This window comes from Aliagarivorans marinus DSM 23064 (assembly GCF_000429485.1).
Classification (GTDB): domain Bacteria; phylum Pseudomonadota; class Gammaproteobacteria; order Enterobacterales; family Celerinatantimonadaceae; genus Aliagarivorans; species Aliagarivorans marinus.
On record NZ_KE386907.1, the window covers coordinates 252,604 to 310,030 of the forward strand.

Sequence of the window (57,427 nt, forward strand, 5' to 3'; positions counted from 1 at the left end):
CGAGAAGATGAGCTGGAAGCAGCTATTAGCCTTATCGACCCAGCGACTGCGCCACTACCGCTCGGTAATTGCCGACGCGCCACAACTGTTCAAGTTTTTTATTGCCTTTACTGTGTATTCAGCAGGAGTTGCCGTAATCATCAAGTTTGTCGGGATCTACGCCGTCGACGTAGTCGAGCTCAGCCCAGCAGCGCTTACCCAACTGTTTATCTTGCTTCAGTTCAGCGCTCTGGGTGGCGCCATTGCCTTTGGTTATCTGGAGGCATTTATCGGACCGAAAAACACCGTACTGGCGACGCTGTTATGGTGGATGGCAGGCGTATTAGGGATCTACTTCCTCACCCCACTAAGCGTGCTGTTTTCGGTGAGCGAGCAACAGCTATTCTTTGTGATTGCGTTGGTTGCTGGCGGCGGTATCGGTAGCACCCAGAGCGCCAGCCGTGCGGTGGTGGGACTACTGTCGCCCAAAGGTCAAAGCGCTGCGATGTTTGGCTTCTGGGGTATGTTTAGCCGGGTCGCAACGCTACTGGGGATGAGTTTTGGACTGGTCTCAGATGCGATGGGAAGGCAGCAAGGGATACTGCTGGTACTGGCCTTCTTTATCATTGGGTCGTTACTGCTGCTGCGGGTTCCCTTCGATAGCCAACAACCTTCGGCCAACGCTCAGTAGTTTACATATCGACTGATTGGCGTTCAGCTGCTCAGTCGCGGTACGCCACAAAGTACTTGCCGAAGAACCCGTTGTCGCTGACGCTCACATAGTGGATTTGCTGTTGATTGGCGCGACGCAGATGGTAGTACATGGGCTCCATGCCATCTTCTGCGCCTTGTGGCGCATGAATACTGCGCAGGAGGTTTCGATAACAATGCCACACGCCAACTTCTTGAGACTCACTCACCGCCCCTTGATGCTCGCTGGTAAAGATTAATACCAAACGACCATCTGGGTGGTAGCTCGCCTGCCAGGATTGCTGCATATCAAACTCGGGATAGCTGGCGCTACCGTGCCAATCACCGCTTAGATGCCGACACAGATCTTCTTCTATCGGTTTAGCAAGCGCACTACTGCCAACCACTAATCCCAAAGCACACAGCCATTTCAATCCGTTCATCCAATCCTCTTTCAACTTATGCTTTGAGACATCCAGCCAAGGGCAACGGTAGCTTAGTTGCGAAAGCCAATACTTAGCATCACATTGTCCACTGCCCAGTTATAACTCGCCGATAGTAGCACGCTATCGCTAATGTTTACCCGAATGCCAGTTTCGCCGCTCCAAGTCTTGTACTTATCATGGTAGCTACGAGCCTCGCAATCAGTACAAAGCGCGGTGTATTTGTCGCGGTAGTGATGGGAGTATTGATGCAATACCGGCCCACCAAATGCGGTGATTCTGGGGTGAACCGAGTAGCTTAAGCCAAAGCGATACATCTGATTCTTGATCTTGTAATCATCATAATCAGAATGATCAATTTTCTCATCCTTGCCTCTGGCATAACCCGCATAGTAGCCCCAACGCGGAAAGTTGCGATCAAAGTGGCTAACCGCTAGCGTTACGCCCAGCATATCTTGATCGGCAAGTTGGTAATCGATTAGCAGCCCCACATAAGGGTCATAGTTGTCGCTGGTTGCGGAAGCAAAGTTGGAGTGGCAAAGCGCCAAAGCCAAAAAAGGTAAAGCAAGTAGTGTTTTTCTGCAGGTCACTGTTAATCCACCATTATCTACAGCCCAAAAATAATGATGCATCCCTTCATCGCGCCACAGAGAATAAGCGACTCAGATGTCAGCTTCAAGACTGATTAACAAATTAACCAAAAATTGGGCTAAGCTGCATAGAAAGAGTCGCATCGCTGGCAAATGCTCGGCATGTAAGCAACCATCAGTTCCACGCTGGCTATGCCTTAAGCCTTTGATTACACTTGAAGCTGTTCCACGATCTGTTTCACTACCTGTTTCCCCTTTGATGCAACACAAGGACGCCTGAATGTTCCAACTAACCAAGCGCAAAATCATTGGCATCGTGCTAGCTGTCTTCCTGTTTAACTACCTACTGGCGGTTTACTGGAGTATCGAGCCCGATATCACCGATATTAAGACGCTAAGCCAACAACAAGCGTCTGAAGAAGGCTTTGACCCGGTTACCGGCTATGCCACGGTGACGGCACTGATTCATGTCACCGAGACCTTGCTGGACAAGCCCGGCGGCTACCTGAGCAATGATGTAATGCCACCGAGCGTGCTAATGGACAACATGCCCAGCTGGGAGCTAGGCGCGCTCAACCAAGTCCGAGATTTAGCACTGATTATGCGCAAAGACTTTAGCCGCTCACAGGCCCAGTCCACCGAGCATGCCCAGCTCAAGATTGCCCAGCCCAAATTCAATATTGACCACAGCAGCTGGCAGTTCCCGTCGGCCGAAGCGGAGTACCGCGATGGCATCGAGGCCCTGCGCGCTTACCGTACTCAACTGGCTGATCCCAACGACCCAAACGCCCAGTTCTATGCCCGCGCCGACAATTTGGTGGTGTGGCTGGGCGAGGTACAATCACGTTTGGGAAGTATGTCGCAACGCCTTGCCGCAGCAGTTGGCCGTAGCCGGGTAAACACCAGCTTGGCGGGAGAGCAAGGCGCCACCCAGAGCACCTTTGCCCCAAGTGAAGAGGTGATCAAGACCTCGTGGTGGCAAATTGACAACGTATTCTACGAAGCGCGCGGTGAAGCCTGGGCATTAATCCACTTCTTCAAGGCCATCGAACAAGACTTTGGCGGTGTGCTGGAGAAGAAAAACGCCACGGTAGCGGTTCGCCAAATCGTGCGCGAACTAGAAGCGACCCAAGACACAGTATGGAGTCCGATGATCCTTAACGGCACTGGCTTTGGCCTGATGGCAAATCACAGCCTGGTTATGGCCAATTACATCTCCCGTGCCAACGCCGCCATCATCAACCTCAACAACCTGCTTACCCGAGGATAATCATCATGGACCAACAACAAGCCATCGAAGCGGCCACCTTTCGGCGCCTGCTAAGTCATTTAGACAGCCATAAAGAAGTGCAAAACATCGAGCTGATGATTTTGGCGGATTTTTGTCGCAACTGCCTGGCCAAATGGATGGTAACTGAAGCCAAAGAACGCGGTGTAGAGCTAGACTACGAGCAAGCACGCGAGCACGTATATGGCATGCCCTACTCCGAGTGGAAGGACAAATTTCAACTCCCCGCTACCCCAGAACAACTTGCCGCTTTTGAGAAGCGACAGGCAGAAAAGGAATAGTTTTTATTCAATCTCGGTCTAGTCTTAACATTGTTGCCTTGCGTAAGCAGTGTTAAACGGAGGCCTGAGTATGCCAAAAACTGTTCGCGTTCGAAGTTTTGCGTCGAACCACGCTAAAACGTTAATTTGGGGCAGTGCCCTGCTTTTCACCAGCGGTATTATCATTCTCTATCAAGAGCTTATGATGGTGTCGCTGGTCGCTTCACTACTGTTCTTCGCCGCCTATCTGGCGATACGAGTAGGCGCCGACAAAGTCTATCAACCACGCTACTCAGTGGTTATGTGCTTTGACCACATGCAGTTTCATCACCGCTATGGCGGCTGGGTGGTCAAGTGGGACAACCTGCAGCGCGCTGACATACCTAAGCTACAGCAAGGCTTAGACTGGAAGGAAATGCACTACGTGGGACTTCGTTTGAAGGACAACCAAGTGTTACTTGATACAATATCCCCGCGTTTGATCGCGCATTTGCTTACCGAGCAACGCAGCGCTCTGCTCGCCGCACTTCGCAATGAGTGCCTGAATTGCAGCAAAGCGTCGCTTAGCGACCAACTGCTTGAAGATGATTATTTCACTGCTGCTAACGGTAAGATCTACACCGGGCTAACTGCCATGTTTGCCCATCGTATGAATAAGATGCGCCGCTTAACCGGCTATGATTTGCTCATTGACCAAGGCGCGTTGGACCGGGATGCCAAAGACTTCGTGGCGATGCTCAATCACTATCGCAACGAAGCACTCAGAGAAGAAGCCCAGTAAATGGGCCTATAAAAAAGTAAGTATCAGTGGCGGTTAATAGCGTCGCTTATCAGTACCGCGCATGGTTTTTAGTAACTTGAGCGTCCACATGTACTGCTCGGGTGAACGTTGTACCAACTTCTCAATCTCCTGATTCATCAACAGAGTATCTTGCTCAATGTCGCCAGTTGGATAGTTCGGGATGTGCGGGTGGATATAGAGCACCACTTCATGCTTTTCGCCATCATAACCAGCGTAAACCGGAAGGACCTTAGCACTGGTAGTTTTAGCGACCTTGCCTAGCACCGGAATGGTCGCTTTATCGGCGGCGAAGAATGGCGTCATGATGCTGGCATCGGGGCCCAAGTCCTCATCAGGCAGGTAGATGCAACCGTAGCCTTCGCGTATCGCTTTCATCAGCGCTTTAAGCCCAGCACTACGCTCAAAGATTAAGCCTCCATATTGGGTACGTTGCTTGAGCATCGCCCAATCAACTACCGGGTTACGGCTTTTCTTAAACATGGTGCACATTGGAATGCCCTGAGAAGCAAAGTACAGGCCCGCATAGTCCACCGGATAAGTGTGCGGCAGCAACACTACAAAATGCTCGTTGTTATCGAGGATCTCGCGTACGTTCTCTTCGCCCTCAACCCGGATGCGCCGATGCAGGTGCTTAGTCGAGCGCACAGTTAGCTCTCCAATCCCTAAGATCAACTGCACAAAGATGTGGGTGTTCTTGCGCATCAGCTCAACTCGCTGTTCGCTACTCATCTCAGGGAAACACAGACTGAGGTTGGTATCAGCAATCGCACGCCGCTTTTTAAGGAACTTGCGTTCAAACAAGAAATTAGCAATGGCCACTGCGATGCGATCACGTAGCTTTGCCGGAACAAAAGCCAGCAGGATAATTAGACCGCCAGTCAGCCAAGTGCCCCAGAACTTGGGAGCTAGCCAGCGCCAATCGAAAGGAAGTGTAAAAACAGGGTGCTTATATTTTGTCATCGTTGTGCTTTGCACTGCTTGAACAAGCCGCACAGTTTACTTCAGCACACCACGAAAGCAAGATTCTCGGAAGCAAAGCCACACCTAGTTGCACAGCAGCGTTTGGCTAAACCTGTGAGCAGGTTTAGCCAAAACGCGGAAATAACGTGTACTAAAGAGTTAAGCGAACGAGCCGTTTGCTTCGAGTTTGCTGGAGACGAAGTGGTCGATTTGTGGCGCCATTAGCAGAGGCTCGTCTTGCCACAGGATCGCTTTGCGCATTTTGGCGCGGGCGTCTTGCACCAAGGTTTCGCTTTCCTTAGAGCGAAGCCAATGGTCCTTGGTAGGCCACTGCGAGTAGCTGACCCACGTGCCATCGGAGGCCTTGTGAAGGCGCGACCCAAGCGCGCCAAACTTATCAATATTCACATGGATGACCTCAGACCAGCCCTCTTTGAACTCCTTGATCATCTCTTCGCGCAGTTTCCATCTGAAAAATACAACAAACATATGTCGCTCCTGACTTTGTTACTAACAGATTAAGTATTTGTTGTAAGTCTAGCTGCTTTAGATTACAAGCAGGCGATTAATTTGTTGAATATATAGAATTTTTTGTTCTAACCTTGCCCAACTGGAAATAACTGCGTTGATACTCAATTTCGCTAACATTTGCTTATCCCAGCCAAACGCGCGGGCACAGGCGGTTAAGTTCTGCTCCAGTTGTCCACCGAAATAAGCAGGATCATCGCTGTTGATGGTCACCAGCAAGCCCTGCTCTATCATCTGTGGCAAAGGATGATCTTCGAGCTTATCGACCACCTTGAGCGCAACATTCGATAAAGGGCAGACCGTCAGTGGCACTTGCTTGGCAACCAGCTCAGCGAGCACCTTGCTATCATCGATACAGCGCACGCCGTGATCAATACGCTCAACATTTAGCATATCCAACGCGGTTTTAATGTACTCCGCAGGCCCTTCCTCTCCGGCGTGGGCGACACACTTAAACCCCTGCTCGCGCGCCTTGGCGAATACACGGGCAAACTTCTCGGGTGGGTTACCCGACTCGGACGAATCGAGGCCCACGCCAATAAAGTGTTCTCCGTGAGGCAGAGCCTGCTCCAGGCAATCGATGGCATCCTCCTCACTAAGGTGGCGCAGAAAGCACAGGATGTACTCGACGCTTAGGCCCAGCTGCTGGGCAGCCACCTGTTTGGCACGAGACAGGCCAGCAAACAGCGTTTCCATCGCCACACCTCGAGGTAGATGCGTTTGCGGGTCGAAAAACACTTCAGTGTGAACAATGCCTTGCTCATGGCAGCGCTGATAGTAAGCCATGGCCAAGTCAAAGAAGTCTTGCTCGGTGCAAAGCACTTGCGCAGATTGATAGTAGATATCTAAAAAGCCCTGTAAATCGGTAAACTGGTAGGCCTGTTTGACCTCATCCACCGAGGCATAGGGCAGCATAATGTTGTTGCGCTTGGCGAGCTCAAACATCAGCTTAGGCTCGAGGGTACCTTCGAGATGAACGTGCAGTTCAACTTTTGGCAGTTGCTTGATAAACGCTTCCAGTTGCATAATCCACTCCTTTAAAATCAGTGAGATCGCCGCGTATTGTCCGGGACTTTCACAAACTTTCACTGGCTCAATTGCATTGCGCTACGTTACTCTAATGTTAACAGCTAAGGTTCTAGGATAAAGCCATGACGAAATCGGTCATCTGCGACATCGATGGAGTGTTGCTCCACGACAACCAATTGATTAAGGGAGCAGACCAATTTATACAAGGCCTGCTCGAGCGGCAGGTCAAGTTAGTGATACTGACCAACTACCCCGCACAAACCCCGCAGGACCTGCACAATCGCTTTGCCAGCGCTGGCCTTGAGATCCCCGATTCGTGTTTTTATACCTCGGCAATGGCGACCGCTGATTTTCTTAAACGCCAACCGGGCAACAAAGCCTATGTGATTGGCGAAGGCGCGCTTATCCACGAGCTTTACAGCGCGGGCTTTACGATTACTGATATCAACCCTGACTTTGTCGTGGTGGGCGAAACCCGCAACTACAATTGGAATATGATTCAGTTGGCTGCCAAGTTCGTTGCAGAAGGGGCGCAGTTTATTGCCACCAACCCCGATACCCATGGGCCAAACATGAGCCCAGCCTGCGGTGCCCTGTGTGCGCCTATTGAGCGGATTACTGGCCGCAAGCCGTTTTATGTCGGCAAGCCTAGCGCCTGGATCATCCGCGCCGCCTTGAACAAGATGGGTGCCCACGCCGAGCAAACCGTGATCATCGGTGACAATCTGCGAACCGATATCCTGGCAGGTTTTCAGGCAGGCCTTGAGACTGTTTTGGTTCTTTCTGGAGTTAGCAACGAAGCGGATATCGAAGCCGTTCCCTTCCGCCCTAACCACGTGCTACCCAACGTAGCTGCCATTGATTTTCTGTAGGTAGCCGCACGCGAATGGAAGTCTCTCTACTTATCACCATCACCTTTTTAGCGGGCTATGCTGCCCACTTGCTCCACCTTCCACCATTAATCGGTTTTCTAAGTGCTGGTTTTATCTTGCACTATGCGGGCTTCAGCGAGATGGAGCTGGTGAACAGCGCCGCCGATTTAGGCGTAACTCTGCTGCTGTTTACTGTTGGCCTGAAACTCGACATCCGCTCACTGTTTAAGAAAGAGGTGATCGGCACTGCCAGTCTTCATATGCTCGGCAGCTTGGTGTTCTTTAGTTTGTGCCTCATGGCGTTTCGCTTTGCTGAGCTACCGTTGACCAGCGGTTTAGAACAGCATTCCATCTACCTACTGGCGTTTGCCTTGGGCTTCTCCTCCACCGTATTTGCAGTAAAAGCGCTGGAAGATAAAAGTGAGATGAACGCGCTATATGGCCGGGTCGCCATTGGCATCCTGATTATTCAGGATATCTTTGCTGTGGTGTTCTTGGCTGCCAGTACCGGCAAACTCCCCACCCTTTACGCGCCGCTGTTGCTGTTCTTATGGCCACTAAGGCCACTGTTCTATCGACTACTCGACCGGGTCGGCCACGGCGAGCTGCAAATCGTTTTGGGCTTTTTCTTGGCGTTGGTGGTGGGTGCGCAACTGTTTGAGTTAGTGGGCATCAAATCAGATATTGGTGCGCTGGTCATGGGCATGCTGCTGGCGAGCCACTCTGGCGCCAACTACATGGCTAAGGCCTTGTTCAGCTTTAAAGAAATCATGCTGGTTGCCTTCTTCCTGTCGATTGGATTGAGCTATCCACCGAGCTGGGATGCCTTCGGTATTGCCTTGATCTTGTGTGCGCTGCTGTTTGTAAAAAACACCGCGTATATGCTGCTGCTGATGTTCTTCCGCCTGCGCTCGCGTACCGCCTTCCTGGGGGCTGCAAGCCTCGGTAACTTTAGCGAGTTTGGCCTGATTGTCAGTGCTATTGCCGTGAAACTCGGCTGGCTACCGGGCGAGTGGATGGCGGCTCTTGCGATGGCGGTGAGCATCAGCTTTATGATCTCTGCGCCAATCCACAAGAACGCCGATAAGGTCTATCAATGGCTGCTGCCGGTGCTGCGCCGAATGCAGCGCAAGCGCCTAAACATCGAAGATCAGCCGATTGAACTTGGCCAGATGCAGGTGGTAATTTTAGGGATGGGTCGCATCGGTGAGGGTGCTTACGATCTGATGCAGCAACACTACCCCGACCTGGTTATCGGTATCGATACCGATCTGGACAAAATCGAGCGACAAATCAATCAAGGCCGCGCGGTGATTCAAGGCGATGCTACCGACTCCGATTTCTGGGAAAAGCTTCACCCCAGCTCAGAGTTGAAGCTGGTACTGCTCGCCATGCCCCACCACCACGGTAACGAATATGCGCTGAAACAGCTCAAAAAAGGCAATTTCAATGCAAAAATTGCGGCGATATGTCAGTTTGCGGATGAAGCTAAAAAATTACGGCGCTTAGGGGCCGACGAAGTATTCAACCTATACAACGAGGCGGGTGCGGGCTTTGCTGAGCACGTCTACAACGAACTGTTATCCTCCGAAAAAAGCCCCCAAGGGGACAAGCAAGCCGGTGAAAACGTACGCTTTCGGGCTTAACTGACTGAAATCAGTAAAAACCCCATTTTTATCGCGCTAAAGCTTGCAAAATCTGCAAATCTTGGCAAATTGAAAGGTTCCAACGAATGGTGCAGTGATGCACCTTCGTTTAGTTGTAAAAATTAGAGTAAAAAAGGATTTCTATGTGCTCCATCTTTGGTGTTCTTGATATAAAAAGCGACCTCAGCGAGCTGCGTAAGCAGGCGCTGGAAATGTCCAAACGCTTGCGCCACCGCGGGCCTGACTGGTCAGGGATTTACACCTCCCAGAATGCAATTCTGGTTCACGAGCGACTGTCTATCGTCGACGTGAATAACGGTGCTCAACCCCTCTACAATCCAGAAAAGACCCACGCACTGGCTGTAAATGGCGAAATTTATAATCACAAGGACCTAAAGAAGAATCTGAATGTAGACTTCCAGTTTGCCACCGAGTCTGACTGTGAAATCATCTTGGCCTTGTACAAAGAGAAAGGCCCTGCCTTTTTAGATGATCTCAACGGTATCTTCGCCTTTTGCCTGTACGATGCCGAAGAAGACGCCTACCTGATTGGCCGCGACCACATCGGTATTATCCCGCTATACACTGGCTACGATGAGCACGGTAACTTCTACGTTGCCTCAGAGATGAAGGCGCTGTCGCCTATCTGTAAAACCATCACGGAGTTCCCTCCGGGCCACTACCTGTACAGCAAAGATGGCGAAGTCACCAGCTACTACGAGCGTGACTGGATGTCTTACGATGCGGTTAAAGACAACGAAGCCTCAGTAGACGAGCTACGTGACTCGCTAGAAGCGGCCGTGAAGCGCCAGCTGATGTGTGACGTGCCCTACGGTGTATTGCTATCTGGCGGTCTGGATTCATCTGTTATCTCGGCAATTACCAAGATCTACGCCGACAAGCGTGTTGAAGACGACGACCAAAGCGGCGCATGGTGGCCACAATTGCACTCGTTTGCAGTTGGCCTGGTAGGCTCACCCGACCTTATTGCTGCACAAGAAGTAGCTCAGCATTTGGGTACCGTACACCACGAGATCCACTTTACTGTGCAAGAAGGTATCGATGCGCTGCGCGATGTGATCTACCACATCGAAACCTACGATGTGACCACCATCCGTGCATCCACCCCGATGTACCTGATGGCGCGTAAGATCAAAGCGATGGGCATCAAGATGGTACTTTCTGGCGAAGGTTCCGATGAAGTATTCGGTGGTTACTTGTACTTCCACAAAGCCCCGAACGCGAAAGAGTTCCACGAGGAAACCCTGCGTAAGCTAAGCAAACTGAACATGTTTGACTGTGCGCGCGCCAATAAGTCGCTGGCAGCTTGGGGCATCGAAGGTCGTGTGCCTTTCCTCGACAAAGAGTTCCTGGACGTGGCAATGCGCCTCAACCCTGAAGCGAAGATGTGTAGCAACGGCAAGATCGAGAAACACATCCTGCGTGAAGCCTTCGAGCAGTACCTGCCACACAGCGTAGCATGGCGCCAAAAAGAGCAGTTCTCTGACGGCGTAGGCTACTCGTGGATTGACAGCTTGAAAGAGTTGGTTGAACTGGAAGTGTCAGACCTTGAGCTGGAGAACGCGGCATTCCGCTTCCCAATCAACACGCCTGACACCAAGGAAGCCTACTTCTACCGTGCCATCTTCGAAGAGCACTTCCCGCAAGACTCTGCAGCTAAGTGTGTGCCACACGGCAAGTCTGTGGCCTGTTCGACGCCAGAAGCATTGGCGTGGGATGAAGCCTTCCAAAACAACGCAGACCCATCAGGTCGCGCTGCCTCAGTGCACAACGACGCTTACTAGACTAAGCATCGAGTTAGCATGCAAAAACCAGCCTGCGGGCTGGTTTTTTACTTTCAGTGATTGCCGAAGGTAAACCGCGGCGAGCCGCCCTGCTTTTAGCTATCTGAACTCTCGCTCGTGGTAAGTAGGCAGCATCTTGAATAATTGCTGTCGAAGCGCATTAACACCCTTGCAACACCTCGATAAAAGCTAAACGAAGACACCACAAGCTACTGACAAGCTACATTACTGAATCTCTTTGCGCACTTTACATTCAATTAACACTCGCATGCCCTGATAACCCTACCCAGCAACGACTAATTCTGCTATAAAAGTCACGCAACACAACATGTTACCACTGTCTCAGCAGGTCTACGCAGAGCTTTAGGTACAACAAAAAAAAGAGTAAAAACAAGGATTATTATGAAAGGATTTATCCGCACCGCAGCGGCTGCGCTGGCGTTGATCAGTGCCACCAGCTTCGCACAAGACACCCTACTTCAAGAAATCACCAAAGAAGGCGAACTGCGCGTATGTTTTGACGCCGGTTACATGCCTTTCGAGATGACTGCGAAAAACGGCCAATACATCGGTTTCGATATCGACCTGGGCCGCCAAATGGCACGCGCGATGGGCGTGAAGTACGTACCGGTTAACACCGCTTGGGATGGCATTATTCCAACCCTACTTACCGGCAAGTGTCACATGATCATGGGCGGTATGACCATTACCCCACAACGTAACATGCAGGTGAACTTCGCCGACCCTTACGTAACCATCGGTCAAACCATTCTGCTTAACCCTAAACTGGAAGGTAAGATCACCAGCTACCGTGACCTGAACAGCGACGAGTACACCATCGTGACCAAGCTGGGCACCACCGGTGAAGGCGCGATTAAGCGTTACATCCCTAAAGCGACCTTAAACCTTTACGAGACGCAGTCAGAAGCCGTATTGGAAGTGATTAATGGTAAAGCCGATGCCTTCGTTTATGACCTACCCTACAACGCTATCTATGATGCTGAGAACAAAGGTCAGCTGGTTCACCTTGATCAGCCATTCACCTTTGAGCCTCTGGGCTGGGCAATCCGTCAGGGCGATCCTGACATGCTGAACTTCTTGAACGGTTACCTGCGCCAAATCCGCGGCGACGGAACCTACGATCGCATCTATGATAAGTGGTTCAAAGATGATGCGTGGCTAGAGCAGGTTCAATAAACCCATTGACCTTCTACGGCGAACCGGAGCGTGTTGTACGGTTCGCCAGCACGTGTTTTACCAGAGTCATATATGCAGACCCAATACAAAAACCTTGGCTGGAACGCCCTTTTTGTCCTGATCCTGGTTGCCCTTGGCGGCTTGGTATTTCTCTCCGGCAAGAAGATTGATTACAACTGGAACTGGCAACGCGTCGTTCCTTACATCGTTAATAACCAAGCATCGGCGGTCACCGCGCCCGAAGACGGCAACATTGTCAGTAACGCCGAGGGCGACTTAGCACTCGAATCACTGGCCGGTGACGTGCTGGTCGATCTCAGCGAATACGAAGACTTGCTGGTCTATGAAGGCGACCTGATCTTCGAAGGCGATCGCTTAGCATCGCTCGAAGAGTGGCGCATTGGCCCGCTCACCGAAGGCCTGATAGTCACCATTAAGATCTCGCTGTGGTCGCTGCTGTTCGCCATCGTACTCGGCCTCATTATCGGCCTGATGCGCATCTCGTCGAACCCGGCGGTTAAAAAGCTCTCCATCGCCTATGTCGAGCTTATCCGCGGTACCCCACTGCTGGTTCAGATCTTTATCGTTTACTTCTTCATTGGCACCGTGTTCGACCTTGAGCGTTTCGTTGCCGGTGTGATTGCACTCTCACTGTTTACCGCCGCCTATGTGGCAGAGATTGTCCGTGCCGGTATTCAGTCGATACCCAAAGGCCAGATGGAAGCGGCCCGCTCGCTGGGTATGAGCTACCCGAAAGCGATGATCTACGTGATCCTACCGCAGGCATTCAAGCGCACCCTGCCGCCATTGGCCGGTCAGTTTATCAACCTGATCAAGGATTCATCACTGGTATCGGTGATCTCGATTACCGATTTGACCAAAGCCGGTCGCGAAGTAGTTAGCGGCAGCTTTGCCCCCTTCGAGGTGTGGTTTACCGTCGCCCTGCTCTACTTGCTGCTGACCAGTAGCTTGTCTTGGGCCATTCAAAGACTAGAAAAGAGGTTGTCAGCCAGTGACTAGAGATTACCAAGGCAATGACATGATCGTTGCCGACAAGATCAACAAGATTTACCCCAATGGCTGTCATGCACTTAAAGACGTGAGTGCCACTGTACACCGCGGTGAGGTGGTGGTTATTGTCGGCCCCTCTGGCTCGGGCAAGTCCACCTTTTTGCGGGCGCTCAACCAGCTAGAGACCATCAGCAGCGGCAGTATCACCGTCGATGGCACCGATATGTACGCCAAAAGCACCGATATCAACAAGCTGCGTGAAGAAGTGGGCATGGTGTTCCAAAACTTCAACCTGTTCCCGCACAAGACCGCCTTGGGTAACGTGATGTTGGCGCCACTTAAAGTTGCCAAGCGCGATGCCGCCACCGCCGAAACTGATGCGCGAGATCTGCTAAAACGCGTTGGCCTGAGCGATCGCATGGACAACTACCCTTCTCACCTCTCAGGTGGTCAGCAGCAGCGTGTAGCGATCGCTCGCGCCTTGGCCATGAAGCCAAACATTATGTTGTTCGATGAGCCCACCTCGGCGCTCGACCCCGAGATGGTTGGCGAGGTATTGGACGTTATGAAAGGCTTGGCCGCTGAAGGCATGACCATGGTGGTGGTGACCCACGAAATGGGCTTTGCCCGTGAAGTAGCCGACCGGGTGCTGTTTATGGAAGACGGCGAGCTGTTGGTGAATGAGACGCCAGAGGCGTTCTTTGATGACCCAGAGAACCCACGTCTGCGTCAATTCCTCTCGATGGTGCTGTAAAGCCACCTAAAAGGATTGAAAAAGCCACCGTAATGGTGGCTTTTTTATGCGCATTACCAGCCTTGGGTGTGGTGTTCGATAATCTCGCGATAGAGCGCTAGCTGGTCGGCGCCATCGTTTAGCGCGGGAATGTAGTTATAGTGCTCGCCGCCTGCTTCCATAAACTCTTCACGCAGCTCGCTGCCCAGCTCTTCGATAGTCTCCAGACAATCGGTCGCAAAGGCCGGAGAAATAATGTCCACCGACTTCACGCCCTTTTCAACTAAGCCCGCCAGCAGCTCGTCGGTGTAGGGCTGTAGCCAGGGCTCTTTGCCAAAGCGCGATTGAAAACACAAACGCCACTGTTTTTGGCTCAGGCCGAGCTCCAGTGCAACGGCCTCGGCAGTAGCTTCACAGTGCTTGGCGTAGGGGTCACCGAGCTTGGAGTAACGCTCAGGGATACCATGGAAGGAGAATAGCAGCACCTCGCCAGGCTTTTCAGTCTGCCACTGCTGGCGAATACTGTTGGCCAGCGCCTGAATGTAACGGGGCGACTGATAATAGTGGCTAACCATACGCACTTCGGGCAGGCGGTAGAGTTTTTGGCTGGCCCGGTGATAGGCATCGAATACCGGCGCCGTGGTGGTCACCGAATACTGGGGATACATCGGCAGCACCAGTACCTTGTCAAAGCCCTGCTGTACCACCTGCTCAAGTACCTGAGCGATGTCGGGATCGCTGTAGTTCATTGCCAGCAAAACCTCGGCGCGGCCATCTAGCTCCTTGGCCAGCTTGGCGCGTAGGTTTTCGCTAATCACCGCCAATGGCGAACCTTGATCAAGCCAGATCTGTTGATAGAGCTTGGCAACACGGCGGGACCGCAGCGGCAGAATCACGCCGTTCAATAAAGGCAGCCAAAGTGCGCGGGGCAAGTCGACCACCCGCTTGTCTGACAGAAAACGACGCAGAAACTTGGCCACCCCTTTGGGTGTGGCGCTCTCGGGCGTACCGAGGTTACACAGGATAACGGCGAATCGTTCATCGCTGGCTGGGACCATCGCTCCTCCATGATTTATTTGCTAATGGCTTGGATTATCACATAAAAAAGGCGGCCTACCTAGGCCGCCTCTACCCTCATAAAGGGTAACTAGTCGAGAAGCTCAGCAATCTTGTTGCTCACTTCTGCGACTGCCAAGGTGCCGTCTACCTTGAAGCACTTGCCGTTACCAGCTGCGGCTTCGTTTTGGTAGTAAGCAACTAGCGGCTCGGTCTGCTCGTGGTAAATGTTCAGACGATCGCGAACGGTGGCTTCTTCATCGTCAGGGCGAATAACCAAGTCTTCACCGGTTACGTCATCCTTACCTTCAACCTTTGGTGGGTTGTACACCACGTGGTATACACGGCCACTGCCTGGGTGAACGCGACGGCCGCCCATACGCTTAACGATGTCTTCATCGGGTACGTCGATCTCTACGGTGCCATCGATGGTGATACCGGCTTCTTTTACCGCATCAGCCTGAGGAATGGTACGTGGGAAACCGTCGAACAAGAATCCTTTCGCGCAATCGTCTTGTGCAATACGCTCTTTAACCAGTCCAATGATCAAATCATCGGGAACTAATTGTCCTGCGTCCATCAACTCTTTAGCTTTGAGGCCTAGCTCGGTGCCCGCTTTTACAGCAGCGCGCAACATGTCGCCGGTGGAGATTTGTGGAATTCCGTAACGCTCCATAATGAACTGAGCCTGAGTTCCCTTACCAGCGCCTGGCGCTCCCAAAAGAATGATACGCATGATTGCTTATCCTTTGATTAATAGTGACTATTTTAGACGGTGAATTTACACGTTCAGGCCCGCTATCTCAAGTCACACGCGACTAAAGTTCAGCCTGGCGGCGCAACTGATAGTAGTGTCGCTTGTTCTCGTACATTTTTTGGTCGGCCAGCTTGTAAAGATCGCCGAGGCTCTGCTCTGAACTTCGCGCATAGCCAAAGGAGAAGCTCACTAAGGGCTCGCCGCCGAAGGCATCTAGCGCAATAGACAGCTTGCTGTGTTGGCTCTTCTCTAGCCGCTCCAGCAACAACGCTTCCCGCTGCAGCTCGGTATCGTGCATGACGATGGCAAACTCATCGCCGCCTATACGGAACACACTTTGAGTAATGTCGGCGCTACATTCTTGTAGCTGCTTAGCCACCGAGCGAATCAGCATGTCACCCTTCTGGTGGCCACGCTGATCGTTGGTCTGTTTCAGGCCATTCACATCGATAATCACCAAGCCAATATCCGCATCGAGCTGGGTCGATAGCTCGAACTGCAGCTCGTCGAAGGACTTACGATTGAGTAGCCCGGTAAGCGAGTCGACCCGCGCGAGAAATGCCAGCTCCTCATTCAGGGCGCGGTTTTCCAGGTAGGCACTGAGCTCTGCCACCACCAGCAACACTTGGTTGGAGCTTTCTTCATCCAGCTCTGCATTATCCACCAATAGCCAACCCAGTTGATTCTGACCACTGGGAATCGCAAATACCAGCGGCTGCCAATCGTCAAACTCGATACTGGTGCGCTCCCAGCGCTGGGTTCGATAATCAGGCACACGTTGGTTGATTGCGTCAAAATCAAACGGGTCAAGCCCCACCGATTGCTGCACCAAACGATGCTCGCCGGTTTGAGGAAGCTGCAGTGCCATACCTAAGCCCGGGAAACTGCCGCTTAACAAATGCAGACTGGCGCTAACGATCTGCCGGTTGCGACCACTAGCCTCTAAGGTGCGGCGGAACTGTACCAGCTGTTCGAAGAACAGGTTACTGCCGGCCAGTTTACTCATGGAGGCTTCCAGCTCCTGAGTACGCTCTTCGACTTTGAACTCCAGCTCGTTGTTTAGCGATTGCACCTCTTCCAGGTAAGCTGCGCGCAGCTCATCGACCCGGGCCAGCTCTTGGTTCTTTTGGTTTACCGTGCGCAACTGCTCGCCGATGGTGTCTTTCATCTCGCCCAATAGCTCTTCGACATGAGCAAACTCTTTGATGGAAAAGTGCGAGCGGCGGCGATGCTCGATACTCTTGCCTAACTCAAAGTCGGTGAGTAGCGCATAAAGACCACCAAATGCCCGCACCGCAAAGTGCGCCATCACCATCACCGCAACAAATACCGCCAGTAGTATCAACGCACCGCTAATAACACTTGGGCGCAGCGCTTCTTGGACTAACTCATCCAGCCGAGCAATATCTTGACCCACCGTTACGCTTAGCCACACGGCGTTTTGGTAGCTGTGGCCGCTAAAAGCCACTCTGGAGGAGTGAGTTACATCATGGGTCGCATCCCCCACGACATTGCCTTCAAGTCGCTCATGGCGATAGTAGATGGCAAAGCTTTCTTGGTTGGTCAAAATCCCATTGGCGATATCCACCAGCTTGTAGATGGGCACCACCGCCACTAGGTAGCCTTTCACATCGACCCTGTCCATCGCCTTATCGGAATAAATCGGGACACTGAACAACAGCGCCGAGTGGGGGCCGGTGCGCTCCACTAACGCATGGTTCTCCACGACTTCGACCTGGCTCATGGTATAGACCCGTTCACCCAGCTCCGGGTCCTTATAGCGACTGGCGAGGATCTGTGACTGTTCCAAGGCCAAGATGTTGCCTTGATAGGCTTCCACCACCAAACCATCGGCACCGAGTAAGTAGAGCGACTCAATCAACGGTGTGGCTTCAACAAAGTCTTTAAGGATGTCCGGCAGGTAGATCGAATGGATCAAGTCATCGATGCCCCGCACCACCCGATCTTGCTCTGACAACAGCTGTAACCCGTTGGTCATCACTTCTTGACGATGCGACAGCTCACTGGCCACTTGTTGAACCGTGGTCTGCAACTGCCGATCAACATCTTTGAAGACGAACTGCTGGACCTGCTTGTACAGGGTCAGCGCAACAATAGAGGTTGGGATAATCGAGACGAGTATAATGAGCAGGAGCGAAAACGTGCGTAGCCGCATTCTCATTAACGCAGCCCTGCCCTGTTGATTTGCGCATCGGCCAGACTTTGCATCATTGTGGCGGTCTGCTCAGCCGTATAGCCGTGATCCATAAAGCGGTTGAAGCCACGTTGCATCGCAATCCACGCGATCGTCATCAACTCATCATTGGGCATTGCGCGGCTTAAGGTCATTTGCTTTTCAATCACCAAGTCGTTGTCATCACGAAGTTGTTCAATACCAGCCAAGGCGTCAAGGTTGGCCGGAATCAAGCGCCCGTTCTGATATACGATCTGTTGCGCCCGTTCGCCTTGCATAAACTTAGCAAACTCACGCAGTGCTGGGAGTTTGTCTTGGTCGGGATCGGGGAACACTAATACGTAACTGGAGAACATTGAGACCAAGGGCTTAGCTTCCGCCTGAGGCAACAAAGCTACCCCGAGTTTGTCGCCTAAGGCGTCACGCAGGGTTTGATAGGTCCAGTCACCGTTAATCATGTAGGGGGATTGGCCATCGATAAAGCGCTGTACCCCACAGTCGTGATTACAGTTGGGATCAACCAAGCCTTTATCTTTCAATCCACGATAGTAGTTAAGCGCCTGTACCATGGCTGGTGTATCTAAGGTGACTTTGCCGTCTTCCAACGGCCAGCCGCCAAATGCGCCTAAAAAGCTGACAAACCAGTACATCTCCCGGTAGTGCCAAGTAATCGGAAATGCGTGACTGAGCAGTTCTTCAGACGCTTGGCTACTTAAGGCCTCAAAGGAGGCGATCGGGTTAGTCACTAGCGATTTGTTGTAGTACAGCACCAAGTGATTGCCTTGAAACAGCGGGATGCCGTATTGCAGCCCATCCACCTGGCCACTGGCTAAGATCCGTTGATCGAGCTGCTCACTCAACCACTCATCGGGCACCAATGAGGCCGACAGGGTCTGATTGATACCGACAAAATCGGCAGGTACATACAGCACATCGGGCAACGAATTGGTCGAGGCTTGATTGAGCACCTCTTCCCTTAGTTTCTCTGACAGGAAGTTGTTTTTGATAACATCGTTATTATTTTGTTGATGAAACAGCGCGAGCACATCATCAAGATAAGAAGAGGGATTGTGGGCGTTCCACAGGGAGATTGTAGTCTGCGCTTGTGCCTGTCCATAAGCCAGAGGGCTTAGCCAGAGCAGCAGCCACAAGAAAGTCTTGCGCATATCCATTACCGTTTGAAATTTTTATTATTTTAGCAAGGATAACCCGGCGCTAACCGAGAAGTAACAAAAAGGGCAGCTCAATGCTGCCCTTTTGTGATCAGTCGCTTAACCTAACAAGCGGTTAATGCGTTTGATAAAGTCGGCCGGGTTTTCTAGGCTGCCGCGCTCGGACAGACAGGCCTGCTCGAACAACAGCTCCAACCACTCGCTGAAGGCACCGTCGTCTTGCTCGTCGGCCACCTTTTTCACCAATGGGTGTTGTGGATTCAGCTCGAAGATGTATTTCTGCTCAGGGATCTGTTGACCCACCGCTTCCATCAGCTTCTGCATTTGGGTGGTCATGTCGTGTTCATCCACCACGATACACGACGGGGTATCGGTCAGGCGATGAGTCAGACGCACGTCTTTCACCTTGTCGCCCAGGCTCTCTTTAGCACGCTCAACAAAGCTGGCGTACTCGGTCTCGGCCTGCTCTTTTTGCTGCTTCGATTCTTCATCGTCCAGCTCGCCCAGGTCCAGATCGCCTTTAGTGATCGATACCAGCGACTTGCCGTCGAACTCGTTGAGGTGGCTCAGTAGCCACTCGTCAATGCGATCAGACAGCAGCAGCACCTCGATGCCCTTCTTGTTGAAGATCTCCAGGTGGGCGCTGTTAGCAGCAGCGGCATGGCTGTCGGCGGTAACATAGTAGATCTTGTCTTGACCTTCCTTCATGCGCTCGATGTATTCGGCCAGCGCCACGGTTTGGTCGGCACCTTCGCCTTGGGTCGAGGCAAAACGCAACAGCTTAGCGATCTGCTCTTTGTTGGCGAAGTCTTCGGCAGGACCTTCTTTTAGCACCTGACCGAACTCGTTCCAGAAGTTTTGGTACTTCTCAGCGTCGTTCTTGGCCATGCGCTCCAGCATGGTCAGCACACGCTTGGTACAGGCACTACGCAAGTTAGCAGTTACCTTGGTGTCTTGCAGAATTTCGCGGCTCACGTTCAGTGGCAGGTCGTTTGAATCCAGCACACCTTTCACAAAGCGCAGGTAGCTAGGCATAAACTCATCGGCGTCATCCATGATGAACACGCGTTGAACATACAGTTTCAGGCCATGCTGACGTTCGCGGTTCCACAAATCGAACGGGGCCTTGCTTGGGATATACAGCAAGCTGGTGTATTCCTGCTTACCTTCTACCTTGTTGTGCGCCCATGCCAGTGGATCGGCAAAATCGTGAGAGATGTGCTTGTAGAACTCTTGATACTCTTCTTCTGAGATCTCGTTCTTACCGCGGGTCCACAGTGCAGTAGCTTTGTTGATTGCTTCCCACTCGCCCGGTACCGCTTCAATCTTCTCGCCATCTGGGCCTTCGCTCTCAGGCTGCTCGTCGCGGAACATCTCTACCGGAATAGAGATATGGTCAGAGTACTTGGTGATGATGCTGCGCAGTTTCCAGTCATCAAGGAACTCGTCTTCACCTTCACGCAGGTGCAGGATGATGTCGGTACCGCGGCCGTTTTTTTCGATATCGGCAACAGTGTAATCGCCCTCACCAGCGCTTTCCCAGCGTACGCCTTGGCTGTGCTCAGCACCTGCCGCGCGGGTCTCAACGGTGACCTTGTCGGCTACGATAAAGGCCGAGTAGAAGCCCACACCGAACTGACCGATTAGCTGCGAGTCTTTCGCTTGGTCGCCGCTCAGGTTACCGAAGAACTCTTTGGTGCCCGATTTAGCGATGGTACCCAAATGCTCGATAACCTCGTCGCGGGTCATACCGATGCCGTTATCAGACAAAGTTAGAGTGCGCGCTTCTTTGTCATGGCTAACACGCACACGCAGCTCACCATCACCCTCGTACAAGGCGTTGTTTTCCAGCGCTTTAAAACGCAGCTTGTCAGCGGCGTCGGCGGCGTTGGAGATAAGCTCGCGCAAGAAGATTTCTTTGTTTGAATAGAGAGAGTGAATCATCAACTGAAGAAGTTGTGATACTTCGGTAGTAAACCCGTGTTTTTCTACGTGTTTCTGCTCAGTCATGGGTCCCTTTTTCCTCTGTAACTGTGACCATGGATAAGTACCTGAATACGGCACTTTTACTGTTACTTTCGAAATGGGGATGAGTTAGCGCTTTTCAACGGCCAAAAACGAAAAAACTGCCCGAAAGCAGTTTAGTTGCACAATTAATCGACGTTGCTCAGCCTTAACTGCTGCTGTGGCGCTTAACCCACACTCTGTCGACCAATCAGCGAGTGGGACAGCGTGGTGCCATCGACGCTATCTAGCTCACCGCCTAAGGGCACGCCGTGGGCGATGCGGGTTACCTTCACCTGTTTGGCCTTGGCCATCTCGGCGATGTAGTAGGCGGTTGCCTCACCTTCCACCGTAGGGTTGGTGGCCAGGATCAGCTCATCGATCTCTTGGGAGGCCAAGCGCGCTTCCAGCTTATCCAGATGTAGCTGCTCAGGGCCAATACCATCGAGCGGGCTAAGATGGCCCATCAACACAAAGTACAGGCCGGAGTACTGGGCGGTTTGCTCGATGGCAGCCACATCGGCGGGTGTTTCAACCACACACACCTGACCCGAGTTTTGCCGCTTGCTCGACTGGCAGATAGGACACAAGGTCTCTTCAGCAAAGTTATTGCATTGCTCGCAGTGGCCCACATCCGCCACTGCCTCAGCAAGGGCTTGCGACAGGCTGAGCGCCTTATCGCGTTGGCGCTCCAGCAAGTTAAAGGTCATGCGCTGGGCTCCGCGCGGGCCAACCCCTGGCAACGCCTGCAGGGCCTTAATAAGTTGATCGATCTTCGGCGTGTATTTCATGGTGTCGAGTGATAGCTAAATCTGCGCTAACGATATCAGCCTCGGCCAATAATTTCAGCTTCAATCGCCGCGAGGCATGACAAGTGCACAAACTACGGGCAATAATGAACGTGAAGGATCGCCATACCCCACAACTTATCGCATAGGGAATTATGCTAGCCACCACCATACGTAACTACTTGCTGCTCGCTATTGCTGTCTCGCTGGGCTGTTTGCCGCTGCTCTACTGGGACTACCACCAAGAACAGCGCGATGTGGCGATCCGCGCCAATCACCAACTCAGCCTGATCAGCCCCTTGGCAGAGTCCTTGGCGCAACAAGGTAAGCGCCAGCAATTGATCGACCTGATCCAGCAGCTCGAGGCATCGCCCGATATCGCACTGGTCGAGTTAAGTCTGCGTCCGCTGGCCGACAAACCCGATACCGCCGAGCCCTATCTGCCCGACTATTCACGGGTGCCCGAAGATCAGCAAATCGTCAGCCTGGCGGTCAATCTAAACCGCCTTAGCTTCGAACAGTGGCTGTTGGTCAAGCTCGAGCAACCCGCGGCCCAGCAACTGCTGGCCCTGCTCGCCAGTGGCGGCTTGGCGTTATCGCTACTGCTCGCCAGCTGGCAGCACTACCATCGCGGCGCAAGCAGCTCAGCGGTCCAACACAACCCGAATGAAAGCCTACACTCTCTCGGTGGGCTGGATATCGAAAAACTGGATGCTGAAGTACAGGGTTATACCGACGAGATTAACGAACTCCGGCTTGGCCTGGCAGATAAGGCGCTGGCGCTACGAAAAGTGGTGCGCAAGCCCGCCGAAGCCGAGGACTCGCTGTCGCGCTATCAGCCACTGCTGGATGCGTTCACCCACCCCGCGGTGCTGCTCGATGACCAGCGACAAGCGCACTACATCAACGACGCAGCGAACGCTGCCTTCCCCGACCTGCGCATTGAGGCGCTGTTAACCGCCCTTACCAGCACAGAGCAAAATGCTGACACGCCCCAACAGGACAACGACCCATTTGAGCTAAGCATTGCTGGACAGGTGTACCCAGCAGCGATAGAGACTATCGACACCCAACAAGCGCACCTTCGGCTAATCACTATTCAACCGCCGCTAGAGAGCATAGAGCCGATACCCGATAACAACGACGACCTTAGCCGGTTGGCGCTAGACCTATTAGATCTACCGCTGCCGCAGGCCTTTGTTGACCCTGAACGCCGAATAATGGCTTATAACCAAGCCTTTAACGCCCTATTCGACAGCGCCACTGAGATAGAAAATACGCCGCTTGACCAGCTATTTGTGCTCGATAAGCAGCAAGGCGTTCACATCAAAGGGCAACATAAGAGCGCTCAAGGCTATCGTAGTGTCAGCTCTAACGCCTTTGATCACCCGGAGCTTGGCGAAGTCAGCCTGCTTCAGTTATTGCCCGAGCAATCGCCACGACGCAGTAGCAAGCTCAAGCAAAGCAGCTGGCAGCAACAACTGGCCCAGAGCATCACCTTGATTCATCAGCTTGGGCAAAAACAGTTAGGGCGAATTCGCAGGGGACTGCAAAGCGATCCGCTGGTCAGTGAGCAATACCGAGAGGTGTTGCGCGCCAGCGGCGAGCTAAGCGTACTATTGCAACTGCAGTGGTACGCCCAAGGTATGGGCGATAAGAATCAGGCCTTTAGTGTGGAGCAAGCGCTGGAACAGCTACTCACTAGCCTCGCTCAGCTCGGCATAAACACACTTCCCAACTGCCCTGTTGCGCCCAATGCGCTTGCTAAAGGCAACCCTAAGGCCCTGTTCTACTTACTACAAGCCCTTTGCCTGCAAGCCCTTGGTATACAGAGCCGCGAGCAGGCTGAGGAGCCATGCTTCAGCCTTGAACAAGACGAGGGCCAAAAAACGCTTACCATCCGCTTTGCCTTGCGCGCCAGTGACATCGACATTGCCAGTCGCGAGCTCTATCGGCAGATCTGCAAACAACAAGGCTGGCAGGCTGATTTCAGCAAGCAGGCGGTCACCATTAGCCTAGCGCTGCTGCACGTTGAGCCGTCCGAGGATAGCGATATTCAAGACTTGGCGCAGCAACTGATAGCGGTGAATGATGATAACGATGATGCAGCACAGGATGGCCTGCTCCCCGAGCTTATCGAATCGCTCAATGTCGAGCACAGCAATGCACTATTGGAACAGGCGCTTGCCGATACCCACGCGCCAATAAAGCCAGCTGATAAAAGTGAGCAAGGTCACTCAATAGCCAACATGAATGGACTGGAGCAATGCCTGTGGCAGCTGTTTTGTGACGAACTGCAGCTGACCCTTGGTCATCTCGATAGCAACAGCGGTGCCGACGCCAATACGCGCTTAACCCAGCTATGTGCTGCCCATGAAAAATTTGTGGACACGCCGCTAACGGACAAGTTCCAGCAGTTAGGCCCGGCATTGGCTCGAGGGGATGAAGAGGTGGTACGTGCGGTGGTGAAGGAGTTACAGCACTGGCAGCAGACTACCAGTGCTGTTTAGGAGGGGTTAGTCGGCGATAAGATCGTAGTGCTCTTTTAGCACGGCAATAATCTCAGCTTTTGGGTTATCGCTAACCATGATAGGTTGGCCAGTGATCTTTTCAGCAATGCCGATGTAGGTACGAGAGACTTCTTCAAGAACCGACACTGGCAACGCATTGTCGCGGGCCAAGGCTTCACGCTCGTCCATACGCTCTTTGTTCAGCAGGATATCCGGGTCAGGGAAGTGTGAAAGCAATAACTGACGGAAGCCCTCTTTGGAGTTCTCTACCACCTTACCAGCGCGGTACTCGGCGCCATCCCAAATACGCGATGAGTCCGGGGTGCCCACTTCGTCCATGTAGATCAGCTTGTCTTGGCCCTGCTCATCGGTCACGTAACCAAACTCAAACTTGGTATCGACAAACACTTGATCCACTTCGGCCAGCGCCTTGCTGATAACCGCAAAGCCCTCTTTGAGCAGTTTTTCGTAAAGGTCGATATCGGCGCCTTGCTTAAAGCCGAAGGCTTCCACGTTTTGCTCAATGTTCTGGCGGGTGATGTTCACGTCGTCCGCTTCAGGCACGCCGGGAATGCCGCGAAGAATGCCTTTGGTAGACGGGGTAATCAGGATCTCATCCAGTTTTTGGTCGCGCTTAAGGCCTTCTGGCAGGGTAATGCCACAGAACTCGCGCTCGCCCTTCTCATAGGCACGCCACATAGAACCAGTGATGTACTGACGGGCAATCGCCTCAATCTTGGCTGGACGGGCTTTTTGCACAATCCAAACGAAAGGATGCGGGATATCCAAGATATGGCTGTCTGCCAGACCTTGCTCTTTAAACAGCTTAAACCAATGGTTGCTGATCGCATTCAGCGCAGCGCCTTTACCGGGAACACCTTTAAGGCCTTGCTCACCATGCCAGATGCAATCAAAGGCTGAGATGCGGTCACTGATTACCATGATGGCTAGCGGCGTATCAGGCGATACCGGATAGCCCTTCTCTTCGATCAGGCGGCGGCTATCCTGCTCAGTTAACCAGTAAACAGAACGCACTTTTCCACTGTGTACCGGTTTGTCGGTACGGATCGGCAGGTCATCATTAACAGCTAGTACCTTATCGGCAAGGCTCATGTTGTCATCCTTCAAGGTGGTGGCCACAAAAACGCGGCGGATTCGATGCTGGCGAATTTTACCAAAAATCCCTGTCAGCTCCAGTGTTTGCGTCGTTAACTGCTCGCCACTGGCGAAACTTACAGCAAACCGGCCAATTTCTTTGACTAAACTTCGCCAAAGCCCTGACTAACGACAAGGGCTTGGGCATAATAGCGCCAATTGAAATCCCGGAAGAAAATTATGAGTATTGAGCAAACCCTGAGCGAGCGCAGCGGCGGCCAATGTGAGCTGTGCAGCAGCACCGACAACCTGAGTGTTTACGCCCTGCCCCCCGAGCAAGAGCAGCACTCAGATAAAGCTATCCACGTCTGCGGCACTTGCCTGGCACAGATTGAAGGCGAGAATGAGGCCTTGGATCAAAACCACTGGCGCTGCCTGAATGATTCCATGTGGAGCCAAACCCCAGCGGTACAAGTGATGGCCTGGCGTATGCTGAGCCGCCTTAACGCTGAGCCGTGGGCGCAAGATCTGCTGGATATGCTGTATCTGGAAGAAGATATGCTGAAGTGGGCCGAGAGTGGCGCTCATGTAGCAGGCGCAGATAAACCGCGCGATGTGAACGGCGTTATTCTGCAAAAAGGCGACGATGTCACCATCATCAAAGACCTGCCTATCAAAGGTTCTAGCCAAGTAATCAAACGAGGCACTGTGGTGCGCGGTATTGGCGTAAACGACAACGATCCGACCCACGTATCGGGCAAGGCCAATGGCCAGTCGATGTACATCATTGCTGAGTACTGTCGTAAGAAGTAGTCGCAATGCTGTAGATAGCAAAAAGGCCGCAGATGCGGCCTTTTTCGTAGCTAGCGAACGCGCTTAGAATGGCATCTTCATGCCCGGTGGCAACTGCATACCGCCGGTGACTTCCGCCATCTTGTCTTTGCTTTGCTCTTCCACGCGACGTACCGCGTCGTTAACCGCAGCAGCCAACAGATCTTCGATCATGTCTTTATCGTCTTCCATCAAGCTGTCATCCAGCTCTACGCGACGAATATTGTGGCTACCGTTCATCACTACTTTAACCAGGCCAGCACCGGCTTCACCGGTTACTTCCATCTTGGCGATTTCTTCTTGGGCCTTCTGCATGCGGTCTTGCATCTGCTGCGCCTGCTTCATGATATTGCCCATTCCACCTTTAAACATGGTTATCTCACTTCGTTTAGGTTTGTAATGCGGCAATTACACCGAGGTTGCCGCAATAAATCAAGTTGTATAATTGACGCTGTCGCCATTTAGCTCAGCGCCCATGCGTTGCTGCATAAATTGAATATTAGGATCGTCCAACAAACGCTGCTTAGCATGATCCAGACGCTTTAAGTGCAAGGCATGCCGCTGCTCAGCCGGGGTGCGTTGACTGGCATCTTCACCGATGGTGATGGCAAGCTCCATCGCCTTGCCATGCAACTGCGATAGCTGCTGGGTAAGCTCAGATAGCGAGCTAGGCTTTTGCAGGTGTGCGCAGTCGGGTTTCAACAATAGCTGTACTACGTTGCCTTCTACCCGCGACAAGCTATGCCGGGCGATCTGCCGGGCAATCGGCCCCAAATGCATCTGCTCCACCCAAACTGCCCACTGGTCCAGATCTTCGCTGACCTGCTCAACCGGCCGCTGCGCTTGGACATCTTGCGCTGCTTGTGCGGGTTTATTGCGCTGGGCCACAAACTGCTGAGCCGGAGTCAGCTCTTGGCTATCCAACGCAGCACTGCCCTGCTCCACCGCACTAGTATGCAGCTGCGGAGCAGAATTATCAGCAGCCCTCGCACTGGCAGGTTCGCCCCCTTCAGGCGGCGCACTGAAATCTAAGGTAGCAGCACGCGCCGCGCGCTGAGCCAGATCTGCAGCATCTACTGCTGCGCCTTCAGGCTTTTTTTCGCCACCTTCCTTAGCTCGAAGTTGGCTGCGCAGCTTAATCAAAGACTGGGTGTGCGAGGCATCCAGTGAAGGACTGGCACCCTGCGGCTCATAGTGCTCCGCCTCAACTTCTTGCTCCATTGCTGCAGCTTGCTGGGCCATAGCACTGTAGTAGTCGTCGCTGTTGTCAGCAGCAGGCTGTGCAGGCTCCGATGGCATTTGCGCTGGTTGGTTATCCGCCGTTTGCGGCGCGGCTACCGACGGGATATCCGTCGATGTTTGACTCGCTGTTGCAGGCTCATCCGATACTTGGCTCGCTGTTGTAGGCTTAGCCGCAGAAACGGGCGTTTCAACAAAGCCTTGCTGTTGTGCCTGCTCAACAATCTCTTGCTGTTCTTTCACGGCGCTGGCGACCAATGCCGCTTGCTCCGGGCTGTCTATTAGCTCAGGGCTGTTAGCTTGCTCAGGGCTGGCGTCTTGAACGGACTCGCTCGCAGCAGGAGCAGCTTCATTTGCTCCTGTCTTTGCTTGCGAGGCAGTAGCAATTACAGACTCGGCTTGCGGTGTTGACGCTTGCTGAGCGCTGCTACTAGCCGCTGGGCGCTCTACAGGCTTCGTCTGATCAGCGGGTTTCGCATTCTTGGCACCGGCAAGTTTTTGCTTGAGCGCCTGCAGATGTTGACGAGGGCTCTCAGCTGAAGCGCTTTCGCCCATCACGCCGGCTGCAGAAGAACCAGCTACCGGCTGCTGTCCCGACGATTGGGCATCACCTTGTCCCTGCTCGTTTAATGCAGGCTCAAAGGCCAGCATCCGCAATACCGTCATCTCAAAGCCGGAGCGTTGCGAAGGAGCGTACGCGAGGTCGCGACGGCCGGTGGTAGCAATCTGATAGAGCAGCTGAACCAGCTGAGCATCCACCACTTGCGCCAAGGCCACCAGGCTGTCATCGCAGCGCTCGGGCAACACCTTGGCCAGCGCGAGCTGATGAAGCTGCTCGGCGAGTTGCTGGTGTAGGCTGTCAAAATCCGGGGCGAGTTCCGCCAACTGGTCGACTTGGGCCAGCGCAGCGCTAGCATCACCTTCAACCACGGCAATCAACAATTCGGTGAGCAGGATGGGATCTTGCTGCCCCAACAGCGCCAAGCAGTTATCACGACTAAGCGATCCGCTGCTTTGCACCAAAGCTTGGTCACACAGGCTTAGCGCATCACGCATGCTGCCGTCAGCGGCTTTGGCCAGCAGCGGCAACGCCTCAGCCTCGAAACCCAAGCCTTCTTGGGTCAACACGTGATTGAGCTGGTTAGCGATATCGTCCTGGCTGAGCGCCTTTAGCTGGAACTGCAAACAGCGCGACAACACGGTAATCGGCAGTTTTTGCGGATCGGTGGTCGCCAGCAAGAACTTCACGTGCTCTGGCGGCTCTTCCAGGGTCTTCAACAGTGCGTTAAAGCTGTGGCGAGACAACATGTGCACTTCGTCGATCAGGTAGACCTTGTAGCGCCCTCGGGCCGGGCTGTACTGCACGTTGTCCAGCAACTCTCGGGTGTCCTCAACTTTGGTACGCGAGGCCGCATCAATCTCCAGCAAATCAACAAAGTTGCCTTGGTCGATAGAGACACAGTTGCTACACACGCCACAGGGCTGACTGCTTACGCCCTGCTCACAGTTAAGGCTTTTAGCGAAGATCCGCGCGATGGTGGTTTTGCCCACCCCGCGGGTACCAGAAAACAGATAGGCGTGATGCAGGCGTTGTTGATCAAGGGCATTCACTAGACCGGCTAACACATGCTGCTGGCCTACAACCTGCTCAAAACGCTGAGGACGCCATTTTCTGGCGAGGGCTTGGTGACTCATTCAATTACCGCTTATTCGCCTTCGAAGGCAACCAGATGGGTTGGATTCACATCCAACGAGCGTAGCTTTGCTTCACCGGGCAGGTCTACCAGGTTAATCACAAATGCGGCATCTTCGATGGTGGCGCCCAAGCGACGAACCAGTTTCACGGTGGCTTCTGCGGTACCGCCGGTGGCGATCAGGTCATCGATTAGCAGTACCTTGTCTTCGCTGGTAAGCGCATCTTGGTGGATCTCAAGCGTATCCATGCCGTATTCCAGCTCATAGCTTTCAGCCAGAGTCTGACGCGGCAACTTACCCGGTTTGCGAACAGGCACAAAGCCGATACCCAAGGCCAGAGCCAACGGCGCACCAAAGATAAAGCCACGCGCTTCGGTACCAACGATTTTAGTGATACCAGCGTTGCGGTAATGTTCTTCCCATTGGGAGATCACTAGCGCAAAGGCTTTTGGGTCTTCAATCAAGGAGGTGATATCACGAAACATGATACCGGGCTTAGGATAGTCTGGGATGGCTTTAATCGACTTAGCGATATAGTCCAAAGAGTCGCTACTCATGCAAAATTCCAATTATTCACAAAAAAGCCCATATAGGACGGATGGGCTTTGGCGTTGGTTAAACAAGAATTATCGCAAGATCCGGGGCTAATGCAAAGCCCAAGGCACTCAAGCTATGACATTATCCCAAGTAAAGTCAGGCTAAGCGGCAAAGTGGGCAATAACAGTACAGCGATGAAGCCTAAGAAGTGGCCGAGATGATAGTTTTCTTTAAAATCCGTTTTCATAATAGTGTTCCTTTTCTGGGGCGCCAGTCTAACTAACCCGCGCCCTTAGAAACACCGAACAAAACTAGGGGTATTACGCGCCTTGAGCGTTCAACAGATCGACAATCTGGGCACTCTCGCGCAGCACCCGCAGCTCTGGCCACAGCGCCTTGGCCTCTGGGTAAACCTTATTGAGATAAGCAAACCACTGTTTAATGCGATTCGGGAAGTACTTGCCCTTGTCGCCACGACACTCTAGCTGGGTGTAACGCAGCAGCAGCGCCATCACTTCCTGCCAAGTCATCGCCGGTGCGTTGTACTTGACCACGTTGCCTAAGTTGGGGGTGTTCAAGGCCCCTCGTCCGAGCATGATGTCGCGGCAACCGGTCACCTTGACGCACTCAAGGGCGTCTTGATGACTCCAGATCTCGCCGTTGGCAACCACCGGGATACTCACCAGCTCGCGCACGGCGGCAATAGCTGGCCAGTTGATGCGTTCAGCCTTGTAACCACACATCTTGGTACGACCGTGAACCGCCAAGGAGCTGGCTCCGGCTTGCTCAACCGCCGCGGCGATATCGAAGCTCTCCTCGGCCGACTCCCAGCCTAAGCGGATCTTGGCTGATACCGGCAGATCGCTTGGCACTACGCGGCGCACGGCTTCGATAATATCGCGGATAAGGTTGGGGGTTTTCAAAAGCGCTGCCCCGCCACGGCTTTTATTGACCAACTTGGCCGGACAACCAAAGTTGAGGTCAATACCGGGCGAGCCCAATTCGATGGCACGCACCGCATTTTCGGCCAAGGCTTGTGGGTCTTGCCCTAGCAATTGGATGCGTACCGGCGTGCCAGCACTGGTCACACCACCTTGTTTTAGCTCCGGCGAGAGCTTGTAGAAGATATGCTCGGGAAGCAGGCAATCAACCACGCGGACAAACTCTGTAACACATAGATCGTAGTCGTTTATCTCAGTAAGTAGCTGGCGCATCAGTGGATCGAGTACCCCTTCCATTGGTGCCAGTGTGACGGTGTTTGGTGAGGTATTATTCATATCCAATTGACTTCTATTGTTATTTGGTTGCAAAGCTTAGTTGATCTCGTTTTGATTCAAGTCATAGCCGGGGTTTCAGGGCGCTGTTTATACTCCTGATCAAATGTAGATGCAATGGTGATATGCCGTGAATATCGCTAACTATCAGCAACGACTAGATCAGCAGCTAGTTGAGCTAAAAAATCAAATTATCCCGGTGCTTGTGGCGTCGCTGCCCAGACTCGCTCAGCAAAACGAGCAAGCGCTGTATGCCATGGAAACCACCGAGTTGATTGAGCTTGCCAGTCAACAACCAGTACTGGCGATCTATCGCCTGCTTGGCGACTTAAAGCGGGTTGATGCTGCGTTATGCCAAATCGAGCTGGGGCTATTTGGCATGTGCTGCGATTGCGAGGAGCCCATCGAAGAGTCCTTGCTCGAAGCCGATCCCTGCGAGCAGCGCTGCAAGGCCTGCCAAAGCAAGTATCAGCTCCATCAACAGAGCCATCGCTATGCGCTGTGATGGCACAACAAACGCTGGATACTAAAAAGCCACCCTCATCAGGTGGCTTTTTTATTGGCTGTTGCTTTTATTGGCTGTTATTACAGCGACGGCTTAGCCAATCTTTTCTACGCCGCCCATGTATGGACGCAGCGCCTCAGGAATCACCACGCTGCCATCTTCCTGCTGGTAGTTCTCTAAGATAGCTACCAAGGTGCGGCCTACTGCCAGACCTGAACCATTCAGGGTGTGCAGCAGCTCAGGCTTCTTCGCACCGGCGGCGCGGAAACGAGCCTGCATACGACGCGCTTGGAAGGCTTCGCAGTTAGACACCGACGAGATCTCGCGGTAGGTGTCTTGTGCTGGCAGCCACACTTCCAGATCGTAGGTCTTGGTTGCGCCAAAACCCATATCGCCAGTACACAGCGTTACCACGCGGTAAGGCAGGCCAAGCTTTTGCAGAATGTTCTCGGCGTGCTGGCGCATCTCTTCCAGCGCATCGTAGGATTTTTCTGGGTGTACCACTTGCACCATCTCAACCTTGTCGAACTGGTGTTGGCGGATCAGGCCACGGGTATCACGACCATAAGAGCCCGCTTCACTGCGGAAACATGGCGTGTGAGCGGTCATGCGAATTGGCAGCTCAGATTCGTCGACAATGGTGTCGCGCAGCATGTTGGTCACCGGCACTTCTGCGGTTGGGATCAGGCTCATGCCCACGCCTTCTTCGGTCGCCGGCTGGGTGTGGAACAGGTCTTCGCCGAATTTAGGCAGCTGACCGGTGCCATACAGTGAGTCGGCATTCACCAGATACGGTACGTACAGCTCCTGATAGCCGTGCTCTTGAGTGTGGGTATCGAGCATGAACTGCGCCAATGCGCGGTGCAGGCGGGCAATTTGGCCCTTCATCACGATAAAGCGCGAGCCACTGATCTTAACCGCGTTTTTAAAGTCCAGACCTTGTGCGCCTTCCCCTAGGTCGACGTGATCTTTCACTTCAAAGTCGAAGCTTGGGATCTCGCCCCAGGTGTGCAGTTCTACGTTTTCGTCTTCGTCTTTACCTTCTGGCACGGACTCGTGCGGCAGGTTTGGCACTTCCAAAGACAGCGCCTGCAGTTGGCCTTGCAGTTCAGCTAGCTCGGCCTTGGCTGCGTCCAGGTCGCTGCCCAGTTGGCCAACTTCAGCCAACAGGGGTTGGATATCTTCGCCACGCGCCTTAGCTTGACCGATGGACTTGGATCGTACATTACGCTCGTTTTGCAGGCGCTCGGTGCGTACCTGTAACTCTTTGCGTTGCTCTTCCAGCGCAGTCAGTTGCGCCACATCCAAATCATAACCGCGCTTTTTAAGCAGAGCTGCGGCAGTCTCAATTTCGCTTCTTAGAAATTTAGCGTCAAGCATCAGAAACCTTCGTATCTTTTGGCGTCGTGCCAAGTATGGGTAGTTATCACATTTGCCCGTTCACAGGGCCAAGGCGAAAAATTTTATCAACTCGCGGGCACGATGCAAGCGAGCTGGGTACAAACCAATGATATTTCGTCGGTTGTGGGGCGAACTGGCTATTTTTTGTAGCGTTTAACCGGGCTATTGCGGTTAACCTGCTCCAAATAATCCAGTTTCTCTTTGATCTGCTTCTCGAGTCCCCGTTCGTTGGGTTGGTAGAAACGCAGATCTTGCAGCTGCTCTGGGAAGTAACACTCCCCGGCGGCGTAAGCATTCGGCTCATCATGGGCATAGCGATACTCTTGCCCAAAGCCCAGCTCGGCCATTAGCTTGGTGGGCGCGTTGCGCAAATGTACCGGCACGCCAATATCGCCATATTCTTTGGCGGCATTGCGGGCGGCTTTAAACGCGGTATACACCGCATTACTTTTGGCCGCGCAGGCCAAGTACACCACGGTTTGCGCTATCGCCCGCTCGCCTTCGGCAGGCCCGACCCGAGTAAAGCAGTCCCAGGCGTTGATTGCCAATTGCATGGCGCGCGGATCTGCGTTGCCAACATCTTCTGAGGCAATAGCCAAACAGCGGCGCGCTACCACCAGCGGGTCACCACCGGCTTCAAGAATACGGCAATACCAAAAAAGCGCAGCATCGGGCGATGAGCCGCGGATCGATTTGTGCAGCGCCGAGAGCAAATCGTAGTACTGATCGCCACCCTTATCGATATGGCTATAGCGCTCACCCGCTACCTCGGCCAGAAGCTGCTTATTAAGATGCTTATGGCCGGCTTGTACTACCGCCAAGTCGCACATCATTTCTAGCAAATTCAATGCACGGCGGGCATCGCCAGAGGCGATCTTAGCGAGCAGACTCAGGCATTCATCGTCGACAACGATCGCCTGCTCGGCCAGAACCGGGTCGTGCTGCACTGCGCGTTCCAGCAGGCTTAGGATATCCTCATCGCCGAGCTGCTTGAGCACATAGACCTTGGCGCGGGACAATAGTGCGTTGTTGAGCTCAAAGGATGGGTTCTCGGTGGTGGCGCCAATAAACACCACGGTGCCATCCTCTACATAAGGTAGAAAGGCATCCTGCTGGCTTTTATTAAAGCGGTGCACCTCGTCGACGAACAATACCGTGCGCCGGCCAACTTGCTGGTTCTGCTTGGCATTGGCGATGGCCTCGCGTACCTCTTTGATGCCGCCGGTGACCGCGGAGATCTTCTCCACCTCTGCGTTGGCGTTCTTGGCGGCAATCTCAGCTATGGTGGTTTTACCGGTACCCGGCGGGCCCCACAAGATCATCGAGTGCAACTGGCCTTTGGAGATGGCACGGTGCAGCGGCGTGTCAGCACCGAGGATATGCTGCTGACCCACATATTCCTCGATACGAGTTGGCCGCATGCGGGCAGCCAGGGGGCGAAAATCCTCAGAGAAGTCTAGCGACAGGCTCATTAACGTTGGTCGTCCACAGCGGTTCCGTCGGGAATAACGAACTGAAAATCGCTGATTTGATAGTCGGGGCTAGTATTTAGACCAGACAGCACAAACTCACTACGTTGGCCGTTTTGCTCGATGATATCGAAGCGCTCGACCTGCTCTTGGCCATCGAGCTTCACCCAGAAGCGCGCTTGCAGCGCATCTTCTTTGCTGGTGAGCAGATAGCCCTCGCCTTCTCGCTCGATGGCGTATTGCTGCCAGGTGCTGTCGCGTTGATCAGACAGCAATACAATCGGCGAATGCTCTACCGCACTGGTGGCATCCATAATACTGACCTGCTCGATAAACGGACTGTAGTACCACAGCGTTGCGCCATCGGAGACAATTAAGTCGTCTTCTGGGAAGGTCTGTTGCCAGCGCAGCTTGGCCGGCTTGGCAAGAAGCAACTCGCCCTCAGCTTGGTGTACCAAGTTGCCATCGATATCAATCACCCGCTGCTCAAAGTTGGCAGAGAACGCATCAAAGCGCCCTAGCGCTTGCTTTAACTCAGCGGTGACATCGCTGGCCACGGCACCGGCGCTGCATGCTGCCAGCACCAATGCAGAAACAATCTTCTTCATATCGTTACCTAATCGAGTTTAACCGGGGGCGGCGCGAGAACTTCGCGGTTGCCGTTGTGCCCGGGAGAGCTAACCACGCCTTGCATCTCCATCTGCTCGACGATACGTGCAGCCCGGTTGTAACCAATTCGGAACTGACGTTGCACACCGGAGACCGAGCCCCGGCGAGATTCTGTGACAAAGGCGACGGCTTGATCGTAGAGCTCATCCAGCTCTTCATCACCCTCGGCCTGCTCACCGGGCAGCAAGGCATCGGGGCCCGCTTCGCCGGAGAGGATTTCATCAATATAGTTGGGCTCGCCACGCTCTTTCCAGGCAGCGACCACCGCATGCACTTCGTGATCATCGACAAAGGCGCCGTGAACACGGGTGGGGACGCCGGTTCCTGCAGGCAAGTACAACATATCGCCCATACCCAGCAGCGTTTCAGCGCCTTGCTGGTCAAGGATGGTACGCGAGTCAATCTTACTCGATACCTGGAAGGCGATACGAGTTGGGATGTTGGCCTTAATCAGACCGGTGATCACATCCACCGATGGGCGCTGGGTTGCCAGTACCAAGTGGATACCTGCAGCGCGGGCTTTTTGCGCGATACGGGCAATCAGCTCTTCTACCTTCTTGCCGACGATCATCATCATATCGGCGAATTCGTCGATCACCACTACGATGCTAGGCAGCTTCTCTAGATGCGGAGGCATCTCATCCATGCTATCGCCGGGCTTCCAGAGCGGATCAGCAATAGGAGTGCCGTTGGCGGCAGCGTCCAACACTTTCTGGTTGTAGCCCTTGAGGTTACGCACGCCAAGCGCCGACATCAGCTTGTAGCGACGCTCCATCTCACCGACACACCAGCGCAGGGCGTTGGCGGCCTCTTTCATATCGGTGACCACTTCTGCCAATAGATGCGGGATCCCCTCGTAGACCGACAGTTCCAGCATTTTGGGGTCGATCATAATCAGGCGTACATCATCGGGAGTCGATTTATACAGCAAGCTGAGGATCATCACATTCACCCCTACCGACTTACCCGAGCCGGTAGTACCCGCTACCAGCAAGTGCGGCATCTTGGCCAAATCGACCACCACCGGCTGGCCGGCGATATCTTTACCCAGCACCATGGTCAGCGCAGACTTGCTGTTATGGAAGACCGGGTTGTCGATCACTTCGCTTAAGTACACCACCTCGCGGTAGCGGTTTGGCAGCTCCAGACCAATCACCGATTTACCAGGAATTACTTCCACCACCCGCACGCTAATCGCTGACAACGCTCGCGCCAAATCCTTAGACAAGTTAGAAATCTTGCTAACCTTGACACCCGGTGCGAGATCTAGCTCGAAGCGGGTAATCACCGGACCGGGATGAACCGCCACCACTTTTGCCTTCACTGCAAAGTCAGCCAACTTGGCTTCGACTAAGCGTGAGATATTATCCAAATCTTCTTGCGAGATCGGGTTTTGCTGCTTGTCGGGGCGATCGAGCAGCGTCATCTCAGGCAATGCGGGCAACTTCGGTTGGGCCTTAACGGACGCGGTGGCAGCAGTTGGCGTGGCCGCTTTAGCTTTTGGCTTGGCGACTGGCGCATCGGACCCCATCAACTCATCCATCCCCACATGCTCACGCTCAAGCAGAATAGGCTCTTGAGGCTCACCCTCAGGCTCGTCGGCAGCATGCCAATCCTGGATTGCATCCTCAGGTAGTTCAGGTGCCGAATCAGTTAGCCAGTTGTAGTTTTCCTCACTGCTGGCATCAGCAGTAGGCTGCGTGTCAAAGCTGGGCTCTTCTACCTGAACGGGCTCGGCGGAATCTGAGCTTGGCGCCTCGTTATAATCGCGCATTAGCACATCATCGTGTTGCTCTTGCAGCTTTTTCTGGCGGCGCGACTCTGGCATTTGCTTGACTCGGCTAACGCCACTAATCAAGCCACCGCCAATGCGCTCAACAATGTGCACCCAAGACATGCCGGTAAACAGGGTGACGCCACAGGCAAGTAGCGCCAACAGAATAATGGTGGTACCCAACAAACCGAACACCGGTACCATCAGCAAAGCAAGGATGTCCCCCACTACACCTCCAGACGTGAAATAGAAGAAATCGTCAACGTTAATACTGGCCAGCGCAGTGCTAGATAGCAGGGTTAAGGTGAACCCGAGCACCCGCAGGCCTAGTGTGAAAAAATTAAGCTGTGCAACGGGACAGGGTCGCCAGAACAACGCCCACGCCAATAGCGCACAGATAAAGGGGGCAGAATAGCCGATGAAGCCGAAAGCAAACAATAAGATATCTGCGGTATAGGCGCCAAAGGTGCCTGCCGCATTGTGAATATCCCCCTGCCAGGCGGTCTGAGACCAGCTTGGATCAGCAGGATTAAAGCTCACCAGAGCGATCATCAGGTAGATGCCTAACGCGCCCAAGCATATCGCCCCTGCTTCTGCGAGACGGCCTAGACCGGATAGCCGATGATCAGCCTGATAAAAGGGGTCACCCATGACGTACACGTTCCTGAGATAACAGCTTTACAGGTCAAACTGTGAAAAACTGCATAATAAAAACAAAACAAGCGGCTTAAGCCGCTCGTTTCAATGTAACAGAATTTTCAACTAGTTAAAACGCGTTAGCCTTTGATTACCAGGCGATTGCTTTGTTTAACTTCTTCCATTACTACATAGGTACGCGTGTCGTTAACACCCGGTAGGCGCAACAGCGTTTCACCCAGCAAACGACGGTAGGCTGACATGTCAGCTACGCGCGTTTTCAACAGGTAATCAAAGTCACCGGATACAAGATGACACTCTTGGATCTCTTCGAGTTGCTGAACAGCGTGGTTAAACTGCTCAAACACATCCGGGGCACCGCGATTAAGGGTGATTTCGACAAAAACCAGCAATGAGGCGTCAAGATATTGGGGATTTAGGATTGCGGTATAACCGGAGATATACCCTTGGCGCTCTAACCGTCGTACTCGCTCCAAGCAAGGCGTGGGGCTGAGGCCTACACGTTTCGACAGCTCTACGTTAGAAATTCGTCCATCTTTTTGCAATTCATTCAAGATATTGCGATCAATTCGATCCAGTTCCTTCATTGGTCGACCTTTAGCTTCCATATTAACGAGTGTGTAATCACCCTCCCCTCATACTGCGTTACAACCACAGTTTACCTACCCTGGACTTGCCGAAGCTGTACATAAAATAGGGAGCAAGTGACGATAACGGGCCGAAATATCGGGCTACAGAACAGAGTCCGGACAAACGCCGCCGCTTTCTTGTTTATTTATTTCACAAAAAGCGAGTACTATCAAGCCCAATGCAAAATTTTTAGCTAGAACAATCGCTATATCCATATATTGTTTTTTCATTTGTCGGGAACAAAGCTGAAGATTATGCTGTGACCAAGCTGTTGCAAAATTGGCTGTTGCGATTCTTTTCTTCACTTTTTAGCTTGAGTTTGCAACTTTTGACCGCATATTGTTTACATCGCAAACAAGGACATATTTCATCACCATGAGTCAGTCAGTACACCACCCATTGATTATCCTCGGCTCAGGCCCTGCCGGTTACACCGCTGCGGTCTATGCCGCTCGTGCCAACCTAAACCCGGTATTGATTACCGGTATGCAGCAAGGCGGCCAGCTCACCACCACCACCGAGGTTGAGAACTGGCCGGGCGACGCTGAAGGCTTAACCGGCCCAGCATTGATGGAGCGTATGCTCGCCCACGCTGAGCGTTTTGAAACCCAAGTGGTTTTCGACCACATCAATGAAGTTGATTTCAACAGCAAGCCTTACAAGCTGAAAGGCGACAGCGCCGAGTACACCTGTGATGCGCTGATCATTGCCACTGGCGCATCAGCGAAATACCTCGGTCTGGAATCTGAAGAGGCATTTAAAGGTAAAGGCGTATCAGCGTGTGCGACCTGTGACGGATTCTTTTATCGCAACCAGAAAGTTGCAGTAGTCGGTGGCGGCAACACCGCTGTTGAAGAGGCGCTGTATCTATCAAATATCGCCTCAGAGGTGCATCTGATTCACCGTCGTGACAGCTTCCGCTCAGAGAAGATCCTCACCAAGCGTTTGATGGATAAAGTTGAAAACGGCAACATCGTTTTGCACCTTGAGCAAACCCTCGATGAAGTGCTCGGCGACGAGATGGGCGTAACCGGACTGCGTACTCAAGACGTAAAAACCGGTGAAACTCGTGAATTAGAAGTGATGGGTGTGTTTATCGCCATTGGTCACCAGCCAAATACCCAAATCTTCGAAGGGCAGCTGGAGATGAACGACGGTTATCTCTCCATTAACTCCGGCAGCAACGGCAATGCCACGGCGACCTCGGTACCGGGCGTGTTCGCAGCAGGTGATGTAGCCGACCATATCTATCGTCAAGCTATCACCTCAGCAGGCGCGGGTTGTATGGCCGCACTTGATGCAGAGCGCTACCTCGATAGCCTGAACGACTAACCATGCAAGGCCGACCCAGTCGGCCTTTTTCTTATGCAACTACCATACGTAGCCACCCCCGAAGATTTTCCCTCACCCGCCGAGGCGCTGGATGACCCCAACGGTCTGCTAGCACTGGGCAACGTACTGTCGCCTGAGCTGTTGGTCGCCGCTTATCAGCAAGGGATCTTCCCTTGGTTTGAGGAAGACCAGCCAGTACTGTGGTGGAGCCCCGACCCGCGTATCGGTTGTTCGCTGCCGCATCCGGTTGGTCAGCGCTCGATGCGCAAGTTCTGCCGTAATACATCGCTTAAGGTCACCATCAACCATGCCTTCGATGAGGTCATCCAGGCCTGCGCGAATGAACGCGCGGGTAATACCTGGATTTTGCCGGTTATGTGCGAAGCCTACGGCCACCTGCATCGACTGGGCCATGCTCACTCTGTAGAGGTGTGGGACGAGGATACCTTGGTTGGAGGCTTGTATGGCATAGCGGTAGGCGCGGTATTTTGTGGCGAATCGATGTTCCATCGCACCAGTAACGCTTCGAAGCTGGCATTCTACAGCTTCGCCCAGCATTTCAGCCTCCACGACGGTTGTTACATTGATGGACAGATAGAGAACCCTCACCTCATCAGCTTGGGTATGCAGCCTATCAGCCGTGAGGACTTTGGCACGCTGCTGCACTCGCACCGCGAGCGACCTATTTCGCTGGACTGCTGGCGACCGCAAACGCTAGCCTTACCCCTATGAGCAATATCCAGTTTGGCTTAACCGGTGAGACGCCCTGTCCCTATCTCGAGGGGCAGTCTGAGCGCTTGTTGGTAGCCATAACACAAAGCCCCGAAGAGAACCGCCAAGTCTACCCAAGCCTGATTGAACACGGCTTTCGTCGCAGTGGTGACTATATCTACCGCCCACATTGCGCCGAGTGTCAGGCGTGTGAGTCGCTTAAAGTCGACTGTAGCAAGTTCATTCCCTCACGCTCGCAAAAGCGGGTATCCGCTAAAGCCAAGGGACTGCGCTTCAAGTGGAATGGCGCTAGCTCAGCCCAAGAGTATGACTTGTATGAGCGCTACATCGCCGAGCGCCACAGCGATGGTGGCATGTATCCGGCGACACCGTCTAGCTACCAACAGCTGCTTGCAGGCAATGGCGTTGAAGCCTCTATATTGCGCGCCTTCGATGATCAGCAGCTAATTGCCGTGGCGATATGCGATGTACTCCCAGATGGCCTCAGTGCGGTGTACACCTTTTTCGAGCCTGAGTCGATTTACCCTTCGCTCGGCAAGGTTATGATTCTTCAGCAGATCGAGCGAGTTAAGCAGCTGGGGCAAGCATGGCTTTATCTTGGGTTGCAGGTCGATGAGTGTGCAAAAATGAACTATAAACGCCAGTTTCGCCCTCACCTGCGATTTGATGGCCATAAATGGCGTTGATTGTTGCGGATAAACTTTACACAAGCCGCTAAATCTGGCATTCTCCCTGCGTTTTTTATAGTGGCTCACCCTTAGAGGATTCAATGGCGAAAGAAGACAATATCGAAATGCAGGGCACGATCCTAGAGACTCTGCCTAACACTATGTTCCGCGTAGAGCTTGAAAATGGCCACGTGGTAACTGCACACATCTCTGGCAAAATGCGTAAAAACTACATCCGCATTCTAACCGGTGACAAAGTAACTGTGCAGTTGACTCCTTATGACTTGTCAAAAGGCCGCATTGTCTTCCGCGCTCGATAATCGCCGTTTGGCTTAACGCCAACTCATCGATCATCAGCATGAAAAAAGCCAGGTTAAACCTGGCTTTTTTGCGTCTGCTAAACGCCAACCTTAGTTGGCGCTTTCATCTTACGCTTCGGCGGTTTCGTCTTCGTAGACAAACTCCAACTCATCACCACTTAGACGCACATCAACGTGCCCGCCCGCATTGAGCTTGCCAAACAAGATCTCGTTGGCCAGTGGCTTACGTAATTGCTCTCGGATTACCCGCGCCATTGGACGAGCGCCCATTGCCCGATCGTAACCCTTCTCGCATAGCCATTGTCTTGCAGCATCTTCGACTTCCATCGACACGCCGTTCGAGTCCAGCTGTGCTTGTAGCTCAACGATAAACTTATCCACCACCTGTTCGATAATGGTCTGATCAAGGTGATTGAACCAGATAATATTATCCAGACGGTTACGGAACTCAGGTGCGAAGATCCTGTTGATCTCGTCCATCGCATCAAAGCTCAGGTCCTGCTCTTTGAAGCCAATCGAGCTACGCTGTGTTTCCTTCACGCCTGCATTACTGGTCATCACCAGGATGACGTTGCGGAAGTCAGCTTGACGGCCGTTATTGTCGGTCAGGGTACCGTGGTCCATCACCTGCAACAGCAGGTTAAACACGTCTTCATGCGCCTTCTCAATCTCATCGAGCAATACCACACAATGAGGATGCTTGAGCACTGCATCGGTGAGCAAGCCACCTTGGTCATAACCCACATAGCCCGGAGGTGCGCCAATCAAGCGGCTAACCGCGTGACGCTCCATGTACTCAGACATATCGAAACGAATTAGCTCAACGCCCATCGCTTTGGCTAGCTGCTGGGTTACCTCGGTTTTACCTACCCCGGTTGGGCCAGCAAACAAGAACGAGCCGACCGGCTTGTTCTCAACACCCAAGCCAGAGCGGTTCAGGCGGATCGCATCAACCAGTACATCGATAGCGGGATCTTGTCCGAACACCACCATCTTGAGGGTTTCATTAAGGCCACGTAGTACTTCCCGGTCAGAGGACGAAACCTTAGCCTCAGGAATGCGCGCAATCTTGGCAACAATCGCTTCGATATCGGCAACACCGATGGTTTTTTTGCGCTTGCTGGTTGGTAGCATGCGCATGCTGGCGCCAGCTTCATCAATCACGTCGATGGCTTTGTCAGGCAGATGGCGCTCATTAATGTACTTAGCCGACAGCTCAGCAGCACTGCGCATCGCCTGCTTGGTGTAGCGAACATCGTGGTGCGCTTCGTAGCGGCTCTTGAGCCCAAGCAAGATCTTGGTTGTGTCATCGATGGTTGGCTCTACAATGTCCACCTTCTGGAAGCGGCGAGCCAGCGCTCGGTCTTTCTCGAAGATCTGGTTGTACTCTTGGTAGGTAGTCGAGCCGATGCAGCGCAGCAGGCCGTTACTTAATAGTGGCTTGATCAGGTTAGCGGCATCAAGCTGGCCACCCGAAGCAGCCCCCGCACCGATAATGGTGTGGATCTCATCGATAAACAGAATGGCATTCTCAGCGCTTTCCAGCTGCTTAAGCAAGGCTTTAAAGCGTTTTTCAAAGTCGCCGCGGTACTTGGTACCGGCAAGCAGCGAGCCAATATCCAGTGAATAGATGGTCGCATCTTTAATCACTTCAGGGACATCTTCATGGACGATGCGATAGGCCAGACCTTCTGCGATGGCGGTCTTACCTACCCCGGCTTCGCCGACTAACAGTGGGTTGTTCTTGCGGCGGCGGCAAAGTACCTGAATGGTACGGCCCAACTCTTTATCACGGCCGATAAGTGGGTCGATTTTGCCCTTCAGCACCAACTGATTGAGGTTGGTGGCAAAGTTCTCTAGCTGCTTGGTATCTTCGGGAGAGGCTTCGGCTTCAGGCGCTGGGCTGTCTTCTTTGTCCGACTCATCCTTACGAATACCGTGGGAAATAAAGTTCACCACATCCAAGCGGCTAATATCTGCTTTCTTGAGGAAGTATACGGCTTGGCTTTCTTGTTCAGAGAAGATAGCCACCAGAACATTGGCACCGCTAACTTCGCTATTCCCAGACGACTGCACATGGAACACCGCACGTTGCAATACGCGCTGGAAGCCAAGTGTTGGCTGGGTTTCTCGTTCGGATTCACCTTCAGGGATAACAGGCGTGGTTTGTTGGATGAAACTACTAAGCTCTTCGCTGAGCTGTTTAAGATTAGCGCCGCAAGCAAGTAATGCTTCTTTGGCAGACGAGTTTTCAAGTAGAGCGAGGAGTAAATGCTCGACTGTCATAAATTCGTGTTGCTGCTGGCGCGCCTCCTTGAATGCAATGTTTAAGGTGTTTTCCAACTCTTTGTTCAGCATAAATAGCCCCCTAAAAAGCTCTGTTTACTTCCTGTTATGCCGGCTCCATCGTGCACATTAACGGGTGCTCGTTCTCTCTGGCATAACTATTCACTTGCGCGGCCTTGGTCTCTGCAATGTCAGCGGTAAAAATGCCACAAATACCCTTACCGCTGTAATGAATGGTTAACATTACCTGCGTAGCTTTGTCTAACTCCATGTTAAAAAATTGCTGCAATACCTCGACAACAAAATCCATCGGTGTGTAATCGTCGTTGTTCAGCACAACCTTGAACAACTTTGGCGGCTCAACCTTGACTTTAGCGGTGCGGGTTAACTCTTCAACATCGAGCCAATCGGACAACTTGCTCATAGAAAAATATAGTAGAAAATGACTTTAACACGTCCAAAATACCGCCTTTAGTACCCCATGGCTAGGATTAGTTTGAGCGAGCCTCACAAATTTCCCTCTACCACTTGACTGTGAGAATTATTTTACTAAATTGTTAACTGCTAACACCTCAGGGATGAAACTTGGTCGGTGTGTAAGTTAAATACAGATAGGGATATGTCGTATGCCAACCGGAACAGTGAAGTGGTTTAACAATGCAAAGGGATTTGGTTTTATTTGTCCAGATAATGGCGGAGAAGATATTTTCGCCCACTACTCGACAATTCAAATGGAAGGTTATCGCACGCTAAAAGCAGGCCAACCGGTCCAGTTCGAGATGCAACAAGGTCCCAAAGGCAGTCACGCCGTCAGTATCGTGTTCGATGATCAACAGAAATAGTGGCAAATCACACAGCAAAAAAGCAGGCCTAAGCCTGCTTTTTTTGTATCTGCCCCAAGGGCTTATCGCTCAACGCTAAGCATTGAGCGATTCCAGAACAATTACATGTTGCTGATAATGTCGCCAGCGAACTCTGAACAGCTACGCAAAGTGGCACCATCCATCAAACGTTCAAAGTCATAGGTCACGGTCTTCGCTTCGATAGCGCCTTCCATGCCTTTTTCAATCAGCTGGGCTGCTTCAGTCCAACCCATGTGTACTAGCATCATTTGAGCAGACAGGATAACCGAACCTGGGTTTACCTTGTCTTGGCCAGCATACTTAGGTGCAGTACCGTGGGTGGCTTCAAATAGCGCAACACCGTCGCCAATGTTGGCGCCCGGTGCGATACCGATACCACCAACTTGAGCTGCCAGCGCATCTGATACGTAGTCACCGTTTAGGTTCAAGGTGGCGATGACGTCGTACTCGGCTGGGCGCAACAGGATTTGCTGCAAGAATGCATCGGCAATCGAGTCTTTGATGATGATCTCTTTGCCAGTGTTAGGGTTAGTCAGCTTGCACCATGGGCCGCCGTCCAGCAGCTCGGCACCGAACTCTTGTTGAGCCAGCTCGTAGCCCCAGTCTTTGAATGAACCTTCGGTGAACTTCATGATGTTGCCTTTGTGCACCAAGGTTAGCGAGTCGCGGTCGTTGGCAATCGCGTATTCAATAGCGGCACGTACCAAGCGTTGGGTACCGGCTTTAGACACTGGCTTAACGCCGATACCACACTCTTGTGGGAAGCGGATCTTGTTCACGCCCATTTCACTTTGCAGGAAGTCGATCACTTTATCGGCCTCAGGCGTACCCGCTTGCCACTCGATACCGGCGTAGATGTCTTCAGAGTTCTCACGGAAGATCACCATGTCAGTCAGCTCTGGCTGCTTCAGTGGGCTTGGTACACCATTGAAGTAGCGAACCGGGCGCAGACAGGTGTATAGGTCAAGCTCTTGACGCAGCGCAACGTTTAGCGAGCGAATACCACCGCCAACTGGGGTAGTCAGTGGGCCTTTAATGGACACACAGTAATCTTTTACAGCTTGCAGCGTCTCTTCTGGCAGCCAGGTGTCTTCGCCATATACTTGGGTCGATTTCTCACCCGCGTAGATCTCCATCCAGTGGATCTTGCGCTCAGCACCATAGGCTTTCTCTACTGCGGCATCGACCACTTTAAGCATGGCTGGTGACACGTCGGCACCGATGCCATCACCTTCGATGTAAGGGATGATTGGGTTGTTTGGCACGACCAACTTGCCTTGGTCATTGACGGTGATCTTAGCGCCACCATTGGGAACAACAAGTTTGCTTTCCACAGCGTTCTCCTACGTCCTGTTATTGTTCAAATGCGCAACGATAATAAACCATTTAATAAAGTATTAACATGCTTTTAGACTGGGCAGACCAATTGCCGATTCAAGCATCAATAGTTGGACTAGGCGCTTGAATAAACGCCCATCTTCAGCGCTTCTATGCTGTCTTGGGCAAGTAGATTTGCTATCATAGCGCGATGAAAAACACTGTATCACCTAAGCCTCGTCCCGCCCGCGGACGCCGCCCTCAACGTGCTAACAAGCCACGCGTTTCTCCCGCCGAGCGCAAAGTTATATTGTTCAATAAACCCTTTGATGTGTTGTGTCAGTTTACCGATCAAGAGGGCCGTAGCACCCTTAAAGACTACATCGACATACCGAATGTCTATGCAGCCGGGCGCCTAGATCGCGACAGCGAAGGCTTGCTGCTGTTAACCAACGACGGTCAGCTGCAACATCGTATGGCGAACCCCAAGAAAAAGACCAGCAAAGAGTATTGGGTTCAAGTGGATGGCGCCCCCAATGACAGTGACCTAGATAAGCTTCGCAAGGGCGTTGAGCTTAAAGACGGCCCCACCCTTCCGGCTAAGGTCGAGATCATTCCCGAGCCTACGCTATGGCCACGCAATCCACCGGTGCGTTTTCGGGCGAACATCCCTACCACTTGGCTTAAAATCGTAATTAGTGAGGGCCGTAACCGACAGGTACGGCGGATGACCGCCGCCATCGGTTTTCCTACGCTGCGACTGGTGCGTTATCGCATCGGTAGCTACACCTTAGACGGTATCGAAACAGGGAAATATCAGGCGCTGCATCCGCCCAAGCCGTGAGCTGGAATTTCCCTTGCTCAGGCGCTGTTTAAGCGCAATTCTTTCTGTTAGAATGCCGCGAAATTTCAACCTAGGTATCCAATGAACGCCAACAGCACCAAAAAAGTCATCGTCGGTATGTCCGGCGGCGTAGACTCTTCAGTATCTGCATATCTACTCCTTCAACAGGGCTATCAAGTTGAAGGTCTATTCATGAAAAACTGGGAAGAAGACGACAATGACGAGTACTGTGCTGCGGCGGAAGATTTGGCCGATGCGCAAGCCGTCTGTGACAAACTCGGGATCCACTTGCATACCATCAACTTTGCAGCAGAGTACTGGGACAACGTCTTTGAGCACTTCTTAGAAGAGTACAAAGCGGGTCGTACCCCGAACCCAGACATCATGTGTAACAAGGAAATCAAGTTTAAAGCCTTCCTTGAGTTTGCCGCTGAAGAGCTGCAAGCCGACTACATCGCTACCGGCCACTATGTGCAACGCCGCGAAGTCAATGGTCGCTGGGAGATGCTACGCGGTCTGGATAACAACAAAGACCAAAGCTACTTCCTCTACACCTTGGCAGAAAAGCACGTAGCGCAGACCCTGTTCCCGGTTGGCGGAATCGAAAAGCCTGAAGTGCGTCGCATCGCTGAAGAGCAAGGCTTAGTGACCGCCGACAAAAAAGACTCTACCGGTATCTGCTTCATCGGCGAGCGCAAGTTCACCGACTTCTTGGGCAAGTACCTACCAGCGCAACCTGGCAATATTGAAGACACCGACGGTAACGTGATGGGCCAACACCAGGGCTTGATGTACCACACCTTAGGTCAACGTAAAGGCTTGGGTATCGGCGGCACCAAAAGCGGTGACGGCGAAGCCTGGTACGTGGTCGACAAAGACGTTGAGCGCAACGTACTCATCGTAGGCCAAGGCCACAACCACCCTCGCCTTAAGTCGCAATCGCTGATTGCCGCCCAGCTTCACTGGGTAAGCCGCGAGCCGATCACTGAAGAGCTACGCTGTAGCGTGAAGATCCGCTACCGCCAAACCGATGTTGCCTGCACCATTCAGCCCATCGATGACGACACCATTAAAGTGGTATTCGACGAGCCACAGATTGCGGTAACCCCTGGCCAATCGGCGGTATTCTATCTCGATGACGTCTGCCTTGGTGGCGGTATTATCGAAGAGAAACACGGGATCACTGAATGAGCTCAGGCGGCCAGCAAAAACCGCTAGAAGAGCGGGTCATCGCTTTCGCAGCCTTATGTCAGGCTGCGAAACTGGTTCAGGATGTAGCACGTACCAGCCGCTGCGATGAAGAGTCGATGCGCGCTAGCTTAAACAGCATCGCCGTGACCGACGCTGAACAGACCATCGATATCTTTGGTTCTGTCGATAGCCTCAAACTGGGCCTGTCTTCAATTAACGCGCAACTCGGCGGCGGCAAACACCCCCGCAGCCCAGAGCTAACGCGCTATGTGGTCAGCATCTTAGCGCTAGAGCGCAAGCTGGCTAAACGCCCCGATATCATGTCGATTCTTGGCGAGCGCATTGGCCGCCTTGAACGTCAACTGCAGCATTTCGATCTGCTCGATGAGCAAGTGCTGGCCAGTATCGCCGCTATCTACAGCGACGTAATCAGCCCCTTAGGGCCACGAATTCAAGTTGCCGGAAACGTCTCATTTCTGCAGCAACCCATCGTCCAACATAAAGTACGCGCACTTCTGCTAGCTGGCATTCGCGCCGCCGTGCTTTGGCGACAGCTTGGTGGTCAACGTCGTCAATTGGTCTTTTCTCGGATCAAGTATGTGAACCAAGCAAACGACTTTCTCAATCGTGTAAGTTAAACATTATCAGGAGAACAACATGGAACTGTCTGCGCTGACAGCCATTTCACCTATCGACGGTCGCTACGGCGATAAAACCGCTGAACTTCGTAGTATCTTTAGTGAATTTGGCCTTATTAAGTACCGTGTAACCGTTGAAGTACGTTGGTTACAAAAACTGGCTAAACACCCACAAATCGCTGAAGTTCCAGCCCTTTCTGACGCCGCTAACGCCTTCCTCGACAACATCGTAGCCCAATTCTCCGAAGCAGACGCAGCCCGCGTTAAAGAGATCGAGCGCACCACTAACCACGATGTGAAAGCCGTTGAATACTTCCTTAAAGAGAAAGTAGCTGAGCAAACTGAACTGGACGCAGTAAGCGAGTTCATCCACTTTGCGTGTACCTCAGAAGACATCAACAACCTGTCGCACGCACTGATGCTAAGCGAAGCGCGCGAAAACGTGATTCTGCCTTACCTGAACAAGCTGGTTGATGCCATTGCGGGTCTGGCGCAAGAGTACCGTACGACTCCCCTGCTCTCGCGTACTCACGGCCAGCCTGCGTCACCTTCTACCATGGGTAAAGAAATGGCCAACGTGGTTGCACGTCTGCGTCGTCAAGTTAAGCAAATCGAAGCGGTTGAAATGCTGGGTAAGATCAATGGCGCAGTAGGTAACTACAACGCTCACGTATCTGCCTACCCTGAAGTTGACTGGCACCAGTTCTCAGAAGAGTTCGTTACTTCACTGGACGTTACCTGGAACCCATACACCACTCAAATCGAGCCACACGATTACATCGCAGAGCTGTTTGATGCGATTGCTCGCTTCAACACCATCTTGCTCGACTTCGATCGCGACATCTGGGGTTACATCTGCCTGGGCCACTTCAAGCAAAAAACCATTGCTGGCGAGATTGGCTCTTCCACCATGCCGCACAAAGTTAACCCAATCGACTTCGAAAACTCTGAAGGTAACTTGGGCATTGCTAACGCAGTATTCGGCCACTTGGCAGCCAAGCTTCCAGTTTCTCGCTGGCAGCGCGATCTGACCGACTCAACCGTTCTACGTAACCTGGGTGTGGCAGTGGGCTACTCACTGATTGCCTACCAAGCAACCTTGAAAGGCATCAGCAAGCTTCAGGTAAACGAAGACAACCTGTTGGCCGATCTGGACGGCAACTGGGAAGTATTGGCAGAGCCTGTACAAACCGTTATGCGTCGCTATGGCATCGAGAAGCCTTACGAGAAGCTCAAAGAGCTGACCCGTGGTAAGCGTGTAGACGCCGAAGCCATGCGTAACTTTATCGACTCCCTCGAGCTGCCTGAGTCTGCCAAGGACGAGCTTAAAGCGATGACGCCTGCAAACTACATCGGTAAAGCCGTAGAGCTGGTCGACAAGCTGTAGATTCTGCATACTAGTAAGGGCACGCATTGCGTGCCCTTTTTTATATCTATCAGTAACCTGCAAGGACACGGCGGTACATTGGCAAGTCATTGGGATATGTTCGGCCTGACCGAGCATGCGAGTGCCGAGGCACTAAAAAAACGCTATAAACAGCTCAGTAGACAGTGCCACCCCGACAAGGGCGGCAGCGACGCCTTAATGGCGTTAGTTAATCATAGCTACGAGCAGATCCAGCAGGGAAAAGGCCACGAGACCGCCTTTTCAACCCTTGTATCCACCCAGGGGGCCCCCACCCACCTTGATGCAGCCAAGTTGCAAAAAGTGCAACGCCTGCTCGAACATGTACGCCAGTCCAACAGCAAGTTTAAACGCCAGATACGTGGCATTAAGTTGCTCGCGCTTAGCGCTGCAGCCGCAGGGCTGCTTCTGCTGTTGATCGTCGTTTTGCAACACAACGCCCAAAATGATGCCAAGCAACAACATGAAAATGAGATCGCCCAGTTAAAGCTGCAACTGGCTGACGGCCAAGACACCATCACCCGGCTGTTCGACAAAGCGGAGCTGCAGCGCGATCAGCATGAAACCCTCAGCGCGCAGCTGTGGCAGTCTCGCCAACGCAGTCGCTTACTTCAAGCGCGGCTGGCAGAAGTCTATAGCGAGTTGGAGCAAAACCAGGACATCATTCGCTCTGTCATCCTTCGCTCTCAACACGACGCCTTAAGCGGTGAACATCAACGCTATCTAAGCGCCCAAGCCATCGAGCCAAAGCCCGATCCTGTCGAGCCGGAACCGCCAGCCATGCTGCTCACGCCCACTGAGCCTGTGCCAACACAAGCAACAGCGGTTGAAGATGACCAGTCAGCGCCAGTGAGTAAACCGCCAGAATCACCACAGCTCCCGGCATCTCAACAAGAGGTAAGCCAGCAAGCAGAGCCCGAAACGGCTCCAGGTGCAGTGCCAGAAGAAGCGCAACAGGATATCGCGACACCTGCGGGTGAGCAGCAATCGACAGCCGACTCTGCAGACAGCGAACAGTGATCGAACAGCGCTATACTCACATACACTATTAAGAGTGATTCACTGCCAACAAGATAGGCGCGTACATGCAGCTACCTTTGTTCCCACTGTCCATGCTGTTACTGCCCGGGGGACTCTCTAAGCTTCGGATATTTGAGCCACGCTACCAGCGGCTAGTCAGCTTGGCGACCTCATCAGGACAAGGCTTTATCCTTACGCCAGCCACCGATGATTACGAGTTAGGCGTGCGCTGCTACATCAATGACTTTGAACAGCTCGAAGACGGACTGCTCGGCATTGATATCTGCGCAGAGCAACGGGTAAACATCAACAACGTCTATCGCGACGATGATGGGCTCAACTTCGCTGAGTGTGAAATCGCCCCCGACTGGCAGTGGCAACAACATAGTGCATCCGAACAGCTCTCCCGCCAGCTCGAAAACCTACTGGCACGACATCCTTGTTACGCCGATCACCCTGAAGCCAGACACTTAGATTCACCCGGCTGGAGTATCTGCCGCTGGCTCGAGTTGCTCCCTTTTAGCAACGAAGCACGCGCTCACATCCTCTCTGAAGACAACCCGGTCGTACTGGAGCACCTTGCAGAACAATTGGCTGCTGCGATCACTCAAGCTTGACACCCTCAACACCACATCACCCTTCCATATAGATTATGTAAACTATTGATTGTAGTTAACTTTTATAAATTTAAAGATGGCCTTATGGCGCTGAATGCTTATTATAGAGGGATGTCGCTGAAAAGGATTTTGGTTAGAAGCTTAGGATGTTGATACGTACCAGCGCGTCGTTCAACAACTAAAATTGTTAGGGCTTGCTAGTTAGGAGTCAGCAAGGACCCGCAAAGGTGAATAATGAGATATAAAGCCAAGGCGAATGCGCCAATTAATCACGCCTTACCGCTAGTGCAACACGCAACATCAGATGAAGGAACCCTTTGGAATATCGAGCAAGAGAAAGATCTTCTCTGTGTTGAGTTCACTTCCAACTTAAGCATTGATCGTCTTCAGCAAGGTTTCGAGAACGCCGCCAAACTATTAGGCCTACGCGACCCGGTTCGCCTGTTCAAGATCCGCTAGATCAACGCTTTACACATTCCAATTGCAAAAAGTAACCGCTTCGGCGGTTATTTTTTTACCTGCGTTTTTTCAGGCTGGCAACGCTTAATACCAATCTAGATAAGTTAATGGTCAGATATTGCGCAGGGAAAATCATTGAGGACGAGAAGGCGCTTGCCGTAACTAGTGGACTAATTACTAAAGCGCTGACGCTGTCATCAATGATTTTAACCAGCAAGAATGATCAGTTACTTATGTAGACTGGTATAACCTACTTGCTTATCGTCTGAAAGCAGTGACATGCCCCAGACATAAAAAAACCCGTTGCAAGCAACGGGTTTTCTAGTATGGCGGTGAAGGAGGGATTCGAACCCTCGATAGGGCTACAAACCCTATACTCCCTTAGCAGGGGAGCGCCTTCAGCCACTCGGCCACCTCACCGGCGCTAACTCAACTCTGCTCATCGCAGACTCAAGTTGCTAAACATGGCGGTGACGGAGAGATTCGAACTCTCGATACGTTGCCGTATACACACTTTCCAGGCGTGCTCCTTCAGCCACTCGGACACGTCACCAATTTGTTTTAGAAGCACGCTCATGCCTCATCAACGAGGCGCTAGATTACGGATTCTCACTTACTCGGTCAACCACTTTTTCTATAAAACTCAACCGACTGCCGAGCTTTTCACCAAGTAGATGATTATTTAGCAAAAAGGCCCCAAATGGGGCCTTGGCTTGCGCGATAAGCGCTTAGATTCGATAGCCGTTGGCTTGACGCAAGTAGGCGGCTGCGCCCTGCAGACCTGGCTGTGACTCAGTGATAACAAACACTGGCACCTTATTCACAAAGGCCTTAAAGCGACCTTTGTCTTCGAAGCGCTTGATAAAGTCGCTAGCTTTAAAGAAGTCCATAAAGCGACCGATAATGCCACCAGCGATATAGATACCGCCAAAGGTAGACAGGTTCAGCGCTAGGTTGCCGCCAAAGCTCCCCAATACGCGACAGAACACTTCCATCGTCTCACGACACAGCTCGCAACTTCCGTCTAAACCGCGCTCGGTGATATCAGCAGGTACAAAGTTCTCAGGGGTTTTCTGGTAAAAATCCGCCAAACCTTGGTAGATGTTCACCAAGCCCGGGCCTGACATCAGGCGCTCAGCAGAAACATGGCCCAAGCGGTTTTGCAGGAACTTAAGAATATGCATCTCTTTATCGTCGCTCGGCGCGAACTCAACGTGACCGCCCTCGCCCGGCAAACAGATAAACTCGCCTTGGTGTTTCACCAAGTGCGCCACGCCCAAACCAGTACCTGGTCCGTAAACCGCGATAGGTGCGTCTGGGTTAACTTCACCGCTCTTCACCTGTACCTTTTGGTCTTCGCCCAGCGTTGGGATAGACATGGCAATGCCAGTAAAGTCGTTGATTAAGTGAAGGTTATCTAGCTCTAGATCCGCTTTTACCTGCTTTTGTGAGAACGCCCAGCTGTGATTGGTCATCTCAATCCAATCTTTGTCCGTTGGGCATGCAATAGCGATACACGCTTGGGTAACTTGGGTTTCTTGAGAAGAAAGATAGGTTCGAATAACGTCAGTGATGGTTGGATAGTCGGCGCATAAGAACTTCTGAATATTATCGATGTTGCCATCAGACAGATTGACCAACGCAAGACGAATATTTGTACCACCAACATCGGCGACCAAGCCGTACTCAGACATGAGATTTTCCTTCTAGATTTAGATGCAATTAAGCTGGTTTCTCTGCCTCTCGCAGGCAGGAAGTCCATTATCGTTGTAAGTAAATTCTATCGCTTTTGTTTGTAAGTTTCGTTAGAAAACTACCAATTCCTGATACTCTGTTTCAATAATTAGAGCTGGCTCATACAATCGAGAAAGTCACTAGTCTATGATTAGAGGGCAATCGACTAGAGGAGCGGGTTTTTCAGCGCGTCAGCCGCCACCTTGAAAAATAATTACATTTGACGCGTGTTTAAGGATGACCGCGCTAAAATTACGAAAATTATGAATACATTAGAAAAAATCACGAAAAACCTCGACACCTTTAGTAAGTCGGAGCGTAAGGTTGCAGAAGTAATCATCGCGTCCCCTCAAACCGCTATCCACTCTAGCATCGCTGCATTAGCCAAATTGGCGGATGTGAGCGAGCCAACGGTTAACCGCTTCTGCCGTCGTCTGGATACGAAAGGTTTCCCCGACTTTAAACTACATTTGGCACAAAGCCTCGCAAATGGCACTCCTTATGTGAATCGCCATGTTGATGAGGATGATGGCCCAGAGGCCTATACCTCAAAGATCTTTGAATCCTCCATGGCTTGTCTGGAAGCTGCTAAAAACAGCCTCGATCCACATGCGGTCAATCGAGCGGTAGATATCCTCACCCAAGCAAAGAAGATCTCCTTCTTTGGCCTCGGAGCGAGCGCATCCGTCGCGCAAGATGCGCTTAACAAATTCTTCCGTTTCAACGTTCCAGTCAGCAGCTTCAATGACGTGGTAATGATGCGCATGAGCTGCATCGTGTCCACCGAAGACGACGTTATCGTGTTGATTTCCCACACAGGCCGAACCAAGGCGATGGTCGATATCGCCAATTTGGCGCGCCAAAATGACTCAACCGTAATTGGCATCACCAAAAAAGAATCGCCACTGGCTGCCGAGTGTAGCTTGGTCCTGTCGATGGACGTGCCAGAAGACACCGATGTTTACATGCCAATGGCCTCGCGCATTGCTCAGATGTCACTAATTGACGTGTTGGCAACGGGCTTTACCCTGCGTCGCGGCGAGAAGTTCCGTGAGAACCTGCGTAAAGTAAAACAGAGCTTAAAAGACTCTCGTATCGAAAAATAACACCGCCAGCGTGTTCATCTAGCCAGCCTTTGACTATTCGGGGCTGGCGACTTCCCCGCCCAGGTAACGCGCTTTAAGCCTTTCGATGTAACCTTCTCGTTGTAGCTCTACAATCTTCCGATTCAAGCTCTCCAACAACGCTTGGTCTACATCCAGTGATGCGGCCAGATAAAGTTGATTGCTGGCAACTGCATCCCCCACCAATAATGGCTCTATTTGCTGGTCTCGCTTCCAATACCATAAGGTCTCGTCGGTACCATTAAACCAGGCATCGATTCGCCCCAGCGCCAGCATCGACGGCCCTTTACCGGGTAGGATCTCGACTAACTGCTGCTCTGAGAAGCCATTCGCCAATAGCAAATGGTATTGGGCGGTGCCAAAACCTACGCCGATACTCCTTAGCTCTGCGCGCGCTTGCTTATAGCTATCCACCCGAAGGCGTAACGAGGCAAAACTCCTCTCCAAGTCCATCACGGGTGCAACCCAAGTAAAACGCTGCTCGCGCTCCGGTATTCGGGCGAGGGGAAGAATGAATGCATCGCGGCCCATACTTACTTCACGCTGGGCTCGCTTCCAAGGGATGAACTCGACGCGAGCGCTTATATCAAGGCGACGAAACGCTTCAAGTACTGCATCAAGCACGATGCCTCGCCCATAATCCGTTTCGGGATGTTGCATGCTCAACGGGGGCGCTTCGACGCTGTATATCTTATAGTGATCCTGCGCGAAAATTGGCGTACTAAACACCAACGTTGCAATCACTAACACAACAACACGCACTCACCCTCCAGTTTCTAACCAACATCATATGCCTGTATCTAATTTAGCTAGCGCACACAGTATGTACAAACCGGACTGAAGAAACTACGAACTAACTCATTAATAGCTATGACGAGCGCGCATAAAAAGCCCGGTATGTAAACCGGGCTTTTATCTATTGCAGCCACGTGGGCTGCATCGTAGTTACGCTACATCGGACTGCACCGACGCAATCGCCTGTTCAGCATCTAGCATACCCGGCTCGAAGTGGTCCACCTGAATGGCTTTATAGCGAAGCTTATCGGCCGCCAACAACTGGGCAACTTCATCTTCGGTTAACAGCTCATGGGCCAGCGCCTGCTCAGTAATCTCTTCCAAGGCTACCTTACGTGGCAACAGCCCGGCTTTTTGCCCCTTGGCAATCTTGCGCTCCAGCGGTTGCACCTTGTACATGGCCTGGAAGGCATCTTCAATCAGCGAAACCGGATCCTCTTTGCCGCCGGTAAGCACACATAAGTGGCTCAAGCGCTCGCGCATCGCGCCCGGTGTCATCATGGTCTCGCAAATACGGTGAGAAACACCATCATCCACCAGCTTGTAAGGGTTACCCCACGGGAACACTACTCGCTTAAGGACAGTGGCAACCGCGCCGCTTGGGAAGTTCTGGAAGTAACCTTCTAAAGCCTGACCAATCTGATACAGGTTGTTCTCTACCGCCCACTGAACAAAGGGCAACTCTTCGGCCATGCGCCCTTGGTCTTCATAGTGCTTCAAGGTGGCGGTCGCCAAGTAAAGGTGGCTAAGCACATCGCCAAGGCGTGCCGAAATACGCTCCTTGCGCTTAAGATCGCCGCCCATCACCAGCATCGACACATCAGCGCACAAGGCTAGAGCCTTGCTCATTCGGCCAAGCTGTTGATAGTACTTGGCGGTGGGGCCAGAGACTGGCGCTTTCGCCCAACGCGCAGCGGTAAGGCCCTGCCCTAGTGCACCAAAGAAGTTGCTCGCGCCAAAGCCAATGTGCTTGACCAGCAGCTTATCGAACTGATCCAAACCTGCTTGCTCGTCGGGATTGGCCGCTGCTTGCAACTCTTTGAGCACATAAGGGTGACAGCGTGTTGCGCCCTGACCAAAGATCATCAGGTTGCGGGTTAAAATATTCGCGCCTTCTACAGTGATGGCAACCGGGATAGCCGCGTAGGCGTGACCCAGATAGTTCATCTCACCAAGTTGAATCGCGCGGCCAGCGTGGATATCCATCGCATCATTGAGAACGGTGCGCGCCATCTCGGTCATATGGTATTTGGCGATGGCGGTAACAATCGCCGGGCTCTGTTTCAGATCCAAGGCACCCGCGGTCATTCTGCGTGCGGCTTCAAGTTGGTAGGTCAAACCGCCAATCCGTGACAGAGCTTCTTCAACCCCTTCGAAGCGACCAATCGACAGGCCAAACTGCTTGCGCACATAGGCATAAGCACTGGTGCTACGCGAGCATAAATGGCCCACCGCAGTGCCCAAGGCAGGCAACGAGATACCGCGCCCAGCAGACAAGCACTCCACCAGCATCCGCCAACCCTTACCCGCGTACTCTTTACCACCGATGATCCAATCCAGCGGAATAAACACGTCTTCACCGAAGGTTGGTCCATTCATAAAGGCCAAGCCAAGTGGGAAGTGTCGATCGCCAGTGCGCACCCCCGGATGATCGGTAGGAATCAACGCACAGGTAATGCCTAAGTCTTGCTCATCGCCCAGTAAACCTTCCGGGTCGTAGAGCTTGAAGGCCAGACCAAGCACGGTTGCCACTGGCGCTAAAGTGATATAACGCTTGTTCCAGTTGAGCCGAATACCGACCACCTCTTCACCGTTGAACTCACCCTTACAGATAATGCCTTTATCGGGAATCGCACCTGCATCGGAGCCCGCTTCTGGACCAGTGAGCGCGAAACAAGGTACATGAGTACCATCGGCCAAGCCAGGCAACCACTGTTGCTTTTGCTCCTCGGTGCCGTAGTGCATCAGCAGCTCGCCCGGACCGAGCGAGTT

The 57,427-nt window shown here is 52.6% G+C and carries 54 protein-coding genes and 2 tRNA genes (2 of these 56 running past the window's edge); 26 read left to right on the plus strand and 30 right to left on the minus strand.

The genetic code is table 11. The features are described from left to right. Positions 1–670: the 3' portion of an MFS transporter gene (locus G461_RS0115540; RefSeq protein WP_026972527.1), read on the plus strand. Its footprint begins 653 nt before the window's first position; 670 of the gene's 1,323 nt are visible here — the last part of the coding sequence; its start codon lies beyond the left edge, outside the window; it ends in the stop codon at positions 668–670. A 31-nt stretch (positions 671–701) separates the two neighbouring features. On the opposite strand, the gene G461_RS0115545 is transcribed toward G461_RS0115540, so the two are convergent. Beyond that, positions 702–1,112, minus strand: a complete 411-nt coding sequence (locus G461_RS0115545) for a hypothetical protein (protein ID WP_026972528.1) — start codon at positions 1,110–1,112, stop codon at positions 702–704. Positions 1,113–1,165: 53 nt separating this feature from the next. Then, entirely contained in the window at positions 1,166–1,702 is a 537-nt protein-coding gene (locus G461_RS0115550; protein WP_157360337.1) for a hypothetical protein, read from the minus strand. Between the two features lie 280 nt (positions 1,703–1,982). On the opposite strand from G461_RS0115550, the gene G461_RS0115555 reads away from it, so the two are divergent. The 3 genes from G461_RS0115555 (at position 1,983) to G461_RS0115565 (ending at position 4,031) form a co-directional block, all read left to right on the plus strand. Continuing rightward, on the plus strand, positions 1,983–2,972 hold the full coding sequence (locus G461_RS0115555) for a DUF2333 family protein (RefSeq protein WP_026972530.1): 990 nt from the start codon (positions 1,983–1,985) through the stop codon (positions 2,970–2,972). Between the two features lie 5 nt (positions 2,973–2,977). Then, a complete protein-coding gene (locus G461_RS0115560) occupies positions 2,978–3,271 on the plus strand; it encodes a DUF1244 domain-containing protein (RefSeq protein WP_026972531.1) in 294 nt (97 codons plus the stop codon). Positions 3,272–3,341: 70 nt separating this feature from the next. Continuing rightward, the gene (locus G461_RS0115565) at positions 3,342–4,031 is read left to right on the plus strand and encodes a DUF2982 domain-containing protein (protein ID WP_035480442.1); all 690 of its coding nucleotides are present in this window, start codon (positions 3,342–3,344) and stop codon (positions 4,029–4,031) included. A gap of 33 nt (positions 4,032–4,064) precedes the next feature. Here G461_RS0115565 and lpxM read toward each other — a convergent pair whose 3' ends face one another. The 3 genes from lpxM to G461_RS0115580 all read right to left on the minus strand — a co-directional run bounded on the left by lpxM (position 4,065) and on the right by G461_RS0115580 (position 6,566). Further along, positions 4,065–5,012 (minus strand): lauroyl-Kdo(2)-lipid IV(A) myristoyltransferase, encoded by a 948-nt coding sequence (lpxM, locus tag G461_RS0115570; RefSeq protein WP_026972533.1) that lies wholly within the window; start codon positions 5,010–5,012, stop codon positions 4,065–4,067. A 159-nt stretch (positions 5,013–5,171) separates the two neighbouring features. Then, positions 5,172–5,501: an antibiotic biosynthesis monooxygenase family protein gene (locus G461_RS0115575; RefSeq protein WP_026959933.1), complete on the minus strand. Its 330-nt coding sequence runs from the start codon at positions 5,499–5,501 to the stop codon at positions 5,172–5,174. A 57-nt stretch (positions 5,502–5,558) separates the two neighbouring features. Then, entirely contained in the window at positions 5,559–6,566 is a 1,008-nt protein-coding gene (locus G461_RS0115580; protein ID WP_211236287.1) for an adenosine deaminase, read from the minus strand. A 125-nt stretch (positions 6,567–6,691) separates the two neighbouring features. Between G461_RS0115580 and G461_RS0115585 the strand changes: the two genes are divergently transcribed. The 6 genes from G461_RS0115585 (at position 6,692) to G461_RS0115610 (ending at position 13,854) form a co-directional block, all read left to right on the plus strand. Beyond that, positions 6,692–7,441 carry an HAD-IIA family hydrolase gene (locus tag G461_RS0115585; protein ID WP_026972535.1) on the plus strand — a complete coding sequence of 250 codons (750 nt, stop codon included), beginning with the start codon at positions 6,692–6,694 and terminating at the stop codon, positions 7,439–7,441. Positions 7,442–7,455: 14 nt separating this feature from the next. Further along, positions 7,456–9,087 (plus strand): cation:proton antiporter family protein, encoded by a 1,632-nt coding sequence (locus G461_RS24440; protein WP_051333605.1) that lies wholly within the window; start codon positions 7,456–7,458, stop codon positions 9,085–9,087. A 143-nt stretch (positions 9,088–9,230) separates the two neighbouring features. Continuing rightward, positions 9,231–10,892 (plus strand): asparagine synthase B, encoded by a 1,662-nt coding sequence (gene asnB / locus G461_RS0115595; RefSeq protein WP_026972536.1) that lies wholly within the window; start codon positions 9,231–9,233, stop codon positions 10,890–10,892. 402 nt (positions 10,893–11,294) lie between these two features. Continuing rightward, the gene (locus G461_RS0115600) at positions 11,295–12,089 is read left to right on the plus strand and encodes a transporter substrate-binding domain-containing protein (RefSeq protein WP_026972537.1); all 795 of its coding nucleotides are present in this window, start codon (positions 11,295–11,297) and stop codon (positions 12,087–12,089) included. Between the two features lie 72 nt (positions 12,090–12,161). Beyond that, positions 12,162–13,109, plus strand: a complete 948-nt coding sequence (locus G461_RS0115605; protein ID WP_026972538.1) for an amino acid ABC transporter permease — start codon at positions 12,162–12,164, stop codon at positions 13,107–13,109. Between the two features lie 19 nt (positions 13,110–13,128). Continuing rightward, positions 13,129–13,854, plus strand: coding sequence for an amino acid ABC transporter ATP-binding protein (locus G461_RS0115610; RefSeq protein WP_035478046.1), 726 nt, complete (start codon positions 13,129–13,131; stop codon positions 13,852–13,854). Between the two features lie 53 nt (positions 13,855–13,907). Here G461_RS0115610 and hemH read toward each other — a convergent pair whose 3' ends face one another. The 6 genes from hemH to recR form a co-directional block, all read right to left on the minus strand. Further along, a complete protein-coding gene (gene hemH, locus G461_RS0115615) occupies positions 13,908–14,891 on the minus strand; it encodes a ferrochelatase (protein ID WP_026972539.1) in 984 nt (327 codons plus the stop codon). 89 nt (positions 14,892–14,980) lie between these two features. Continuing rightward, positions 14,981–15,625: an adenylate kinase gene (adk, locus tag G461_RS0115620; protein ID WP_026960539.1), complete on the minus strand. Its 645-nt coding sequence runs from the start codon at positions 15,623–15,625 to the stop codon at positions 14,981–14,983. 82 nt (positions 15,626–15,707) lie between these two features. Then, positions 15,708–17,828 (minus strand): sensor domain-containing diguanylate cyclase, encoded by a 2,121-nt coding sequence (locus tag G461_RS0115625; protein WP_084429296.1) that lies wholly within the window; start codon positions 17,826–17,828, stop codon positions 15,708–15,710. After that, positions 17,828–19,006: a sugar ABC transporter substrate-binding protein gene (locus G461_RS0115630; RefSeq protein ID WP_026972541.1), complete on the minus strand. Its 1,179-nt coding sequence runs from the start codon at positions 19,004–19,006 to the stop codon at positions 17,828–17,830. Before G461_RS0115630 ends, G461_RS0115625 begins: the two co-directional genes overlap by 1 nt. Positions 19,007–19,111: 105 nt before the next feature. Continuing rightward, entirely contained in the window at positions 19,112–21,022 is a 1,911-nt protein-coding gene (htpG, locus tag G461_RS0115635) for a molecular chaperone HtpG (RefSeq protein ID WP_026972542.1), read from the minus strand. Positions 21,023–21,204: 182 nt separating this feature from the next. Beyond that, entirely contained in the window at positions 21,205–21,807 is a 603-nt protein-coding gene (recR, locus tag G461_RS0115640; RefSeq protein WP_026972543.1) for a recombination mediator RecR, read from the minus strand. A 152-nt stretch (positions 21,808–21,959) separates the two neighbouring features. Between recR and G461_RS0115645 the strand changes: the two genes are divergently transcribed. Continuing rightward, a complete protein-coding gene (locus G461_RS0115645; RefSeq protein ID WP_026972544.1) occupies positions 21,960–24,314 on the plus strand; it encodes a hypothetical protein in 2,355 nt (784 codons plus the stop codon). A 6-nt stretch (positions 24,315–24,320) separates the two neighbouring features. Here the strand turns inward: G461_RS0115645 and G461_RS0115650 are convergent, their stop codons facing one another. Then, positions 24,321–25,427, minus strand: a complete 1,107-nt coding sequence (locus G461_RS0115650; protein ID WP_026972545.1) for a phosphoribosylaminoimidazolesuccinocarboxamide synthase — start codon at positions 25,425–25,427, stop codon at positions 24,321–24,323. Between the two features lie 222 nt (positions 25,428–25,649). Between G461_RS0115650 and G461_RS0115655 the strand changes: the two genes are divergently transcribed. Beyond that, complete coding sequence (locus G461_RS0115655; RefSeq protein WP_026972546.1) at positions 25,650–26,222, plus strand: PhnA domain-containing protein; 573 nt, start codon at positions 25,650–25,652, stop codon at positions 26,220–26,222. Positions 26,223–26,285: 63 nt separating this feature from the next. Here G461_RS0115655 and G461_RS0115660 read toward each other — a convergent pair whose 3' ends face one another. From G461_RS0115660 to dusC, 4 genes are all read right to left on the minus strand, one after another. Beyond that, positions 26,286–26,612: a YbaB/EbfC family nucleoid-associated protein gene (locus tag G461_RS0115660; protein WP_026959974.1), complete on the minus strand. Its 327-nt coding sequence runs from the start codon at positions 26,610–26,612 to the stop codon at positions 26,286–26,288. Positions 26,613–26,672: 60 nt separating this feature from the next. Then, the gene (gene dnaX / locus G461_RS0115665; protein WP_026972547.1) at positions 26,673–29,174 is read right to left on the minus strand and encodes a DNA polymerase III subunit gamma/tau; all 2,502 of its coding nucleotides are present in this window, start codon (positions 29,172–29,174) and stop codon (positions 26,673–26,675) included. A gap of 11 nt (positions 29,175–29,185) precedes the next feature. Beyond that, positions 29,186–29,731, minus strand: coding sequence for an adenine phosphoribosyltransferase (gene apt / locus G461_RS0115670; RefSeq protein WP_026972548.1), 546 nt, complete (start codon positions 29,729–29,731; stop codon positions 29,186–29,188). 300 nt (positions 29,732–30,031) lie between these two features. Then, the gene (dusC, locus tag G461_RS0115680) at positions 30,032–30,988 is read right to left on the minus strand and encodes a tRNA dihydrouridine(16) synthase DusC (RefSeq protein ID WP_084429300.1); all 957 of its coding nucleotides are present in this window, start codon (positions 30,986–30,988) and stop codon (positions 30,032–30,034) included. 127 nt (positions 30,989–31,115) lie between these two features. Here dusC and G461_RS0115685 point away from each other — a divergent pair, with 127 nt between their 5' ends. Next, positions 31,116–31,490, plus strand: a complete 375-nt coding sequence (locus G461_RS0115685) for a TraR/DksA C4-type zinc finger protein (protein ID WP_026959979.1) — start codon at positions 31,116–31,118, stop codon at positions 31,488–31,490. 93 nt (positions 31,491–31,583) lie between these two features. Here the strand turns inward: G461_RS0115685 and serS are convergent, their stop codons facing one another. The 6 genes from serS to G461_RS26645 form a co-directional block, all read right to left on the minus strand. Continuing rightward, positions 31,584–32,870 (minus strand): serine--tRNA ligase, encoded by a 1,287-nt coding sequence (gene serS / locus G461_RS0115690; protein WP_026972550.1) that lies wholly within the window; start codon positions 32,868–32,870, stop codon positions 31,584–31,586. Between the two features lie 158 nt (positions 32,871–33,028). Beyond that, complete coding sequence (locus G461_RS0115695) at positions 33,029–34,363, minus strand: replication-associated recombination protein A (protein WP_035480444.1); 1,335 nt, start codon at positions 34,361–34,363, stop codon at positions 33,029–33,031. Then, positions 34,363–34,968, minus strand: coding sequence for an outer membrane lipoprotein periplasmic chaperone LolA (gene lolA, locus G461_RS0115700; RefSeq protein WP_026972552.1), 606 nt, complete (start codon positions 34,966–34,968; stop codon positions 34,363–34,365). Before lolA ends, G461_RS0115695 begins: the two co-directional genes overlap by 1 nt. 8 nt (positions 34,969–34,976) lie before the next feature. Continuing rightward, positions 34,977–37,454 (minus strand): DNA translocase FtsK, encoded by a 2,478-nt coding sequence (locus G461_RS0115705; RefSeq protein ID WP_026972553.1) that lies wholly within the window; start codon positions 37,452–37,454, stop codon positions 34,977–34,979. A 125-nt stretch (positions 37,455–37,579) separates the two neighbouring features. Then, positions 37,580–38,068, minus strand: coding sequence for a leucine-responsive transcriptional regulator Lrp (lrp, locus tag G461_RS0115710; RefSeq protein WP_035478089.1), 489 nt, complete (start codon positions 38,066–38,068; stop codon positions 37,580–37,582). A gap of 123 nt (positions 38,069–38,191) precedes the next feature. Beyond that, the gene (locus tag G461_RS26645) at positions 38,192–38,395 is read right to left on the minus strand and encodes a hypothetical protein (protein ID WP_157360338.1); all 204 of its coding nucleotides are present in this window, start codon (positions 38,393–38,395) and stop codon (positions 38,192–38,194) included. A gap of 70 nt (positions 38,396–38,465) precedes the next feature. On the opposite strand from G461_RS26645, the gene trxB reads away from it, so the two are divergent. The 4 genes from trxB to infA all read left to right on the plus strand — a co-directional run bounded on the left by trxB (position 38,466) and on the right by infA (position 41,142). Then, positions 38,466–39,422 (plus strand): thioredoxin-disulfide reductase, encoded by a 957-nt coding sequence (gene trxB / locus G461_RS0115715; RefSeq protein ID WP_026972554.1) that lies wholly within the window; start codon positions 38,466–38,468, stop codon positions 39,420–39,422. Positions 39,423–39,455: 33 nt separating this feature from the next. Then, positions 39,456–40,154, plus strand: coding sequence for a leucyl/phenylalanyl-tRNA--protein transferase (gene aat, locus G461_RS0115720; protein ID WP_026972555.1), 699 nt, complete (start codon positions 39,456–39,458; stop codon positions 40,152–40,154). Next, on the plus strand, positions 40,151–40,840 hold the full coding sequence (locus G461_RS0115725) for an arginyltransferase (protein ID WP_026972556.1): 690 nt from the start codon (positions 40,151–40,153) through the stop codon (positions 40,838–40,840). Before aat ends, G461_RS0115725 begins: the two co-directional genes overlap by 4 nt. An 83-nt stretch (positions 40,841–40,923) precedes the next feature. Then, entirely contained in the window at positions 40,924–41,142 is a 219-nt protein-coding gene (infA, locus tag G461_RS0115730) for a translation initiation factor IF-1 (RefSeq protein ID WP_026959988.1), read from the plus strand. A 108-nt stretch (positions 41,143–41,250) separates the two neighbouring features. On the opposite strand, the gene clpA is transcribed toward infA, so the two are convergent. Continuing rightward, the gene (clpA, locus tag G461_RS0115735; RefSeq protein ID WP_026972557.1) at positions 41,251–43,500 is read right to left on the minus strand and encodes an ATP-dependent Clp protease ATP-binding subunit ClpA; all 2,250 of its coding nucleotides are present in this window, start codon (positions 43,498–43,500) and stop codon (positions 41,251–41,253) included. Positions 43,501–43,534: 34 nt separating this feature from the next. Beyond that, complete coding sequence (gene clpS / locus G461_RS0115740) at positions 43,535–43,852, minus strand: ATP-dependent Clp protease adapter ClpS (protein ID WP_026972558.1); 318 nt, start codon at positions 43,850–43,852, stop codon at positions 43,535–43,537. Between the two features lie 202 nt (positions 43,853–44,054). Between clpS and cspD the strand changes: the two genes are divergently transcribed. After that, positions 44,055–44,270: a cold shock domain-containing protein CspD gene (cspD, locus tag G461_RS0115745; RefSeq protein WP_026959990.1), complete on the plus strand. Its 216-nt coding sequence runs from the start codon at positions 44,055–44,057 to the stop codon at positions 44,268–44,270. A 101-nt stretch (positions 44,271–44,371) separates the two neighbouring features. Here cspD and icd read toward each other — a convergent pair whose 3' ends face one another. Beyond that, positions 44,372–45,625: an NADP-dependent isocitrate dehydrogenase gene (gene icd, locus G461_RS0115750; RefSeq protein ID WP_026972559.1), complete on the minus strand. Its 1,254-nt coding sequence runs from the start codon at positions 45,623–45,625 to the stop codon at positions 44,372–44,374. Positions 45,626–45,819: 194 nt separating this feature from the next. Here icd and G461_RS0115755 point away from each other — a divergent pair, with 194 nt between their 5' ends. The 7 genes from G461_RS0115755 to G461_RS0115785 all read left to right on the plus strand — a co-directional run bounded on the left by G461_RS0115755 (position 45,820) and on the right by G461_RS0115785 (position 51,782). Continuing rightward, positions 45,820–46,452 carry a pseudouridine synthase gene (locus tag G461_RS0115755; RefSeq protein ID WP_026972560.1) on the plus strand — a complete coding sequence of 211 codons (633 nt, stop codon included), beginning with the start codon at positions 45,820–45,822 and terminating at the stop codon, positions 46,450–46,452. A gap of 81 nt (positions 46,453–46,533) precedes the next feature. Then, positions 46,534–47,643 (plus strand): tRNA 2-thiouridine(34) synthase MnmA, encoded by a 1,110-nt coding sequence (gene mnmA / locus G461_RS0115760; RefSeq protein ID WP_026972561.1) that lies wholly within the window; start codon positions 46,534–46,536, stop codon positions 47,641–47,643. Further along, the gene (hflD, locus tag G461_RS0115765; protein ID WP_035480448.1) at positions 47,640–48,281 is read left to right on the plus strand and encodes a high frequency lysogenization protein HflD; all 642 of its coding nucleotides are present in this window, start codon (positions 47,640–47,642) and stop codon (positions 48,279–48,281) included. The genes mnmA and hflD overlap by 4 nt, the downstream gene beginning before the upstream one ends. A gap of 19 nt (positions 48,282–48,300) precedes the next feature. Next, the gene (purB, locus tag G461_RS0115770; RefSeq protein ID WP_026972563.1) at positions 48,301–49,668 is read left to right on the plus strand and encodes an adenylosuccinate lyase; all 1,368 of its coding nucleotides are present in this window, start codon (positions 48,301–48,303) and stop codon (positions 49,666–49,668) included. A gap of 30 nt (positions 49,669–49,698) precedes the next feature. Beyond that, positions 49,699–50,706 (plus strand): J domain-containing protein, encoded by a 1,008-nt coding sequence (locus G461_RS0115775; protein ID WP_157360339.1) that lies wholly within the window; start codon positions 49,699–49,701, stop codon positions 50,704–50,706. Between the two features lie 65 nt (positions 50,707–50,771). Further along, entirely contained in the window at positions 50,772–51,323 is a 552-nt protein-coding gene (locus tag G461_RS24445) for an LON peptidase substrate-binding domain-containing protein (RefSeq protein ID WP_051333606.1), read from the plus strand. 234 nt (positions 51,324–51,557) lie between these two features. Further along, positions 51,558–51,782, plus strand: coding sequence for a hypothetical protein (locus tag G461_RS0115785; RefSeq protein WP_026959996.1), 225 nt, complete (start codon positions 51,558–51,560; stop codon positions 51,780–51,782). A 327-nt stretch (positions 51,783–52,109) separates the two neighbouring features. Here G461_RS0115785 and G461_RS0115790 read toward each other — a convergent pair. From G461_RS0115790 to G461_RS0115800, 3 genes are all read right to left on the minus strand, one after another. Next, positions 52,110–52,202: transfer RNA gene (locus G461_RS0115790), tRNA-Ser, on the minus strand. A gap of 45 nt (positions 52,203–52,247) precedes the next feature. Next, positions 52,248–52,335 (minus strand) — tRNA-Ser (locus tag G461_RS0115795). A 175-nt stretch (positions 52,336–52,510) separates the two neighbouring features. Continuing rightward, positions 52,511–53,476 carry a glucokinase gene (locus tag G461_RS0115800; RefSeq protein WP_026972565.1) on the minus strand — a complete coding sequence of 322 codons (966 nt, stop codon included), beginning with the start codon at positions 53,474–53,476 and terminating at the stop codon, positions 52,511–52,513. 303 nt (positions 53,477–53,779) lie between these two features. Between G461_RS0115800 and G461_RS0115805 the strand changes: the two genes are divergently transcribed. Beyond that, on the plus strand, positions 53,780–54,622 hold the full coding sequence (locus G461_RS0115805) for a MurR/RpiR family transcriptional regulator (protein WP_026959998.1): 843 nt from the start codon (positions 53,780–53,782) through the stop codon (positions 54,620–54,622). A gap of 33 nt (positions 54,623–54,655) precedes the next feature. Here G461_RS0115805 and G461_RS0115810 read toward each other — a convergent pair whose 3' ends face one another. After that, positions 54,656–55,402, minus strand: coding sequence for a substrate-binding periplasmic protein (locus G461_RS0115810; RefSeq protein WP_051333607.1), 747 nt, complete (start codon positions 55,400–55,402; stop codon positions 54,656–54,658). 183 nt (positions 55,403–55,585) lie between these two features. Beyond that, positions 55,586–57,427, minus strand: the 3' portion of a protein-coding gene (locus G461_RS0115815) for an acyl-CoA dehydrogenase (protein WP_026972567.1). It continues 483 nt past the right edge of the window; only the last 1,842 of its 2,325 coding nucleotides appear in the window; the start codon falls outside the window, past its right edge — the gene reads right to left on this strand; it ends in the stop codon at positions 55,586–55,588.

Bases quoted from the DNA above. Each gene is read 5' to 3' on its own strand.
- G461_RS24440 (WP_051333605.1), top strand. From the start codon at position 7,456: ATGGAAGTCTCTCTACTTATCACCATCACCTTTTTAGCGGGCTATGCT.
- aat (WP_026972555.1), top strand. From the start codon at position 39,456: ATGCAACTACCATACGTAGCCACCCCCGAAGATTTTCCCTCACCCGCC.
- G461_RS0115800 (WP_026972565.1), bottom strand. From the start codon at position 53,476: ATGTCTGAGTACGGCTTGGTCGCCGATGTTGGTGGTACAAATATTCGT.
- hemH (WP_026972539.1), bottom strand. From the start codon at position 14,891: ATGGTCCCAGCCAGCGATGAACGATTCGCCGTTATCCTGTGTAACCTC.
- recR (WP_026972543.1), bottom strand. From the start codon at position 21,807: ATGAAATACACGCCGAAGATCGATCAACTTATTAAGGCCCTGCAGGCG.
- G461_RS0115560 (WP_026972531.1), top strand. From the start codon at position 2,978: ATGGACCAACAACAAGCCATCGAAGCGGCCACCTTTCGGCGCCTGCTA.
- G461_RS0115655 (WP_026972546.1), top strand. From the start codon at position 25,650: ATGAGTATTGAGCAAACCCTGAGCGAGCGCAGCGGCGGCCAATGTGAG.
- G461_RS0115600 (WP_026972537.1), top strand. From the start codon at position 11,295: ATGAAAGGATTTATCCGCACCGCAGCGGCTGCGCTGGCGTTGATCAGT.
- G461_RS0115580 (WP_211236287.1), bottom strand. From the start codon at position 6,566: ATGCAACTGGAAGCGTTTATCAAGCAACTGCCAAAAGTTGAACTGCAC.
- serS (WP_026972550.1), bottom strand. From the start codon at position 32,870: ATGCTTGACGCTAAATTTCTAAGAAGCGAAATTGAGACTGCCGCAGCT.
- G461_RS0115805 (WP_026959998.1), top strand. From the start codon at position 53,780: ATGAATACATTAGAAAAAATCACGAAAAACCTCGACACCTTTAGTAAG.
- apt (WP_026972548.1), bottom strand. From the start codon at position 29,731: ATGAGTAGCGACTCTTTGGACTATATCGCTAAGTCGATTAAAGCCATC.
- G461_RS0115575 (WP_026959933.1), bottom strand. From the start codon at position 5,501: ATGTTTGTTGTATTTTTCAGATGGAAACTGCGCGAAGAGATGATCAAG.
- G461_RS0115705 (WP_026972553.1), bottom strand. From the start codon at position 37,454: ATGGGTGACCCCTTTTATCAGGCTGATCATCGGCTATCCGGTCTAGGC.
- G461_RS0115695 (WP_035480444.1), bottom strand. From the start codon at position 34,363: ATGAGCCTGTCGCTAGACTTCTCTGAGGATTTTCGCCCCCTGGCTGCC.
- lolA (WP_026972552.1), bottom strand. From the start codon at position 34,968: ATGAAGAAGATTGTTTCTGCATTGGTGCTGGCAGCATGCAGCGCCGGT.
- cspD (WP_026959990.1), top strand. From the start codon at position 44,055: ATGCCAACCGGAACAGTGAAGTGGTTTAACAATGCAAAGGGATTTGGT.
- G461_RS0115645 (WP_026972544.1), top strand. From the start codon at position 21,960: ATGCTAGCCACCACCATACGTAACTACTTGCTGCTCGCTATTGCTGTC.
- asnB (WP_026972536.1), top strand. From the start codon at position 9,231: ATGTGCTCCATCTTTGGTGTTCTTGATATAAAAAGCGACCTCAGCGAG.
- dusC (WP_084429300.1), bottom strand. From the start codon at position 30,988: ATGAATAATACCTCACCAAACACCGTCACACTGGCACCAATGGAAGGG.
- clpA (WP_026972557.1), bottom strand. From the start codon at position 43,500: ATGCTGAACAAAGAGTTGGAAAACACCTTAAACATTGCATTCAAGGAG.
- clpS (WP_026972558.1), bottom strand. From the start codon at position 43,852: ATGAGCAAGTTGTCCGATTGGCTCGATGTTGAAGAGTTAACCCGCACC.
- dnaX (WP_026972547.1), bottom strand. From the start codon at position 29,174: ATGAGTCACCAAGCCCTCGCCAGAAAATGGCGTCCTCAGCGTTTTGAG.
- G461_RS0115625 (WP_084429296.1), bottom strand. From the start codon at position 17,828: ATGAGAATGCGGCTACGCACGTTTTCGCTCCTGCTCATTATACTCGTC.
- hflD (WP_035480448.1), top strand. From the start codon at position 47,640: ATGAGCTCAGGCGGCCAGCAAAAACCGCTAGAAGAGCGGGTCATCGCT.
- G461_RS0115610 (WP_035478046.1), top strand. From the start codon at position 13,129: ATGATCGTTGCCGACAAGATCAACAAGATTTACCCCAATGGCTGTCAT.
- purB (WP_026972563.1), top strand. From the start codon at position 48,301: ATGGAACTGTCTGCGCTGACAGCCATTTCACCTATCGACGGTCGCTAC.
- mnmA (WP_026972561.1), top strand. From the start codon at position 46,534: ATGAACGCCAACAGCACCAAAAAAGTCATCGTCGGTATGTCCGGCGGC.
- G461_RS0115565 (WP_035480442.1), top strand. From the start codon at position 3,342: ATGCCAAAAACTGTTCGCGTTCGAAGTTTTGCGTCGAACCACGCTAAA.
- infA (WP_026959988.1), top strand. From the start codon at position 40,924: ATGGCGAAAGAAGACAATATCGAAATGCAGGGCACGATCCTAGAGACT.
- adk (WP_026960539.1), bottom strand. From the start codon at position 15,625: ATGCGTATCATTCTTTTGGGAGCGCCAGGCGCTGGTAAGGGAACTCAG.
- htpG (WP_026972542.1), bottom strand. From the start codon at position 21,022: ATGACTGAGCAGAAACACGTAGAAAAACACGGGTTTACTACCGAAGTA.
- G461_RS0115650 (WP_026972545.1), bottom strand. From the start codon at position 25,427: ATGAGCCTTGCCGATAAGGTACTAGCTGTTAATGATGACCTGCCGATC.
- G461_RS0115555 (WP_026972530.1), top strand. From the start codon at position 1,983: ATGTTCCAACTAACCAAGCGCAAAATCATTGGCATCGTGCTAGCTGTC.
- G461_RS0115725 (WP_026972556.1), top strand. From the start codon at position 40,151: ATGAGCAATATCCAGTTTGGCTTAACCGGTGAGACGCCCTGTCCCTAT.
- G461_RS0115585 (WP_026972535.1), top strand. From the start codon at position 6,692: ATGACGAAATCGGTCATCTGCGACATCGATGGAGTGTTGCTCCACGAC.
- lrp (WP_035478089.1), bottom strand. From the start codon at position 38,068: ATGGAAGCTAAAGGTCGACCAATGAAGGAACTGGATCGAATTGATCGC.
- G461_RS0115660 (WP_026959974.1), bottom strand. From the start codon at position 26,612: ATGTTTAAAGGTGGAATGGGCAATATCATGAAGCAGGCGCAGCAGATG.
- G461_RS0115755 (WP_026972560.1), top strand. From the start codon at position 45,820: ATGAAAAACACTGTATCACCTAAGCCTCGTCCCGCCCGCGGACGCCGC.
- G461_RS24445 (WP_051333606.1), top strand. From the start codon at position 50,772: ATGCAGCTACCTTTGTTCCCACTGTCCATGCTGTTACTGCCCGGGGGA.
- trxB (WP_026972554.1), top strand. From the start codon at position 38,466: ATGAGTCAGTCAGTACACCACCCATTGATTATCCTCGGCTCAGGCCCT.
- G461_RS0115630 (WP_026972541.1), bottom strand. From the start codon at position 19,006: ATGCGCAAGACTTTCTTGTGGCTGCTGCTCTGGCTAAGCCCTCTGGCT.
- lpxM (WP_026972533.1), bottom strand. From the start codon at position 5,012: ATGACAAAATATAAGCACCCTGTTTTTACACTTCCTTTCGATTGGCGC.
- G461_RS0115605 (WP_026972538.1), top strand. From the start codon at position 12,162: ATGCAGACCCAATACAAAAACCTTGGCTGGAACGCCCTTTTTGTCCTG.
- G461_RS0115785 (WP_026959996.1), top strand. From the start codon at position 51,558: ATGAGATATAAAGCCAAGGCGAATGCGCCAATTAATCACGCCTTACCG.
- G461_RS0115545 (WP_026972528.1), bottom strand. From the start codon at position 1,112: ATGAACGGATTGAAATGGCTGTGTGCTTTGGGATTAGTGGTTGGCAGT.